Here is a 54,725-nt window from a genome sequence, read left to right as displayed (position 1 = left end):
CCGCCCAGGCCAGCAGGTATTCCAGACCCTGCATCAGCAGGAAACCGAGCCGGTTGTCGGCCCAGATTTCGGCCTGGACCGGATTGACCGGCTGCAGGATCAGATAGACGGCCAGGCAGAACAGCGGCAGGCCGAAGGACCGCCAGAAACCGTCCAGGCTGAAGTCATAATGCTGCAGCGCGCGGGCATCGCCCCGCAGCAGCAGCGCCAAGCCTTTCAGCGCGGCGGCGATTTCGGCGCGGTTGGGCAAGGCCATGGATCAGGCGGCAGCGAAGAACCGCTGCAACATGCCCTCGTAGACGCGGCTCAGTGCCTGAATGTCGGCGACGGCGGCGTGTTCGTCCACCTTGTGCATGGTCTGGCCGATCAGGCCGAATTCCACCACCGGGCAATAGGCCTGAATGAAACGGGCATCGGAAGTGCCGCCGGTGGTGCTGAGTTCCGGCTCCTGCCCGGTGCCTTCACGCACTGCATCGGCCATGGCGGCGACGAACGGCCCAGGCCGGGTAAGGAAAGGCATGGCACCGTCTTCCAGCACCAGGTCGAAGCGGGTGCCCTGCAGCGCGCGATTGCCACTCTGGCTGCCGCAAACGGCCTCGCAGGCGCGGGTGATCCAACTTTTCAGGCCATCCGACGTCTGTTCCGTGTTGTAACGGATGTTGAGCACGGCATGGGCACTGGCCGGGATCACGTTGTTGGCCGGATTGCCGACATCGATGGTGGTGATTTCCAGATTCGACGGCTCGAAATGCGCGTTGCCGGTGTCGAGCCGACGGCTTTTCAGTGCCGTGAGGATGTCGAGCAGTTTCGGGATCGGATTGTCGGCCAGGTGCGGATAGCCGACATGGCCCTGTATGCCATGCACCGTGATGCGGGCCGTGAGCGATCCGCGGCGGCCGATTTTCATCATCTGGCCCAGCTTCAGCGGATTGGTCGGCTCACCGACCACGCAGGCCGACAGCGTTTCGCCCTTCTCGGCCAGCCATTGCAGCACCTTCACTGTGCCGTTGATCGCCGGGCCTTCCTCGTCGCCGGTGATCAGCAGGCTGATACCGCCCTTCAGTTGCCCGTTGCGGGACTGCAGGAAGCGGCCGGCAGCGGCAACAAAGGCGGCAATGGCCGATTTCATGTCGGCGGCACCCCGACCGTAAAGCTGGCCCGCGGCGATTTCGGCGCCAAAGGGCGGCATGGTCCAGGCCTTCTCATCGCCAACAGGCACCACGTCGGTATGGCCGGCGAAGCAGAAATTCGGCCCTTCATTCCGCCCGATCGGCCCGGCACCCCAGCGGGCATAGAGATTCTCCACATCCGGCGTGCCGGGAGCCGAGAATTTCAGCCGCTCGCAGTGGAACCCCAGTGCGGTCAGCGCCTGTTCCAGTACGCCCAGAGCCCCCTTGTCGACCGGGGTCACGCTTGGACAGCGGATCAGGGCCTGGGCCAGGTGGACTGGGTCGGGCGGGCCGGGCTGGGCCGGCGCGGAGGGAGAAGCGGACACGGGCAATGCCTTTCTGTGACAGCGGGATGTAACCCTTTGAATCCTCGCGGGTCAATGCGGGGAATCGCCCTCTAAAACCGCCCCCCTTCGTTGACATGGCAGGGGGCAATGCATATCTAATGCGCGGTTTCCGTCGCCCGGTTCTCGTGTTGCGACGCGGATTTAGCAGACTTCCCAGGGGTACGGCATAATGTTCGGCGCGATCGCCAAGAAGCTGTTCGGTTCGGCCAACGACCGTGCCGTGAAGGGGTATTTCAAGACCGTCGAGGCGATCAACGCCCTGGAGCCGGAGATCGCCAAGCTGGACGATGCCGCCCTGCAGGCCAAGACTGCCGAATTCCGGGCGCGACTGGAGCAGGGCACGGATCTGGACGATCTGCTGCCGGAGGCCTTCGCCGTGGTGCGCGAGGCGGCCAAACGCGTGCTGGGCCAGAGGCATTACGACGTGCAGCTGATCGGCGGCATGGTGCTGCACGATGGCCGTATCGCCGAAATGAAGACCGGCGAAGGCAAGACGCTGGTCGCGACCCTGGCCGTCTATCTCAACGCGCTGCCCGGCAAGGGCGTGCATGTCGTGACCGTGAACGACTACCTGGCCAAGCGCGACTGCGAATGGATGGGTCGGGTCTATCGCTTCCTGGGCCTGAGCACCGGCGTGATCGTGCATGGTCTGACCGACGAGGAACGCCGTGCCGCCTATGCCGCCGACGTCACTTACGGCACCAACAACGAATACGGCTTCGATTATCTGCGCGACAACATGAAGTTCCGTCGCGAGGAGATGGTGCAGCGCCCGTTCACTTTCGCCATCGTCGACGAAGTCGACTCGATCCTGATCGATGAGGCTCGCACGCCGCTGATCATTTCCGGCCCCTCGGAAGACACCACCGATCTCTATGTGAAGGTGAACGTCCTCATCCCGTCGCTGCGGGATTCCGATTTCGAGAAGGACGAAAAGCAGCGCACCGTCAGCTTCACCGAAGCCGGCACCGAGCATATCGAGCAGCTGCTGCGCGATGCCGGCCTGCTGAAATCGGAATCGCTGTACGATGTCGACAACATCGCCGCCGTGCACCACGCCAACCAGGCCCTGCGCGCGCACAAGCTGTTCACCCGCGATGTCGACTACATCGTGAAGGACGGCAAGGTGATCATCATCGACGAATTCACCGGCCGCATGATGGAAGGCCGGCGTTACTCCGACGGCCTTCACCAGGCGCTGGAAGCCAAGGAAGGCGTCGAGGTGCAGACCGAGAACCAGACCCTGGCCTCGATCACCTTCCAGAATTACTTCCGCATGTATCCCAAGCTGGCCGGCATGACCGGCACGGCCTCGACGGAAGCCTCGGAATTCGCCGATATCTATCGTCTGGAAGTGATCGAGATTCCAACCAATCTGCCGGTCGCCCGCATCGATTCCGACGACGAGGTCTATCGCACCGCGCGCGAGAAATACGAGGCCATCGTCAAGCTGATTGCCGAATGCAGCGCCAAGGGCCAGCCGGTGCTGGTCGGCACGGTGTCGATCGAGAAATCCGAGCTGCTGTCGAATTTCCTCAAGCAGCGCGGTATCGCCCATAACGTGCTGAACGCGCGCCACCACGACAAGGAAGCCTTCATCGTCGCCCAGGCCGGCCGGCTGAATGCCGTCACCATCGCCACCAACATGGCGGGCCGCGGCACCGACATCCAGTTGGGTGGCAATGCCGACATGCGTATCCTGGCCGAGACGCAGGGCATGGATGGCGAGGTGCAGCAAAAACTGGCGGCGCAGATCCGCGCCGAGGTAGAAGCCGAGAAGCAGCGCGTGCGCGAGGCCGGCGGCCTGTATGTGATCGGCACCGAACGCCACGAAAGCCGGCGCATCGACAACCAGTTGCGTGGCCGCTCAGGCCGCCAGGGCGATCCGGGTGCGTCGAAATTCTTCCTTTCGCTGGAAGACGACCTGCTGCGGATCTTCGGTTCCGAGCGCATGGACGCCATGCTGCAGCGCCTGGGCCTGCAGGAAGGCGAGGCGATCATCCACCCCTGGATTAACAAGGCGCTCGAGAAGGCGCAGCAGAAGGTCGAGGCGCGCAACTACGAGATCCGCAAGAATCTGCTGAAATACGACGATGTGATGAACGACCAGCGTAAGGTCGTTTACGAACAGCGCATCGAGATCATGCAGGCCGACGACGTGGCCGACACGATCACCGACATGCGCGCCGAGATCGTCGACGAGATGGTCAAGCGCCATATCCCGGAAAAGGCCTATGCCGAACAATGGGATGCGGAGGGACTGCAGGAAGAGGTGCGGCGCGTCTTCGCGCTTGAGCTGCCGGTCGTCGACTGGGCCAAGGAGGAAGGCATCGCCGACCAGCAGATCCGCGAGCGCCTGCACGACATCGTCGACCGCCGCATGGCGGAGAAGGCTGCCAATTTCGGCCCCGAGACGATGCGCATGGTGGAGCGCAGCCTGCTGCTGCAGGTTCTGGACCAGACCTGGAAGGAACATCTGCATCAGCTGGATTACCTGCGTCAGGCCATCGGCCTGCGCGCCTATGCCCAGAAAGACCCGCTGAACGAATACAAACGCGAGGCTTTTGCGCTGTTCGAGCAGATGCTGGTCCGTGTGCGCGAACAGGTCACATCGATTCTGTCGCGCGTGGAAATCCGCGCCGAAGAACCGCCGCAGGACCTGTTCAGCCGGCCGAGCCAGCCCCAGAGCCAGAACTGGCATGAAAGCCGCGGCGAATTGGTGGAATCCGAGGATGGCGTTGCGGGAGCGGAGGGCCTGCCGGCCCGGCCGGTGAGTCAGGCCCGCAACACCCTGGTCGATCCGAACGATCCGGCGACCTGGAAACACGCGCCGCGTAACGGCCCCTGCCCCTGCGGCTCGGGCAAGAAATACAAATACTGCCACGGCAAGTGAGCGCCCTGGGCCTAATCCGGGCGGGCGCTCACTGGCGATCTTTTTGTTTTCAGTGCTTCGGGGCGTAAAGCGCCCGCAGCAGGGTGATGGTCTCGCCATCGGGTGCCGCGGCGCCATCGACCTTCAGCCCGTGGCGCTGCTGGAAGGCGCGCAGGGCGGAATCCTCGCGCCTGGTCCAGTAGCCGGTCGGGCCGCCGCTGGCGAACAGGTCAAGATCGCCTTCGCGATGCAGCAGGGCCTGCAGCTTGGCCACATCGGCGCGGCGGTTGGACCGGCCCACGCCCACATCTTCCAGCAAGTCGAATACTAGGTCACCGAACAGCTGGCGCAGCGACGCCCCATTCATCCAGGCGCAGGCCATGGTCCAGACCGGATCGGCTGGCGCGCTGGCGGCCCGGGGGGAAAGCAGGCGGTTGCGAAGCGGCTTGTCGACGGAAAACGGACGCATGAACATGACGGCTGCCTTTCCTGTGGGGATGGCTGAACGATATGAGAACACTGCCACAGAAAAATGAGAACGTCCAGAGAATATTTCGCTATTTGTTCTCAACTTATTCTTAACATTTTCCAGCCGGCCGTCATCAGGCGCCGGGCCCGAAGGATTGCCCGAGAGATTGACGGACCGCCGACCCCCGGGCCACATCGCAACATGACGAACAACTCTCCCGCCCGCCTCACGCGCCAGCAGGCCACCCGCTTCGCCGCCCTGCCAATGCGTAACCTCGGGACCGAATACCCCAACAGCCTGGCGCATTTTCTGAACGGGCCAACGGATGTGCAGCCGCCCAGCCGCCTACATCCGGTGTTCTACGGCTCCTACGACTGGCATTCGGCCGTGCATGGCTGGTGGTTGCTGGTGCGCTGCCTGCGCCGGTACCCCGATCTGCCGATAGCCGACAAGGCGCTGGTGCTGCTTGCCGCGCATTTCACGGCCGACGGCGGTGCGGCAGAGGCGGCCTACATGCAACAGCCGGGACGCGGCACCTGGGAACGGCCCTATGGCTGGGGCTGGCTGCTGGCGCTATGCGCCGAGTTGCACCTGTGGCCGCAACCCGAGGCGAGGCGCTGGCGCGCCGCCCTGCGCCCCCTAGAAGATCATATCGCTCAGGCTTTCCCGGCCTATCTGGCGAAGCTGACCTATCCGATCCGCGCCGGCACGCATTTCAACACTGCCTTTGGCCTGATCCTGGCGCTGCATTACGCCCGCATCTGCGGCAAGACGACTCTGGCGCAGACCATCGAGTCCTATGCGCGAGCGAAATTCCTGCCTGATGCCGATTACCCGGCGCATTACGAGCCCAACGGCGACGATTTCCTGTCCGGCGCGCTGACCGAAACCCTGTTGATGGCGATGTTGTTACCCGCGGATGACTTCGCATCATGGTTCGCGCGTTTCCTGCCGGCACAGCCATTCACGCCGGCCATCGTGGCCGATCGCAGCGATGCCAAGGGCGTGCATCTGGACGGGCTCAATTTCTCGCGGGCCTGGTGCCTGCGCAGTATTGCAGCAGTCCTGCCGGATCCGCAGCGACCGGCACTGCTCGCCATGGCCGAATCTCACGAAGCCGCCAGCCTGCCCTTCCTGGAAAGCGGCGAATACGGTGGCGAACATTGGCTGGCGACATTCGCCGCCCTGGCGGTGGAAGGCCTCACCTGATCTGCATACGCGGATCATCATCCGAATTTTGCCGCAATCGCGGCCGAGGCTTCATGCTAGTCTGGCAATCGCCGGTTTCAGATGCGAGGCATTCCCACATCATGCCGTCCGAATTACCCGATATCGTCTATGACACCCAATATAACGTCACGACCGCAGTGCAGGAAGATGCCGGTCGCCAGCTTCGGCGCCTTAAGCGTTATCCGCGTTTCTACCGTCGCCTGCGTTCACGGCAGCGCATCGGCGGACTGCTTGGCCGCATCATGGCCGTGGCGGTGCTGGACTGGGGAATCCTGCTCGTCATGGCCGCCACAGCCTGGGGCGCCGTCGCCCAACGCTTCCGCCGCCGATCGCGATCCTAGCGGTCGCGTGGATCGCGGCGGCGATCCAATTCATCCTGTAGTCGCTGTCGCTCATCCCGAATTAGCGCATCCGACATCGGCCGGAAAAGCCAGCGATCCATACGCTTGATGTATTTCGGCAGATAAGGGCGAATGCGTCTCTCCTTGTCGTCGATATAATGCGCCGCCTCATCGAGCCTGATCTGCCTCTGTCGCAATTCTTCGGGCGTCATTTTGTCATAATGCCACTGCGGCTGACTGACGATCTCGGTCGCCAAGGCATGCAGCCGTCCGGCCAGCTTCGGATCGCTGGCTTTCAGATCCTGCACCTTTTGCAAGGATTTCTGCCGCTCATGGCCATTGCCATAACGAATGAACCGCACCGCACCCAAGGCCGGCAGCACCGCCGGATTCTCCATGTCGATCTGATCGGGATCGAGGCCTAGCTGGCACGCCAGATCGCGCGCCGTTTCAGCCTGGTATCTTCGCCCCTCCTCCAGGTCCGGCTGTTCCTGCTGAGGCAGATAGATGGTCTGAAAATGGTTCATCGTCTCGCCGCCCGGTCCGGCCCAGCCATCGACCGTCAGGCCACCTTCCTTCTGCAGGGCCTTCATGGCGGTATCGTCGCGGATGCCCCAATAACCCGTCGGACCACCGGTCGCCTCTGCATCCAGATGGCCTTCCCGATGCAGCAGGCTCTGGACCTTGAAGACGTCGCCGCGCTGGTTCGCCTTGTTGGCGCCGACTGCGTCGTTCAGTTGGAACAGCCGGTCGCCAAACAACCGCTCCAGACTGGCGCCGCCCATCCAGGCTTCCCGTGCCTGTTCCCAGGCCGGATCGCCGGCGCCGATGCGGCCGAACGGGTCCGCGTCTGGTTCGGGTTGGGCTGCGGGACCCAAAAGCATCGTGAAATCAATGTCGTCCAAAAGCGATGGCATGAGTGACTCCGAATATGGCTTTGCAATATGCGAGCACATCATATAAGATTTTAATCTTATTTTCAAGATAATTTTCTTCTATTGTTCTTATAATGCCGCCCTGTCGCCACCGGCACTTGCCAAGCCGGCTTCAGGCATGGCTGGCTGCCGACAGGGAGGAATATCAGCATGCCAATCAGTCTCGACCTCTGGCTCGCTTTCGCCGCCGCCGCCGCGGTATTGATCGCCATTCCCGGGCCCACCACCCTGATGATCCTGGGCCATACGGCGGCCAGCGGCTGGCGCGTCGGACTTGCCAGCCTGGCTGGCGTGATCCTGGGCGACATCTGCGCCATCGCACTTTCGGTGCTGGGCTTCAGTGCGCTGCTGGCAGCTTCCGCCGAAGCGTTCCTGGTGATGAAGTGGCTGGGCGCCGGCTACCTGGTCTGGCTGGGCATCAAGCTCTGGCGCGCGCCGGCCAGCGCACCGACGCCCGTCGCTGCGACACGCAGCGGCATGGGCAAGGCCATCGGTCAGACCTTCATCGTCACGCTGCTGAATCCGAAGGGCATCCTCTTCTTTGCCGCCTTCCTGCCGCAGTTCATCGATCCGGCCCGGCCGCTCTGGCCGCAGGTGATCGCATTGACCCTGACCTTCAACGTGATCGCCACGGGCACGCAGATTGGTTACATCGCCGTCATGGGTGGCGCACGCCGGCGCATCGCATCGCCACATGCCATGACCTGGGTGAACCGCGCCGGCGGCAGCATGCTGATCGGCGCCGGCCTGCTGACCGCCACGCTGAAGCGAAGCTGACATGTTGCGCCTCGCCCCGGCTGCGGAAAAATTCACCGTCGCGATTCCAGAGGCGGCATTGGCCGACCTGCGCCAGCGGCTGGCGCTGACGCGTTTTCCCGCCGAACCCGAAGATGCCGCCTGGCAATATGGCAGCAACGGGCATTACATGCGCCGCTTTATAGCGCGCTGGCAGGATGGCTTTGACTGGCGGCACTGGGAAGCGCGGCTGAACCGCTTCCTGCAATATCGCGTGGCGCTGAAACGGCCCGATACCGGCAAACTGCAGAGCGTGCATTTCCTGATCGAACCCGGCTCAGGCGATAATCCGAGACCGCTGCTGCTCACCCATGGCTGGCCCGGTTCGGTTCTGGAATTCATCGATGTGATCGAGAAGCTGGCGCATCCCGAACGGTTCGGCGGCAAGGCGGCAGATGCCTTCACGGTGATTTGCCCCAGCCTGCCGGGTTATGGCTTCTCGATGCCGCTGGAGAAACCCATCGGTCCGCGTGCGGTGGCGAAGCTGTGGTGCGACCTGATGGTGGAGGTGCTGGGATTCGGCCGTTTCCTGGTACAGGCGGGCGACTGGGGCTCGATCGTCTCAAGCTGGCTGGGCGCAGACTATCCCGATCACGCCATCATGCTGCATCTCAACATGGTGCCGCTTCGCCCACCCCTGACCAAAGATTCGACCCCCTTCACGGCGGCCGAAAAGGAATGGATCGCCCGCACCAAGAAGATCCAGGGCGCCGAGAGCGGCTATTTCGCCATCCAGAGCACCAAGCCCACCACGCTGGGCTACGGCCTGAGCGACAGCCCGGCGGGGCTGGCCGGCTGGATCGCGGAAAAATTCCACGGTTTCGCCCGCGCTCCTGTCGAACAGGATCCGCCCTTCGATATCGATCATATGATCGCCAATGTCGCGCTCTACTGGCTGACTGGCACGGCGACGACCTCGACCTGGATGTACTGGGCCGCCGTGAGGTCAGGCGACATGACGCTGAAACCCAGCGAATTCGTGAGCGTGCCAACCGGTTTCCTGCTGCCGCCCTGGGACATGGTGCCGCCGCCGCCAAAGGGGTGGCTGGAGCGCGGTTATAACGTGACACATCGTCGAGACCTGGAACGCGGCGGCCATTTCGTGGCGATGGAACAGCCCGATGCCTTCATCCAGGATGTGCAGTCGTTTTTCCGCAATGTGAGTGTGTGAGCAATGAGCAGAAGCGAGCGCTGGTTCGAGGATTACACGGTTGGCGAGATCATCAGGGCCGATGGCGTGACGATCTCGGAGGCGGAGATTCTCGCCTTTGCCTTCACCTACGATCCGCAGCCCTTCCACCTAGACAAACTGGCGGCCGAGAAATCGCCCTATGGCGGCCTGATCGCCTCGGGCTGGCAGACCGGGCTGCTGGGTTTCCGCATGCTGCTGCAGGCCGGCCTGCTGGGCAAGGGCAGCATGGGCTCGCCGGGACTTGACGAAATCCGCTGGTTCATGCCGGTGCGGCCGGGCGATACGCTGTATGGCCGCGCCCGCATCGAGGACAAGCGCGAAAGCGCATCGAAGCCGGATCGCGGCATCGTACGCATGAAATACTGGATCGAGAACCAGACGGGCGAGACCGTGATGAGCTTCTTTGGTACCCAGATGGTGCTGAAGCGGTCTTAGGCTTTCCGCCGACGCAGCAGCCGGTCCAGCCCAGAGAGCAAATATGCAAAGTCGATCGGCTTGGCGAAATAGAGTTCGAAGCCCGCCTGCCGCCCGCGGGCAATTGCATCGGGATGCACCTCCGAGGTCAGCGCCGCGACCGGAATCGCGGCCGTCTCCGGATCGGAACGCAACGCCTGTAATACGCGATAACCATCGGTATCGGGCAGGTTGATATCGACCAGGATCACATCTGGCCGCACACGACGCGCCAGCTCCAAACCTGCCTGCCCGGTGGCGGCAGAGTGATAACTTACATCCGGCAGCGTGGCCATCAGATGCTGCATGAGCATCCGGTTCGGTGCGTGATCCTCGATGTAGAGCAGCGTAAAGCCCCCACGCAGCACTGTCGTATTCTCTGCCTGCTCCGCCCCGCCCGTTGTGGGCACCGCCGTCGGCGTTGCCCGCCCTAAAGGCAATTCGATCCAAAACTGACTGCCTTCGCCATGGCGACTGTCGAAATCGATCTGCCCGCCCATCGACTCCACCAGTTTGCGGGTCAGCGCCAGCCCGATACCGCTGCCCTCGATGCCCCCTGCCTCGCGCCCGAGGCGGTTGAACGGCTGGAACAGCTCGGCCTGCCGCTCGTATGGGATGCCAGGCCCATCGTCCTGCACTGTAAAGCGTAACCGCGTCTCATTGGGAGAGATGCGAAGCCACACCTGGCCCATGGGCCGGTTATATTTGATGGCATTGGAAAGCAGGTTAAGCAGCGCCTGTACCGTGCGCACGCGGTCCGCCCGCAACAACGGCAAGTTTGCGGCCTCGGGCCAGTGCAGATTGATGCCCGCCTCGCGAGCCAGCGGGTTGACGATAGGCTCGAGGTCAGCGATCACGACCTGCGGGGCGAATATCTCGATGCGGATTGGCAGCTTGCCGGCATCCAGTTTGGCGAAACTCAGCACGTCGTCTATCAGACGCAGCAGATGCGTGCCGCCGCGCAGGATGTAATCCACGAATTCCTGCTGGCGGCCAGTCAGCGATCCTATATTCGGCATCTGCAGCAATTGGGCAAAACCGAGGATCGCGTTCAGCGGCGTGCGCAGCTCGTGGCTCATGCCCGACAGGAAGTCGGATTTTGCGCGGTTGGCACCTTCGGCCGCCCGCGAGGCCTCAATCAGAGGGGTGATATCCATATACGTGATCATGCGCTGGCCATTCGGCAGCGTAACGATTTCAGACCGGAGCGTGCGGCCATCCTGCAAATCCAGATCCACCTGGCCGGAGCCATCCAGACGCTCGATCTGCGCCATGCGGCCGGCAAGGTAACTCTGCTTTTCGGCTTCGGTGGCGCGATAGAATCCCTGACTCCAGCCGTGTTCAAGCAATGCCGAGAAAAGAGGGGTATTGTCCGCAATCGAATCCGGTAGACGCCACATTTGACGAAAGGCGCGATTAATGAAAATCGCCCGGAGATCGCTATCTAGCAGCAGGATGCCGTATCGCACGGAATGCAGCGCCGCATGCAAGTCGCTCTCTGCATGACCGGAACTCTCCGGCCGTTCGGCATGTTCGTTGACGGGCTGCATGCTGCCTCCCCTCTGGCCGCTGCGCCGATTCTTGTCTCGAAATTAATGTATCACTGCTGCCGCCAACCTGAAATCGCTGTTATAGGTTGTAGTATGACGCATTTGCTCTTCCTGCCCGGCGCCGGGGGTGCGGCGGAATTCTGGCATCCGCTCGGGCAGTTGCTGCCCGATGCATGGGAAAAGACCTACCTGAACTGGCCAGGCCTGGGGCACGAGCCGCATGCGCCGGGCTATGATAGCCTGGATGCCCTGACGCAGCATGCGGAAAAGCATCTGGCACCGAGCGGCAACGTGATTCTGGCCCATTCGATGGGCGGCATCTTCGCCATGCGGCTGGCGCTGCGGCATCCGCAGCGGATCAGCCGCATGGTGCTGACCGCCGCCTCGGGCGGCCTCGATGTTGCGCGCTTCGGCGCCACCGACTGGCGGCCGGAGTATCGTGCGGAATATCCGCGCGCGGCTGACTGGATCATGAAGGCCCGGGCCGATCACACGCCGCAGATCGGCGATATCCGCATGCCGGTGCTGCTGCTCTGGGGAGATGCGGATTCGATCAGCCCGGTGAGCATTGGCCGTCACCTGCAGGACCTGCTGCCTCAGGCGACGCTGCATGTGATCAAAGGTGGCGATCACGGCTTCCCGCGTGAGCGCGCGGCAGACATCGCATCGCTGGTGACGGATTTCATCGGAACCAGCCAGATACAAAAAGGCCCGCAGCGCATGCCGCGGGCCTGATGCCGTTTCCAGGCAATGGGCGGCTTAAAGCCCGTGACTGCCCATCTCAAGGAATTTGCGCCGACGCGCCTCGCGCAGGCTACCCGGTTCCTGACCCAGCAGGCCACGCAGGCTGGCATCCAGCGCATCGCCCAGCGCGGCGATGGCACGGGCTGGATCGCGATGGGCGCCGCCAATGGGCTCCTTCACGATCTCGTCCACCACTTTCAGCTTCAACAAGTCTTCCGCCGTGACGCGCAAAGCCTCGGCGGCATCCTGTGCCTTCGATCCATCATTCCACAGGATCGCAGCGCAGCCTTCGGGCGAAATCACCGAATAGATCGCGTGTTCAAACATCAGCACGCGGTTGGCAGCCGCCAGCGCCACGGCGCCGCCCGAACCGCCTTCGCCCACGATAGCGGCCACCAGCGGCACACGGATATCGAGGCAGCAGTCGATGGCCCGCGCGATGGCTTCGGCCTGGCCGCGTTCTTCCGCCTGCACGCCGGGATAAGCACCGGCGGTATCCACAAGCGTGATCACCGGCAGGCGGAACCGGTCGGCCATGCGCATCAGGCGGATCGCCTTGCGATAGCCTTCCGGCTTGGCCATGCCGAAATTGTGCTTTAGCCGGCTTTCGGTGGTGCGGCCCTTCTCATGGCCCATCACCATCACGGCCCGGCCGCGGAAACGCCCCATGCCACCGACGATGGCGGCATCCTCGGCAAAATTGCGGTCGCCGGCCAGCGGCACGAAATCCTCGATCAGGCCGGCCACGTAATCGGCGAAATGCGGCCGGTCCTGATGGCGGGCAACCTGGGTTTTCTGCCAGGCACCCAGTTTGGCATAGGTGGCCTGCAGCTGCTGGGCGGCCTTGGCCTCCAGCTTTTCCAGGTCTTCCGCGATGTCGGTATTGCCGCTGTCGACCAGCTGCCTGAGCTCGGCGATCTTCGCCTCAAGCTCGGCGATTGGCTTCTCGAATTCCAGATAGGAGCGCATGGGGGCCTCGTGTAGCATGGATCGCGGCCCGGCACAAATCCTGTAAGCCATTGAATTAGGATGGGTTTTACACGCCTTCCGGGGGTGGCCGCATCATGCTATAGCCTCGCCGCCTTCCCTCTCTCGCCAACGAGGCCCCTGCCGATGTCCGCCGACCTGATCCACGTGCGCCGTGCGCTGCTTTCCGTTTCCGACAAGACCGGGCTGGTGGAGTTCGGCAAGGCGCTGGCCGGCTTCGGTATCGAGATCCTGTCCACCGGCGGCACCTACAAGGCCCTGAAGGATGCCGGCGTGGCGGTGAGGGAAGTGGCCGAGCATACCGGCTTCCCCGAGATGATGGACGGACGGGTGAAGACCCTGCATCCCACCATCCATGGCGGCATCCTGGCCCTGCGCGACGAGCCCGAGCACAAGGCGGCGATGGACAAGCACAACATTCCGCCGATCGACCTCGTGGTCGTGAACCTCTATCCCTTCGCCGCCACGGTGGCCAAGGGCGCCGATTTCCCCACCTGCATCGAGAATATCGATATCGGCGGCCCAGCGATGATCCGCTCGGCGGCGAAGAACCATGGCTATGTGAACGTGGTGGTGGATGTGGCCGATTACGCCAAGGTGCTGGAGGCCCTGAAGGCCAATAACGGCGCCACGCCGCTGAAACTGCGCCGCGAGCTGGCCGCCAAGGCCTATGCTCATACCGGCAACTACGACAGCATGATCGCCACCTGGTTCGCGCGGCAGAATGGCGAGGATTTCCCGCCCACCCTGCTGCTCTCGGCCGAGCGCAAGCAGACGCTCCGCTATGGCGAGAACCCGCATCAGCAGGCGGCCTTCTACGTCACCGGCGACAAACGCCCCGGCGTGGCCTCGGCGAAACAGCTGCAGGGCAAGGAACTCAGCTACAATAACCTGAACGACACGGATGCGGCTTTCGAGCTGGTGTCGGAATTTTCCGACAAGCCTACCATTGCCATCATAAAGCACGCCAATCCCTGTGGCGTGGCGATGGCCGATACGCTGTCGGCGGCCTGGGACGCGGCCCTGCGCTGCGATTCCACCTCGGCTTTCGGCGGCATCGTCGCCATGAACCGCAAGCTCGACAAGGCCACCGCCGAGAAGATCGGCGCCATCTTCACCGAGGTGATCGTCGCCCCCGATGCGGATGACGACGCCAAGGCATTTCTGGCGGCAAAGAAGAACCTGCGCCTGCTGATCACCGGCGGCATGGCCGATCCGGTGGCACCGGGCTGGTTCGTGAAATCGGTGGCCGGCGGCTATCTGGTGCAAACGCGGGACGCCGGCCGCATCACCGAGGCCGACCTCAAGGTGGTGACCGAGCGCGCACCGACCCCGCAGGAACTGGCCGACATGCTGTTCGCCTTCCGCGTCGGCAAGCATGTGAAATCGAACACCATTGTTTATGCCAGGAACGGCGCCACCGTCGGTATCGGCGCCGGCCAGATGAGCCGCGTGGACTCCGCCCGCATCGCCTATCGCAAGGCCCAGGATGCCGCCAAGGCCGCGGGGCTATCTGATGCACTCACGAAAGGCTCGGTGGCCGCCTCGGATGCCTTTTTCCCGTTTGCCGACGGCCTGGAAGTGCTGGTCGAGGCCGGCGCCACCGCCGTGATCCAGCCGGGCGGTTCGATCCGCGACCAGGAAGTGATCGACGCCGCCAACAAGGCGGGCCTTGCCATGGTGTTCACCGGCATGCGCCATTTCCGCCACTGACCGGAAAGGCATCGCGCGATGTACAAGCTGTTTTGGGCGCCTGGCACCGCGGCAATGGCGCCGCAGGCCGTTCTGGAAGAAATCGGCGCCGCCTACGAGATGGTGAAGCTGGACATCGCCGCCAGGGAACACGAGCAGGCGGAGTATAAAAAGCTCAATCCGAACGGTCGCATCCCGACTCTGGTGGATGGCGATTTCGTCATCTTCGAGACTGCGGCGATCTGCCAGTATCTGAGCGACCGGCATCCCGAAGCCAATCTAGCACCGCCATTGGGCAGCCATGCCCGCGGCCGGCATTACCAGTGGCTGACCTTCATGACCAACACCGTGCAAGTTGCCTTCATCGACTGGTTCCATCCCGACTGGACCTTCGCCGATGCGGGGCAGCAGGCCGCCCTCAAAGGCGCCGCCGAAGAAAAGCTGTATCGCGCATTCCAGGTATTGGACGACGGGATCGGCAGCCATCGCTGGGTGACCGGCGAACAGTTCACGACCTGCGACATCTATCTGACGATGCTCGCACGCTGGAGCCGTTTCCTGGCCCGGCCGATGTGGCAAGGACGGAATATCCGCCGCGTGGTGGGCGCCACCCATATCCGGCCGGCTTTTCAGCGCATGATGCAGAAGCAGGGCATCGCCTGGGCGGAAAACTGGCCGCAGGCCTGAGTTTGCCCGGCGGCAAGCGGAACTGTCCCGAGAATAGAATACCCGCGTAACCAACTACTGGGTATATCGCAACCAGTCCGGAGAGCCGGCCTGAACAACCCCTCTTGTCCGGCACAGACCCGCGCGCCAATATGACAGGGGATGGGGCGTTATCTCTTTCTTCGTATGGAGATTCCGCATGTTGCTTCATGGCGTTCTTAAACGGCTGGTCAAGACCGGCGCGCTGACCGTGATCGACCATCATGGCCGGCCCCAGCATTACGGCGCTGCCGCCAACACAGACGGGCCGGACGACCGCCGCGTCGTGATCCGCCTGCACAAGGCATCCACGGCCTGGCGGCTGGCGCTGAATCCAAAGCTGGCGCTCGGCGAGGCCTATATGGATGGCGACCTCACCATGGAGCGGGGATCGATCTACGATTTCCTGACCACGGTGGTGCAGGATATGGGTCCGCATGGTGCGCTGCCCTTCCAGGGACTGATGCGCCTGTGGGAACGGACGGTGCGCCTCTGGTACCAGTTCAATCCGGAGGCTGCCGCCAGCCGCCGCGTGCGGCACCATTACGATCTGGATGGCCGGCTGTACGACCTGTTCCTGGATACCGACAAGCAGTATTCCTGCGCCTATTTCCCGACGCCGGACACCACGCTGGAACAGGCGCAGCTGGCCAAGAAACGCCATATCGCGGCCAAGCTGAAGCTCGAACCCGGCATGACGGTGCTGGAGATCGGCTGCGGTTGGGGCGGGCTGGCGCTGTATCTGGCCGAGACCTGCGGCGTGGAAGTCACCGGCATCACGCTGAGCCATGAGCAGCACGCCATTGCCACCCGCCGCGCCCAGGAACGCGGTTTGAGCGACCGCGTGAAATTCCACATCCAGGACTACCGCACGCTGGCCGGACAGTTCGACCGTATCGTTTCTGTCGGCATGTTCGAGCATGTGGGCGTGCCGCATTACCGTGAATATTTCAGCGGCATTCATCGCCTGCTGAAAGACGATGGCGTGGCGCTGCTGCATTCCATCGGCCGTTCGGAAGGCCCCGGCACCACGCCGGCCTTCATCCGCAAATACATCTTCCCCGGCGGTTACATCCCGGCCTTGTCGGAAGTGATTCCCGTGGTGGAGCAGAGCCAACTCTGGGTGACGGACATCGAAATCCTGCGCCTGCATTACGCCGAGACACTGAAACACTGGCGCGAACGTTTCCTGGCCCAGTGGGACAAGGCCAAAGCGTTGTATGACGAGCGCTTCTGCCGCATGTGGGAATTCTATCTGGCCGCCTCGGAAGTCACCTTCCGCCACTGGGGCCATATGGTGTTCCAGGCGCAGTTGACCAAAAAGGTGGACGCCCTGCCGATCACGCGGGACTACATGAACGAGGGTGAGCGCGCCCTGGCCGCCCGCGAGAAACCGCAGCGGCCGTTTGCCAAGACGGGCTGAACATCCGTCAATACTCGCGACAGGGCCGGGGCATCAGTCCCGCACCGGCTCTTTCACCTTCCATAGCAGCACGAAGCCCGCGCCCAGGAAAATCAGCACGATGGCGGCCGCGATGCGCTGGGTATCGAACATGGCCGTGGCGATGCCGATCAGCAGGGGCGCGAGGAACGTAGTGGCGCGGCCCGACAGCGAGAAGATGCCATAGAACTCGCCGACCATCTGCGGCGGGCTCAACCGCGCCACCAGCGTGCGGCTGGCGGCCTGCATCGGCCCCATGCCGAGACCGAGCAAGACGGCGCAGAGGAAAAAGACCTGCTCGCCCGTGGCGCTGAACAGCCCGGCGCCGGCAGCGCGCGGCGCCACATCGATGACGAACAAAACCTTGTCGGCGGTGATCGACAAAATACCCAGCGTGCCGAGCGCGACGGAGACGATGGCGAATTGCACCGCGCGTTTGGAGCCGATGCGATCATCCAGCCAGCCGCCGGCGATCACGGCGGGGATCGCGATCACGTTCAGCGCGATGCCGAACAGGCCGAGTTCCGTCGTGCCCCAGCCGAAAATACCCGCGGCGTAAATGCCGCCGAAGCCGATGATGGCCACCAGTCCGTCGTAATAGATCATGTAGGCGATCAGGAAACGCAGCAGATTGCCGTATTCCCGCATGTGGCGCACGGTGGCGAAAACCTGTGCGATGCCGGCTTTCGCCACGGCCAGGAAGGGTTGACCGGAACCCGGACGATCCGGCGTGAACAGGAACATGGGCAGGACGAACAGCGCCACCCAGAGCGCGGTTGCCGGACCGATGATGCGCTCGGCTTCAAAGCTGTCGCGTTTCAGGCCCAGAAACGCTTCGCCTTCGGGCGGTTTGATGCCGACCAGTTCGGGCTGCGAGACGATCAGCACGGTAAACAGCGCGATCAGTCCGCCGGCATAGCCCAGCCCCCAGCCGATGCCGCTCAGACGCCCGACATGGCGCGGCGTTTCCAGCGCCGGCAGCAGCGCATTATTGAACATGATGGAATATTCGGCCGCGATATTGGCCAGTACCAGCCCAAGGATCACCAGCGGCAACAGCTGCAATTGCCCGGGTTGGGCCAGCCACAGCAACGCGCAGCCGAAGGCCAGCAGGATCTGAAAGAAGAACAGCCACGGCTTGCGGCGGCCGCCGGCATCGGCGATAGCCCCGAGAAACGGCGCGCCCAAGGCCACCAGCGCCGCCGAGAAGGCTATGGTGAACCCCCACAGCGACTGCCCCTCAACGGGATCGCCGATCACCTTGGCCGTGAAATAGGGAGCGAAGATGAAGGTGGTGATGACGGTGAAATAAGGCTGGTTTGCCCAGTCGAACATCGCCCAGGACAGCCGCGCCAGCCAGGAGGCCGGGGCCTTGCCTGCCTTTTCCTGTATGTCCTGCCCTGACCCGGCCGACGCCCGCTGCGAAATATCTGGCGCCATGCCTATCCCCGTTTTCCGCTCCACACGCCCGCCCCCAACGACCCAGCAAGCCGGCAATCGCTACAGGAATGGCATGACCCTGCCATGACAAGGCACCAGAAACAATTGAAACACTTTTCGCAGATGCGAGACACAGAACCGAAACGGTGTACCCCGATAAGCGCGCCAACTTGAACCCGCACTTCCGGAGACCCTACATGACCCCCGCCCAGATCGCCCTTGTCAAAGACAGTTTCGTCAAGGTCCTGCCCATGAAGGAGGTGGCTGCCGCTGCATTCTACGAACGGTTGTTCACCCTGGATCCTTCCCTCAAGCCCCTGTTCAAGGGCGACATGCGCGCCCAGGGCCAAAAGCTCATGTTCGCCATCGGCTCGGTAGTGGCGGCGCTTGACCATCTGGACACGGTGATCGAAGGCGTACAGTCGATGGCCCGGCGTCATGTCGGCTATGGGGTGAAAGATACCCATTATGCCACCGTGGGCACCGCCCTGCTGGATACCCTGGCCAGCGCTTTCGGCGATAGCTTCACACCCGACCTGCACGATGCCTGGGCGACGGCCTACGGCATTCTGAGCCGCGCCATGATCGAGGCGGCGAACAATCCGGCCCAGGCTGCCTAAACGCAGCTCTGCAGGATTCCAGATCATGACACCATTTGCAGCCATCGCCGCCAATGACCGCTCGCCGGCTGACGCCGGCGCGACCATGCAGATTCCCATACAGGCGTTTGTGGGTCCACGCGGCACGCTTGTGCACCAGTTCACGGCCGGCGATGGCGCCCCGGTAATTGCCTTGCATTGCTCCGGCGGTCAGGGCGTGATGTGGCGCGGGATGCTGCCCTGGCTGGGCGATACCTTCCGTCTGCATTGCCCCGATTTATATGGCTATGGCCGTAGCGAGCCGTTCCCGGCCGGCAACCGCATGACGCTGGATGACGAGGCCGAACTGGTCGGCGCACTCCTGCGGCGATTCGATCGGCCCGTACATCTGATCGGCCATTCCTATGGCGGTGCCGTGGCCCTGCGCACCGCGATCGATCATGCGACACGGCTGTGCAGCCTGACCCTCTACGAACCAGTGGCTTTCCACCTGCTGCGCCCCGAACTGGGCGGACATGCACCCGCGCTGCATCAGATTCAGATTCTGGCCGCCGACATGCGGACCGCCTATCTGCGCGATGATGCCACCACTGCCGCGCGGCTGTTCATCGATTACTGGAACGAACCGGGCAGCTTCGACCGCATGACGCTCCAGCGCCAGGCCGCCCTGATCGTGCAGGTGCCGCGATTGTGGCTGGATTTCGTGCTGACCCTGGGCTGCAAAACCATGCCGGCGAGTTACCGCAGCCTGAAACTGCCCGTCTTGCTGCTCAGTGGAATGCGGTCGCCTGGCACCGTCAGGCTGATCGCAGACCGTCTGGCTGGCCTGTTGCCCGCCGTCCGTCATGCCATTCTCCCCGATCTGGGCCATATGGCACCGGTTAGCCACCCAGATGCCGTTGCCCGCGTCATGTTGCCGTTCCTGCGGGCCTGCGAAACCAGCCACCAGCAGCGCGCCTGCGCCTGAAACGGCCGCGTGCAATCAATGATGGACGAGTCCCGGCGCCCCTTGCTATCACAAGGTGGAGGCAGAGGTCGCGGCATGACAAATCAACCGCATATTATCGTGGTGGATGACGAACAGGGCATTCGCGACATGGTGGCTGAATATCTCGGCCACCATGGCTTTGCCGTGAGTACGGCAGGCGACGCCGATACCTTTCGCAGCCTGCACGCCGAACGCCCTGCCGATCTGGTCATTCTGGACATCACCATGCCGGGCGAAGACGGGCTTAGCCTGGCGCGCTGGCTGCGCGCCCGGTCAAAAATCGGCATCGTCATGCTGACGGCAGCCGACGAGGTCATCGACCGTGTCGTCGGCCTTGAGGTTGGCGCCGACGATTACATCACCAAACCGTTTGACCTGCGGGAACTGCGCGCCCGGATCAAGACCATCCTGCGCCGTGTCGGGGATATTACCACGGCGACAGATGACGATGTTATTCGCTTTGGACAGACGTATCTCAACCTGCCCAGCCGTAAACTCTATGACATGACAGGCAACGAGATCGTCCTCACCGCCATGGAGTTCGACCTGCTGGCAGCTTTTGCGCGCCACCCCAACAAGGTATTGAGCCGTGACCAGTTGCTCGACCTGGCACACCACCATCACTGGGAACCTTTCGATCGCAGCATCGACATCCGCATCGCCCGACTGCGACGCAAGATTGAAGTCGATCCGGGGAAACCCGAAATCATCAAGACCGTACGCGGCGCCGGCTATATGTTCAGGCGAAATATGGCGACATCCTCATAATGCCCGATAGCCTGCCATACGGCCTGGAGCAGATCAGGCCATTGCTGGAGGCATCGCTGGATGGCGTGATCGTTACCGACCGCCAGGGCAGAATTATCGTATTCAATCCTGCAGCAGAGGCCATGTTCGGTCGGAGCAGCCGCGACGTGATCGGGCAGCCAGTTGGCGGCGTTGTCGTTCCTTCGCATCTGCGCAGCAAACATGAAACGGCAATGCTGCGTCGACTAGCCGATACGGCCGACACATCCAGCCGCCAGCGGTTCGAGACCGAAGGCATGCGCGCCGATGGCAGCATCTTTCCGGTCGAACTGACCGTCACCGAGCTTCTGCTATCCGGCGGCGAGCGCATGCTAGTGGCTTACCTGCGCGACATCACCGCGCGGCAGCAATTACGGATGAGCGAGGAGCGCTATCGCCTGGCGATCCGCGGCGCAAATGACGGCATATTCGAATGGGATGTCGAGCATGGCACTGCATTCTATTCAGAGCGACTGGAAGAGATCGTCGGTCGCCGCGCCAGCGATCTGGGCGACAACATTACTGCCTGGCATGAGCATGTGCATCCGGATGACCTGGAAGCGCTGAAACAGGAAACGCGGCGGCTGCTGCGCGGCGACATTCCGACCATTGCCATGGAATACCGCATTCGCCGTGCCGACGGAGATGAACGCTGGATACAGGTGACCGCCGCCACGGCCCGCGACTCTCACGGTCGGGTACTGCGTGTGGGCGGTTCGATTGGCGACATCACCGAGCGCAAGCGCAGTGCCGCCAAGATAGAAAGTCAGCGCGAAGCGCTGTATCAGTCAGAGAAGTTGTCTGCCCTCGGTTCGCTGCTGGCCGGCGTCGCACACGAACTGAACAACCCGCTTTCCATCGTGGTGGGGCATGCCCAGATGCTGAAGGAAAGCGCGGCAGGAACGTCTTTTGCCGAGCGTGCGGACAAGATTGAAGTCGCCGCTGCGCGCTGCGCGCGGATCGCCCGCACATTTTTGGCAATGGCGCGGCAGCGGCGACCGTCGCGACGGCGCGTGGTGCTGGATCGCGTGATCGAAGATGCACTCAACCTGCTGGATTACAATCTGCGCAGTGCGGGGATCATGGTGGAGCGGCGCTATGATGCCGACCTGCCCGCCATCAATGCCGATCCCGACCAGATCAACCAGGTGATCAGCAACTTGATCGTAAATGCCCAGCAGGCGCTGGCGGGCCGGTCGGAATCGGGGCGGATCGTCGTCAGCGTGGCTTGTAGCGCGGACAATCAATGGCTGGAGGCCCGCATTGAGGATAATGGCCCGGGCATCCCTGCTAATCTGCGGCGACGGGTCTTCGAGCCGTTCTTTACGACCAAGCCGCCTGGTCATACGCCGGGCAGCGGCACTGGAATCGGACTGGCCGTCAGCCACGGCATCGTCACCGCGCATGGCGGTCAGCTGGAGGTAGAGGAGGCGCCGGGCGGCGGCGCCTGTTTCGTTCTGCGCCTTCCCATCGGCGAGGCCATCACCGCGGAATCGCCAGATGGCAAACCATTGGGAACCAATTTACCGGGAGCCGACGGACAGCACGCATTGGTGGTAGACGACGAAACTGGTGTCGCCGATCTGCTGGCTGAAATCCTGCACGCCACTGGACTAAAAGTTGTGGTGGCGGCGAGCGGCTATGATGCACTGGAACGCATCAGCCAGACGCAGTTCGCCGTAATCCTTACCGATTTGCGCATGCCTGGTCTCGATGGGCGCAGCCTGTTTCACCGGCTGCGCGCGGAGAATCCAGACCTCGCACGGCGTATCGTGTTCGTCACCGGCGACATGCTGAGCGCGGATATTGCTGAATTCATCCGCAACAGCGGGCAACCATGCCTTGAAAAGCCATTCTCGCCAGGCGACCTACGCCGGGCCATTCGCCAGATCATAGATACAAGGCAGAGTCCGGCCATCACCGCGTCTTGATTTAGAGACAGCCATCCTGTTGATTTAGAGACAGCCATCCTGCCCTTTTTTGCGCCAGCCGGTTTTTCGCGCGACTTGGTCTTGCCAAATCCGGTCATACGATGACAAACTATTTTCAATGCGCAGTTTCCTCACGCCGAGGAGGCGCATGATCCAACGGGGAGATTATCGAATGTCTTACAAGACGTGGCTTAGCGCTGCCGTGGTCGGCGGCGCATTGGTGGTTGGTGCGCAGGGTGCGGCGCTGGCCCAGACCAAGTGGGATCTGCCGGGCGCCTATCCGGCGGGCAATTTCCACACCAAGAACATGGTGCAGTTCGCCGAGGACGTGAAGAAGATGTCCGGCGGGAAGCTGGAGATCACCGTGCATCCGGGCGCCTCGCTGTTCAAGGCCCCCGAGATCAAGCGCGCGGTGCAGACCGGCCAGGTCCAGATCGGCGAAGTTCTGATGGTCAACATCGAGAACGAGATTCCGGTCTTCGGCGCCGACGGCGTGCCCTTCCTCGCCACCAGCTTCGATGCCGCCGCCAAGCTGTGGGCTGCGCAGAAGCCGCTGATCGAGAAGAAGCTGGCCGATCAGGGCATGACGGCGCTGTATGCCGTGCCGTGGCCGCCGCAGGGCATCTACTCCAAGAAGGACATCAACAAGGTGGAGGACCTGAAGGGCGTCAAGTGGCGCGCCTACAGCCCGGCCACCTCGCGCATCGCCGAACTGGTGCAGGCGCAGCCAGTGACCATCCAGGTTGCCGAACTGGCGCAGGCGCTGGCCACCGGCGTGGTCGACACGATGATGACCTCGGGCGCCACCGGCCGCGACTCCAAGGTCTGGGAAAGCCTGACCCATTATTACGATACCCAGGCCTGGCTGCCGAAGAACCTGGTCTTCGTGAACAACGACGCGTTCAAGAAGCTGGATGCCGCCACCCAGAAGGCCGTGAAGGATGCCGCTGCCGCCGCCGAGAAGCGCGGTTGGGAGACCTCGAAGGTCGAGACCGAGTCGGCCAAGGCCGACCTGGTCAAGAATGGCATGAAGGTGCAGCCGCCGAGCGCCGAACTGAAGGCCGGCCTTGAGAAGGTGGGCGCCACCATGATTGAGGAATGGGTCAAGAAGACCGGTGCCGATGGCAAGACCATCGTCGACAACTACAAGAAGATGTAAATCCCAGCCGGGCGGGCCTCAAAACCCGCCCGGCGCCTTTTCCGCCATCGAGTTTCTCATGCGCTCTCCGTTACAGCCGCTCTACCGGGCCAGCCTCTGGCTCGCTGGCCTGTTCATGATCGCCCTGCTGGCGACGATCATCCTCAGCATTCTCGGACGCCAGTTCAATTTCTACATCCGCGGCATCGACTCCTATGCCGGTTACTTCATGGCCGCGGCATCCTTCCTGGCGCTCGCCGGCACGCTGGTGAAAGGCGACCATATCCGCGTCACCCTCGTGATCAGCCGCTTCTCGGGCAAGCCGCGCCGCGGGCTCGAGTTGTTCTGCCTGGTGCTGGCAGTGCTGATCAGCGGCGCCTTCGCCTTCTACAGCGTGAAGATGGCCTGGTGGTCCTACAAGTTCAACGACATCAGCACCGCGAACGATGCGACGCCGCTGTGGATTCCGCAGATCGCCATGGCGCTCGGCACGGTGATCTTCTGCATCGCATTCATCGAGGAACTGGTCCTGGTCCTGCGCGGCAAGCCGCTTGACAGCCAGAATGCCGAACTCGCCCGCACCGAATAGGCCCTGACATGGACCAGATCGTTATTGCCGTTTTCCTGATCGCTGCACTTTTCGCGTTGTTTGCCGCCGGCTTGTGGATCGGTCTCGGCCTGCTGGCCTGCGGCTGGCTCGCAATGGCCCTGTTCACCTCGCGCCCCGTGGGCGATGCCATGGTCACCACCATCTGGGGCGCCAGCTCCAGCTGGACGCTGACCGCCCTGCCGATGTTCATCTGGATGGGCGAAATCCTGTTCCGCACCAAACTGTCGGAAGACATGTTCCGCGGCCTGGCCCCGTGGATGACGCGCATTCCCGGCCGCCTGCTGCACACCAACGTGATCGGCTGCACCATCTTTGCTGCCGTTTCGGGGTCATCGGCCGCCACCTGCGCCACCATCGGCAAGATGAGCATCCCGGAACTGCGCGCGCGCAACTACCCCGAAGACCTGGTGATCGGCACCCTGGCCGGTGCCGGCACGCTGGGCCTGCTGATCCCGCCCTCGCTGATCATGATCGTTTACGGCGTCGCCACCGACGTCTCGATTTCCAAGCTGTTCATTGGCGGCGTGTTGCCCGGCATTCTGCTCGGTGCGCTGTTCATGGGCTATATCATCGTCTGGTCGCTGCTCAATCCGGGGCGGATACCGAAACCGACCGAGCAATACACCTTCCGGCAGAAGGTCTGGGCCTCGCGCCACCTGCTGCCCACCGTCGGCCTGATTATTGCCGTGCTGGGTTCGATCTATACCGGCATCGCCACCGCCACCGAAGCGGCCGGCCTGGGCGTCGTCGGTGCGCTGATCGTCGCCAAGACCCAGGGCTCGCTGACCTGGAAAACCTTTTCCGACAGCCTGCTGGGCGCCACACGCCTTAGCTGCATGATCGCGCTGATCCTGGCCGGCGCCGCCTTCCTGACCCTGGCCATGGGCTTCACCGGCCTGCCGCGCCATCTGGCCGACTGGATCGACAAGATGGACCTGAGTGCTGGCGCGCTGATCATCGTGCTGATGGTCTTCTATATCGTGCTGGGCTGTTTCCTGGATGGCATCTCGATGGTGGTGCTGACCATGGCCATCGTGCTGCCGATGATCGAGCGCGTGGGCATCGATCTGGTCTGGTTCGGTATCTTCCTGGTTCTGGTCGTGGAAATGGCGCAGATCACGCCGCCGGTGGGCTTCAACCTGTTCGTGCTGCAGGGCATGACCGGGCACCAGATTACCTACATCGCCAAAACGGCCCTGCCGCTGTTTGCGCTGATGTGTGTGGCGGTGGCGCTGATCTATTTCGTGCCCGGACTGGTCACCTGGCTGCCGAGCCAGATGATCGGCGGCGCCGGCTGAGGAACCCAATGATGCTGCCTATCACCCGTTTCCCCGGCATGGCGCCGGGCCGCAGCCGCGCCGTGGCTTACAGCAACCTGGTCTTCACCGTGGCCGTGGCCGATACGGCCGAACAGGATATACGCCGGCAGACCCAGGAAACGCTGGCCAAGATCGAGCGGCATCTGGCCGAGGCCGGCACGGATAAGTCGCGCCTGCTGTCGGTGACGGTCTATATCGCCGACATGGCGCAAAAATCTGCAATGAACGATGTCTGGCTCGGTTGGGTCGATCGCGCCAATGAGCCGCAGCGCGCCTGCATCGGTGCCACGCTGGAATACCCGCATATGGTGGAGATCGTCGCGGTCGCCGCGACGAAGGACTGACCGCCAGAAGCGCTGTCAGAAGCTGGGTGGCGTGCAGGCGCTGATCAACTCGCAGGGTTCCTTGCCCAGATTGCGGAAGCGGTGCGGCTGCGCGCTTTCGAAATAATAGGCATCGCCCGGCCCCAGCACACGGGCATGGCCCGCTACCGTCACCTCGATGCGGCCGCGGATCACCACGCCGCCTTCCTCGCCTTCATGGCGTAGCATGACGCGGCCGGTATCGGCCCCGGGGGCATAGCGTTCGACCAGGATCTGCAGGGACCGTCCGCTCAGGTCGGCGCCAACCTGGCGATAGCTGATCTTACCCTTGCCGACTTCCGCCAGCTCCTCTGCCGCGTAGAAGGCCTTGCGCGGCGCTGGCTGTTCTTCCATGGCGAAGAATTCCGCCAGGCCCATCGGCAGCCCGTCCAGCACGCGCTTGAGCGCGCCGACAGAGGGATTCACCTGATTCGATTCGATCAGCGAGATGGTGGCGTTGGTCACGCCCGCCCGCCGGGCCAGCTCCCGCTGCGACAGTTTCCGCGCGATCCGCACGGCTTTCAGCCGGCTGCCGATATCGATCTCCATGCCGCACCTCCCCGATGTCTGTTTCAGTGTTCATTATATTGAACATTTTGTCTTTTGATTTCAATTATTCCAATGCTTTACAAGAGACAAGAAAAGCGTTGTTTCGGCATCTCAAACTCCCCGATTATCGGCTGAGTTTCACCCCTGCCGCCCTTTTCAGCGCCGACCGGAGACACCCATGTCCGCCAACCCCACCGCCGTCCCGAACGATCTTGAATCCTTCTGGATGCCATTCACCGCCAACCGGCAGTTCAAGGCCAAACCGCGCCTGCTGGTGGGCGCCAAGGACATGCACTACACCACCCATGACGGCCGCCAGGTGATCGACGGCAGCGCCGGCCTGTGGTGCGTCAATGCCGGCCATTGCCGCCAGCCGATCGTGGACGCGATCAAGAAGCAGGCCGAGGAGATGGATTTTGCGCCCACCTTCCAGATGGGCCATCCGAAAGCCTTCGAATTCGCCGCCCGCCTCGCCCATCTGGCGCCCGGCGACCTGAACCATGTCTTCTTCGCCAATTCCGGCTCGGAAGCCGTGGATACCGCGCTGAAAATCGCCATTGCCTATCACCGCGCCCGCGGCGAGGGTGCCCGCACCCGCCTGATCGGCCGCGAACGCGGTTATCACGGCGTGGGTTTCGGCGGCATCAGCGTCGGCGGCATCGTCTCGAACCGCAAGGTTTTCGGCCCGATGCTGGCTGGCGTGGATCATCTGCCGCACACCCACAGCCTGAAGGACATGGCCTTTTCCAAGGGCCAGCCCGACTGGGGCGCACATCTGGCCGACGACCTGGAGCGTATCGTTGCCCTGCACGACGCCAGCACCATTGCGGCCGTAATCGTCGAACCGGTGGCGGGTTCCACCGGCGTACTGGTGCCGCCGAAGGGTTATCTCCAGAAGCTGCGCCAGATCTGCGACAAGCATGGCATCCTGCTGATCTTCGACGAGGTGATCTGCGGCTTCGGCCGCACGGGCGCCGCCTTCGGCGCCGACACCTTCGGCGTGATCCCCGACATGATGACGGTCGCCAAGGGCCTGACCAATGCCGCCGTGCCGGCCGCGGCCGTCTTCGCCCGCAAGCACGTGCATGAGGCCTTCATGCAGGGCCCCGAGCACATGATCGAGCTGTTCCATGGCTATACCTATTCGGCCCACGCGCTGGCCTGCGCCGCCGGCATCGCCACGCTGGACCTCTATCGCGACGAAGGCATCTTCGAGAATGCCAAAGCGCTGACGCCCTATTGGGAAGAAGCCGCGCACAGCCTGAAGGGCATGAAGAATGTCATCGATATCCGCAATTGCGGCATCATGGCGGCCATCGAACTGGCGCCGCGCGAGGATGGCCCGACTAAACGCGGCTACGAGGTCTTCGTGAAGGCCTATGAAAGCGGCCTGATGGCGCGCCTGACCGGCGACACCATCGCGCTGTCGCCGCCGCTGATCCTGAAGAAGCAGCATATCGACGACATCTTCGGCATCCTGAAGGACGCCATCCAGAGCGTGAACTGACCAGAAGCTAAACTGGCAGCCAGCGCGCTCCATGGCAAAGCCCGGCCGGGGAAACCTGGCCGGGCTTTTCGTTTGTTATTCGGGGAAATGCTTCCGATAAACCGGCTGCAGTTGGTCGAATTTCGACCAATAGGCCGGCGCCGGGTCGCCGTTCATCTGGGCGACCAGAACGCCCAGATGCGCATGCCAGCCGCAGGAAACCATCAGCCCCTCGCGGTTGCTCGTCAGGCGACGATGCGTCAGCACCAGAACAACGTTCTTGCCCTGCGATTCCAGCTCGAATAGCACTTCCGAGGCCGGGCTGCCGTCGCCCGCATCGCCCCAGGTCATGCCGAGCCTGCGCGGCGCCTCCAGCTGCGTGATCCGGCCGTTCAGCGACATCGGCCCGGTAAAAGGCTGCAGCCATTCCGGCACAGCTTCGTCTTTCGGCGCCAGCTTGGCATTATGGAAGTTGAGCGTCACCTTGCCGCCAATTCGCAATTCCATTTCGCCGGCCGCCAGCCAGGTGGCGCGTTTTTCCGGATCGGTGATGTATTCCCAGACCCGTTCGATGGGGCCCGGCAGCAGTCGCCGGAACCGGATGGCACCGGATTCCAGTACCGTGCCGAAGGCGTCGTTGTCGATTACGTGCTTCATGGAAAGAGTGTTCATCGCTTGCGTCCTTTCGCTTTCCTCTTGGCTGGGGCCGGCTTGCGCAACTCGGCCTCCAGGGCGTCCAGCCGCGGCCCCCAGAAGCGGCGCACACGATCAAGCCAGGCATCGATCTCGGCCAGGCCGTCTGGATTAAGCTCGTAAATCCGCCGCTGGCCATCGACCCGCACCCGCACCAGCCCTGCCTCGCGCAGCACTTTCAGGTGCTGCGATACCGCCGGCGCCGAGATCGCAAAGCCTTCTGCGATCTCGCCTGCGGCGCGTTGGCCGCGCCCCAGCAATTCAACGATCTGACGGCGGGTGGGATCGGCCAAAGCGGCGAAATGTTGCATGGCGCTTATAATTAATTTATAACTTAATTAAGTCAATACTTATTTTTATGCACCGCCGCGCCGCGATATATGTTGTGAAGTGCAGCTGAAAATGAAAGCCGTCAGCTTGAAATGAGAATCGTTTAGTTAAGAGTGAGACTAGGCAAGAACAATTGGATAATTTGGCGCCCCGCTCCATGCTCGTAAAACATACGAGCAATAGAGAAGCCAATGATCGATGGGTAGTTTACTTAGGTATGTGTAGAAGCTCCCACCATCTTGAAATGTCGGGATTCGGGTTGCCGAACTAGGTTCGTGCGTTCGCCGACACGCCAAACTCTGCGATAAGACAATCTACCGTCGTCTGGTCGCGGAGCTTGCAGACGATATTCTGGTTGGCGAAGGCGCCCTTGAACCATTTCGCTTGGGCGGGCTCGACGGTTTTTCGCCATTCGACATCAACCGCATATTCCGCACGATCTGCCGGCTCGCCGACACGGCGGGGCTCTGCCAATTGCCGCAACCTCTCCCGCGCTCATAGTAGCTGCATCGCCCAGATATGCAGGCCCTCCCGTAGCAGTCTCAACGTGAACCAAGGCTTTTCCGGAAAGACACGCATCTGCTGTGCCGCGCAACCGCCGGCTCACTGCGACGGAACTGTTCGGATTGATCACCAGCAGACGCTTCATGCTCAAAACCACCGCATTCGGCAGGCTCTAGTTGGTGAAATCAGAAAAGAAATTTCTTCGGCTTGGCCAGCTCGGGTGGATCGCAGGGCAGGAACTGGCCACGACCTTCCTTTGCCACAAACTCGCCCTTCGTCACCAGAATTTCGCCGCGCGACAACACGGTCTCTGGCCAGCCGGTAACCTCCAGCCCTTCATAGGGCGTGTAATCGACGTTGTGGTGAAGCAGACCGTTGGTGATGGTCACCTTCCGGTCAGAATTGTAGATAACGATATCCGCATCGGCGCCGATCGCCAGCGTGCCTTTGCGCGGATAGAGGCCATACATCTTCGCAGGGTTGGTAGCGCTCAGTTCGACAAAGCGCGGCAGGCTGATACGGCCTTTCTGCACGCCTTCGGAGAACAGGATCGGCAGACGAGTCTCGACCCCCGGAATTCCATTCGGCACCCAGTTGAATGACGCCTTGTCGCCACGAATCATCTTGCCCTTAGGATCAGCATAACGAAAAGCCGCATGGTCTGACGACACGATACTGAATACGCCGCCGGCCAGACCATCCCAGATTGCCGCCTGGTTGGCTTTATCGCGTGGCGGCGGGCTGCAGATGCATTTCGCCCCCTCAAAGCCGTGGCCGTGCAGGTCATGCTCGGTCAGCACCATGTATTGCGGGCATGTTTCGGCATAAATCCTCATGCCGCGCCCCTGCGCCCAGCGGATCTGCTCTACCGCCTCTCGGCCCGAGACATGCACGATCAGGATCGGTACGTCGGCTAGCTCCGCCATGGTGATGGCGCGGTGCGTTGCCTCGCGCTCCACCGCCATCGGACGCGATGCAGCGTGATAACGCGGCTCGGTATGGCCTTCAGCCAGCAGCTTGTCGGTCAGCCAGCCGATGAAATCGGCATTCTCTGCATGGATCATCGCCATGGCACCATCGCGGCGCGCCACCGTCAGTAGGTCGAGCACCTGACGGTCATTCAGCTTCATATCGTCATAGGTCATGTAGATCTTGAACGACGTATAGCCGTCGCGGATCAGCGCCGGCAGGTCCTGACCGATCAGCTGTTCGGTCGGGTCGCTGACAATCAGGTGGAAGGCATAGTCGACGAACGATCTGCCGTCAGCGCGGCGGTGATAGTCGGACACCGCATCGCGCAGCGACTGGCCTTTGAACTGACAGGCAAAGGGAATGATGGTGGTGGTGCCGCCGCAGGCGGCCGAGCGGCTGCCGGTATAGAAATCGTCGGCCATCACCGCGCCGTCGCTGGTCGGCTGGTCGAAATGGCAATGGGCATCGACGCCGCCGGGCAGCACCAGTCGTTCGGTCGCATCGATCTCGCTCTTGCCCGCTCCGAGGCTGGCGCCGATGGCGGCGATCCGGCCGCCGATAATGCCGAGATCAGCGGCAAAGACATCGGATGCCGTGGCGAGTGTGCCATTGCGGATCACGGTATCAAATTGCGGCATGACTACCCCCTTAGCCTGTCAGCACCATTCAAGCATACTGGCTGCGGAAATGTGTGGCGATATCCCTTCGTGGCGCCACCCAGATGCGGTCACCCAGCGACTGCAGGTCGCGCAGGATCGCCTGTACGGCAGCAAAACGCGCCGGCCGGCCGCAGATGCGCAGATGGAAGCCGACCGACAGCATCGACGACTTGCCGGCACTGGCCTCGCCCTGCAGCACATCCAGTGCGGCGCCGACATAGTTCGAGAACTGCTCCGGCTGCACGAAGCCGTTCGGATGGAAGAACTTCATGTCGTTGGTATCGAACCCGTATGGCAGAACCAGCATGCGCCGACCCGAGGACATTGCATCCCAGTACGGCAGGTCGTCATTCAGGGCATTGGAGTCGTATTCAAAGCCCAGTTCGCTGAGCAGGCCGCGCGTCCAGGGACTTTGGCCGCCGCGCGACATGAAACCGACCGGCCGCACGCCAGTGGCGGCGACAATAGCCTCGCGCGTGCGCAGAATATCCGACCGCTCTGTTTCGCGATCCCGATAGAGCGAATGCGGCAGCCAACGCCAGCCATGCACGGCCGGTTCGTGGCCCGCCTCAGTGACTGCACGGGCAAGATCCGGTACCCGCTCCACCGTGCGGCCGCACATCATGAAGGTGGTTCGGGCGCCATAAAAATCGAAGCTATCGAGAAAGCGCCACAGGCCGGCCCGCATGCCGTAATCGAAGACCTGTTCCTGAACCAGGTCGCGCACGCCGGGTGGCTGCACCGACAAGACCTCGCCAAACCGTTCGGTCTCGGCATCGCCCTGTTCGATGGAGAGTTCAGCGCCTTCCTCGAAATTCACCACCAGCGACACGGCAACGCGGGCGCCATTGGGCCAGACGATGGCGGGGCGGTTGCGGCCATAGCCGCGAAGATCGCGCTGGGTAGTCATAAGCTCAACGATTCTGGTCTGGTCGGTTGAGGCCGCCAAGCCGCTCGGCCAGTACAAGACCCAAGAGGGTAGCGATGACAATCACACCGGACACCGCGGCCACGCGCACATCCAGACTGCCTTCCAGGATGGCCCAGAGCTTGATCGGCAGAACTTCCGTGCGCGCATCGGCCAGGAAGAGTGAGACCGGCACGTTGTCGAAGGAGGACAGGAAGGCGACGAAGCCGCTGGCAAAGATGCCGCGCCGGATCAGCGGCAGGGTGATGCGGCGGAAGGTGTACCAGCGGCTGGCGCCAAGACTGAGCGACGCCGTGATCAGGGCGGGATTGAGCTGTTGCAGCGAGGCCCCCACCATGCGGATCACATAGGGCACGCAGATGATGATATGGCCTAGTACCAGCGTGGCGGTCGACAGCCGGATCGCCAGCATGTTGAAGACCAGCAGCAGCGACAGGCCGAAGGCCATCGCCGGCAGCACCATGGGCGACATGAACAGGGCATCCAGAAGCCGGGCGAACTGGCTGCGACTGCGCGCGATGCCCAAAGCGGCCGCGGTGCCCAGAATCCCGGAACCGATGGTCGCCATCACCGCGACCTTCAGGCTGGTGATGGCCGGCTGTATGATTTCGTCGGACTTCAGCAGTTCGACATACCAGCGCACCGACCAGCTGGGCGGCGGAAATTTCAGGGTGATGCCGCCAGTGAAGGAAATGATCAGCACGACGGCCGTCGGGGCGAGCAGCAGCAGCATGGTGAAGCCGGCCAGCAGTCCGACGGTGCCGAAATAGGCATGATCGCGGAGGCTACGCTGCATCGACGCCTCGCATGAAACGGCGCGACAGCACACCGATGCCCGCCACGATACCGATCACCGCCACCGTGAAGATCAGCGACAGCGCGGCGGCAAACGGCCATTCCTGCACGCCCATCGCCTGCTGGTAGATGTAAAGCGGCATCAGGATCATGCGGCCGCCGCCCACCAGGCTCTGGGTGATGAAGGCGGTCACGGCGGCCGCGAAGACCAGCAGCCACCCGGCAATGGCGCCCGGCAGCGTGAGCGGCAGAACCACGGTGAAAAAGATGCGGGCCTGGCTGGCGCCCAGCCCCTCTGCGGCACGCATCAGGTTGCGGTCGACGCGCAACAGGCTGTTGATCAGCGGCAAGGCCATCAGCGGCAACTGGATCTGCGTCAGCGCCACGACCAGCCCGCTCCAGGTATAGAGCAGCCGGGCCGGCTGGTCCCACAGGCCAAGCGCAAGCATGGCGGAATTGACGATGCCCTCACGGCCGAGAATGACGATCCAGGCGAAGGTGCGCACCACCGTACTGGTCAGCAGCGGCAGCAGGATCAGGAAGGTGATCAGGGTGCGGCCCGCCGGACCGGCCGCCACATAGGCCAGGCCCAGCGGATAGGCCAGAAGCAGCGACAGCAGCGCCACCTCGGCCCCGAGCAGCAGCGTGTCGAACAGAACCCCGAGGCTGAAGCCCTCACCCAGGAAACGGACATACTGGTCCAGTCCCATCTCGGTGAACTGCGGCGTGCGGAACAGGCTTAAAAAGACCAGCACCAGCAGCGGCACCACGAAGGTGACGAGAAACAGCGCTGCCAGCGGCATTGCCGGCAGCATCTGTTTCACCTCTGCTGAATGCAGGCGCATGGTCCGCACGCCGTCTGTTACAGCTTGACGTCTTTGTTGAAGCGGGTGATCCATTCGCCGCGCATCTTCTGGAACTTGGTCCAGTCGAGCAGCACGTTGTTGGCCACCATGTCCTCGACGCTCTTGGCCACCGTCAGATTCGCGCCCGTCAGCGGGACATTCTTGTTGGTCGGCATCATCACCCATGGCGATGCCTCAAGGCCCTTCTGCACCTCCGTCGACATCACGGTGTCCAGATAATCCAGCACCAGCTTGGGATCCTGGTTGTTCTTGACGATCTGGGCGCTGGTCCGCACCACCACCGCGCCGCTCTTCGGCTTGGCGAAAGCGATATCGACCCCCTTGGCCGCCAGTAGCGCCACGTTGTTGAAGTAGTTAAAGGCAATGTCGATCTCACCCTGCTGGAACAGGGCGGCCAGCGCACCCGGCGACGGCGCGATGGCGCCGACATTGGGCAGAAGCTTCTGAATGGCGGCAAAGGCCGGATCGAGGTTGGTTTCCGATCCGCCATGCAGCTTGGCGATCTCGACCATGAAGGCCGTACCGAGGCTGGAGCCCATGCCGGTGATGCCGACGCGGCCCTTGTATTCCGGCTTCCACAGATCTTCCCAGGAGGTCGGCGGCGTCTTGATCTTCTTCGGATTGTAGGCGATGCCGATCAACTGCACGGTGATCACCGGCGCATAGCCGGCCGGATGGCGGAAGGCGGCCGGGATATTGGCGAAGCTCTTCGATTTCTCGACCGGGAATTTCTCCAGGATATCCGCCTCGATGGCCGGGATCAGCGGGCCTTCATCGAACAGAACGACATCGAAGGGCGGCGCGTTGCGCGAGGCCTGGATCTTGCCGATCTGGTCGACATTCAGCAGCGGCGAGAAACTGACACTGCCGCCGCCGCTGGCCTTGCCGAGCGCGGGCCCGACCACAGTCTTGAATGCCTCGTCAAAGCTGCCGGGATAGGTGGTTGCGACGATGGAGCCGGCCGCATGAGCCAGGCGCGGGAGGCCGCCCAGGGCGCCCATCGCCATTGCTGCTGAGCCCATGGTGAGAAGCGAACGACGGGTAAATTGCATGGTCTTTCTCCTTGCTATCCGGAAACTGTCACGCGGTGGGAGTGTCTGGCATGACGAACAAGCCAATGCCGGTGGGATCGGTGATGACGAGGCCAACCGGCGTATCGCCCGAAATCGACCTGGTGGCCGGCGAGCGCGGCCGGTGGATTTTCATGGTCTCGCCACTCGTTGTGATCGCCTCGATCACCTCGGCGGCGCCCAGCGGCAGGGTCAGCCGCACGGTCGCAGCCAGCGCGCCGGGCGCTCCGGGCGCGGTGAGCGTGATGTTCTCGGGTCGCAGCGAGAGCAGCACCGCGCTGCCAACGGCAAGCCCGGATGGCGCCGCCAGCGTCACCTCGGCACCTGCCTGCAGGATCACGCGATCCGGCGCCGCCAGCGTGCCCTTCAGAAAGTTGGCGTGGCCGATGAACTGGTTGACGAACAGCGTGGCGGGGCGGTCGTACAGCGTGTCCGGCGTGCCGACCTGCTCGATGCGGCCGCGGTTCATCACCACGATCCGGTCGGCCATGGACAGCGCCTCTTCCTGGTCATGCGTCACGATGATCGAGGTGACGCCATAGCCTTTCAGCAGACTCTTGATCTCGATCTGCATGTCGAGGCGCAGGTTCTTGTCCAGCGCCGAAAAGGGTTCGTCCAGCAGCACGATCCCGGGCTCGATGGCCAGTGCGCGGGCCAGGGCCACGCGCTGCTGCTGGCCGCCGGAAAGCTGCCCCGGCAGTCGACCGGCCAGGTGGCTCATCTTCACCAGCGCCAGCATCTCGGCCACCTTTGCCTTGACGGTGACAGCCGGGGTTTTGCGCGCCTTCAGGCCATAGGCGACATTCTCGAAGACACTGAGATGCGGGAACAGCGCATAGTTCTGAAACACCATGCCGACGCGGCGGCGATTGGCGGGGATATGCTCGATGCGAAAACCATCCAGCAGCACCTCGCCCTGGCTCGGCTGCAGGAAGCCGGCGATGATCTGCAGCAGCGTGGTCTTGCCGCAGCCGGAAGGGCCGAGCAGTGCGATCATCTCGGCCGCGTCAATGCGCAGCGTGATGCCGTCAAGCGCCTGGGTGGCGCCGAAGAAATGGTTGATGCCGCTGAGGGCCAGGCCGGTGCCGCGCGTCGCCGTCATCACCAGGCCTCGCTTACGCTGGGAAGATTGAAGACTCCACGCGTGGTATCGGCGGCGATCTTGGTGCTCAGGGATTTCCGATAGAGCCTGCCCAGCCCGTCCAGCACCGGGCCCGCGGCCGCTTCGGAGGCATGGATGCGGTCCAGCAGGCGCTCGTGGGCTGCCTGGAAATCGCCGATCAGCTTCAGTTCGTCGATTTTCGTCAGCCGGCCGCCCTGCATGACGATCTCGCCATCCACCAGCACGGTGTCGATGCCGCCGCCGCTTTCGCCATGCACGATCTGGCGCACTGGCGCGTTCAGCGGCACCAGACCCATGCTGGTCTGGCGATACAGGACGATATCGGCCTTGTGACCGGGCGCGAGCCTGCCCAGTTCCTGCTCGCGGCCCAGCGCGCGGGCACCGCCGGTCGTGGCCGACTCCCAGACTTCTGCCGCTGTCGGCCAGCGCTGATAGTCGGCATCGCGCACCCGCCCCATACCGGTGCCGAATTTCAGCGCCAATAACATCGAGCAGTTGAAGGTGACGCCGCAGCCGTCCGACCCCATGCTGACATTGATGCCGGCATCGCGCAGCGCGCGGTAATCGGCGGCGCCGGAGCCAATCGCCGCATTGCTCCAGGGGTTGTATTGCACGCTGGCGCCCGACTCCGCGATCAGGTCGCGGTCGCGCGGCGTCAGCCAGACACCGTGCACCAGCGCGGTTTTCGGCTTGAGGAAACCGAGCGCGGCCAGATGCTCGACCATGCTGCGGCCCCAGAAGATATCGGCCGTCACCGCCTGCAGCCGGGTTTCCAGCACATGGGTCATTGCCGGCAGGTCCAGGTCGTCGGCCAGTTGGCGGCAGTCGCGCAGGAAATCGTCGGTGCAGCGCTGCGGCGCCGAGGGCGCCACCAGCACGCCGACACGCGAGGTCGCCGGGTGATGCGTTTTGGCCAGATCGCGCACCAGGTCCAGCAGCGCATCGCCCTTCGGCCGGGGCAGCGAGCGCAGCCAGGCCAGCGTGCCGGGTGCGAAGCTTTCCTCCACGAAGGGCCAGCTATCGACCACCGCCTTGTCGATCATCGAGAAACCGACATAGGTGCGGATGCCGGCATCCGCGTAGGCCTGCAGGGCAGCATCGACATGGCTGCGGTCGAAATTCTGGCCCAGGCTGAGATCGTCGACGATGGTGGTGGCGCCGGTGCGCAGCGATTCCACCGCCGTCATCATGGTGCGCAGGTAGATGTCGTCGGCGGTGAGCGGCAGCGGCACGGCCGGGCGCAGATGCGCCATCATCAGTTCCATCGGCAGGTTCTCGACCCGCCCCTTGATGAAATGGTCCCAGGAATGCAGATGGCCGTTGATCAGCCCCGGCGCGGCCAGCAGGCCGCCAGCCTCCACCCGCCGGTCGGCCGCAGTGATCGTTCCCGCCGGCTCGATGGCCTTGATGCGATCGGCCTCGATCAGGATATCGACCGGATCGGGCGCGAAGGCCGTGTGGCCATCCCGCATTATCAAGGCACCGCTCAAGACCAGTGTCGTCATCGTCCCCCGCTTCCGGGGTGACGTAGCAACGCCTGTGCCAGATCGCAGGCCGGCGTAAGTGGCTGGAATTAAATTGTATTATTATTCAGTGCCAAATTGGCGCCAATTATGTGGATCAATTGTTGTCAATTAATGAGATTTTTGGTGAATAATTGAGCAATCAGATTGCTTCCAATTTTTAAGCAATTTGGGTAAAGACTGTTGGGATGAAGCCCATGCGCAAAGATCGCGAGTCGGATACGGCAGAACCGAGGACGATGGATCAGGACCCCGTCGTCCAGGGCATATTGAAAGCCATCAGCCAGAAACGCCTGAAGCCCGGCACCAAGCTGGGCGAGGATGCATTGGCGCAGGTCTTCGAAACTACGCGCATCCACATCCGCCAGGTGCTGGCGCATCTGGTGTCACGGCATATCGTTACGCATTTCCCCAATCGCGGCGCCTTCATCTACCGCCCCACTGTGCAGGAAGCGCGCGATATCTTTGCGGCGCGACGCGTGCTGGAAACCGCCACGGTCAATGCCGTGATGGATAATCTCACTGCTGAAGCGCGGTCCATGCTTAAGCGGCATATCGGTCGCGAGTCCGGCCATGACCGCAACGACCGCTGGGCCTCGCTAGCGCTGACGGCCGATTTCCACATCCTGATCGCCGAGCTTGCCGGCAACGGCGTATTGCTCGACTTCGCCAAGGAACTGATGCTGCGCACTTCGCTGGCGATCGCGACCTTCGAAGTGCCGGGATCGCCGGACTGCTCGCCCGATGCGCATCCCGTCATCGTCGATCTCATGCTGGCCGGCGACCGCGCCGGCGCGCTCTCCGCCATGAACAGGCATCTCGACGAGATCGAGCATCGCCTGCATCTTGGCGCCACGGCGCCCGATCCGGACGACATTGTCGCCATCTTCCAGGATATCGGCGTCGGACCGATCAGCCGTGGCGCAGCCTGAGCTTTACGATGCTTATGGCGTCACGGCGACGCAGGCCGTAACGCGCGCCCTGCATCGCATCCGCACGCAGGATCACCGGCTCCACAGTTTCATCACCCTCTCCGACTCGGCACTCGACGAAGCCAGAAAGCTGGACGCGGAAGGCCCGCATAACCGCGCGCTGTTCGGCCTGCCGCTGGGCGTGAAGGACCTGACCGATACCGCCGGCCTACGCACCACCTATGGCTCGACCATCTATCGCGATCACGTGCCGCAGCATGACGACATCCTGGTGGCCCGCGCGAAAGCGGCCGGCGCCGTGATCGTCGGCAAGACTAATACGCCGGAATTTGGCTTCGGCGCGCTCTGTGCCAATGCGCTCTGCCCGTCCACGGCCAACCCCTACGACCTGTCCCTGAGTTCCGGCGGCTCCAGCGGCGGCTCGGCCGCGGCGGTGGCCGCAGGCTTCGTGCCGGCCGCCATCGGCAGCGATTTCGGCGGCTCGGTGCGCACGCCGGCCGGCTTCTGCGGTGTGGTCGGTTTTCGCCCTACCCCCGGCATGCTGCCCGCACCAACGCGGCGGCTGGCCTGGGATACCTTGGCCACCGCCGGTATCCTCGCGCAGACGGTAGCCGATGCAAAGCGGCTGTTCGATGTGCTGGCGGGGCCGGACCAACGCGATCCGGTATCGCTGCAGCCGATGCCACGGACCGGCGCCGCACTTTCGCGCCTTGCCGTTTCACGCGACCTTGGCGTGGCGCCGATGTCCATGGCGATGGCAGCGCAGTTCGACGCAGCTTGCGCCACCCTGCGCCAGCGGGGCGATCACCTCAGTGCGGCGCATCCGGATTGCAGCGGCGCCATGGACATATTTGCCACGCTGCGTGCCGCCTATATCCACAGCAATCTCTCGCCGCTACTTCGGCAGCACGGCAACGCCCTGGCTGAAACCGTGCGCTGGAATATCGCACGTGGCGAAGGCCTCACGGCTGCCGCCTTCCTGCAGGCCGAGGCCGACCGCTCGACGCTCTATCGCCGCTTCATCACCTTTTTCGAAAAATATGACGTGCTGCTGACGCCGGCTGCCTCGGTGCCACCCTTCGGCGTGAATTCCGGCGAAGTGACGGAGATCGACGGCAGGCAGCTCGGCAGCCTGATCGATTATCTGGCGATCACCTCTATCGTCACGCTTACCGGCTGCCCGGCGCTTTCGCTGCCCTACTGGCCGCCGGGTGCTGTGCTGCCCATCGGCGTGCAGATGATCGCGGCGCCCAGGCGCGACCAGGACCTACTGGACTTCGCCGCCGCGCTGGAACGGATCGACAATTTTGGCTTCCGGCCAACACCATTGTTCGCGGAGAATTTCCAATGACCCGCCTGGGCATGCTGACGCCATCGTCCAACACCGCGCTGGAACCAGCGACCTACCGCCTGATGCGCGATCTGCCCGATGTGACCGCGCATTTTGCACGCTTTCCGGTGACTGAAATTGCACTATCCTCCGTGGCATTGGGCCAGTTCGACGCCGGCCCGATCCTGGCGGCAGCCGAACTCCTCGCACATGCCAAAATGGATGTGATCGCCTGGAATGGCACATCCGCGAGCTGGCTGGGATTCGAGCGCGACGCGCAACTGGCGGCGGCGATCACAGCCAGGACAGGCATCCGTGCCACCACCGCGATTCTGGCGCTGAATGATCTGCTGAAACGACTGAACACGAAACGCATTGCCGTGGTCACGCCCTACCTGGGCGATGTGCAGTCGAAGATCATCGCCAACTACGAATCTGCCGGATTTACCTGCGTGGCCGAGCGCCATGCCGGCCTACAGGATAATTTCTCCTTCGCTACGCTTCCGGCTGCCGAGATCGATGCGATGATCACGGCCGTGGCCGCCGAGAAGCCCGATGCCATCGCCATTATCTGCACCAACATGGATACAACGCGGCTGGCGCCACAGATCGAGGCGCGGACCGGCATTCCGGTGATCGACTCGATCGCCTGTACACTGTGGGGGGCGATGCAGGTCGCAGGGATCGATACTACGTCGCTTGCTTCGGCCGGGCAGATATTTCGACACTGACCAGCACCTGCCTACCGCAAATTTAATGGGAAACTCTCATAACGATGCGATGAGTTATGCGCCTGTCCTACATCCGCCTCGGGCAGGCCTAGAACTACAACATCTTGTTTTCAGCTTGCCGACGCGTCTTTTTGAACCCACTCGCAAAGCAGCGCGTAAACGAAAAGCTGGCGAAGAAGGTGCAGCCGAGCGCGAGATAGATGAGATCAAGCATGGATGAGCTCCTTAAGAGCGTCCTTATTAGCACCTGATTCGATTAAGCTGCGATACGCAACGGAGGCCCGAGGTATAAAGGAGCCATAAAGATCCGCCGTCGCAGTCCGGAGATGCCCGCCCCCTGCGGGGCAAACAATTTCAGTGATTTAGCGCTGACGCGCTTTGATCGCTCTGTAAACTGCTGTCAAAGGACCCTGAATTTTATCGAACGAGTCTCAGTATAGAATGAATATTGGGCCGGGTTCGCGGCTGTTTTCTTCAGCTTAACCCGACAGCTGCTCTCATTGTGAACTGCACTTCACATATGCTGTGAAGTGCAGCTGAAAATGGCAGCCATCAGCTTGAAATGGGAATCGTTTCGACGGGGTGATCCCCTCATTGCCATTTTCAAAGCTGAATTTTATGACGTGTACTCAGGCAGCGCGAAAGGCGACGACAGCGGCCCGGGCCCCTGCTTCAAGGAAGCGCGCATCCGAGCCCACGGTCAGCAGGGCAAAACCCTTCGCCACCATCCTAGCGGCGTAAACCGGCGAACCACAATGCAGACCGCAGGGCAGACCTGCCGCCGTGCAGCGTTTCAGGATATGGACGATCAGGTCGAGCATGTCCGGTTCCTCGCGGTCGAAGCCGGGTTTGTAGCCGCAGGCGAGCGCAAGATCGGCCGGTCCGATGTAGAGCCCGCCCAATCCTGGTACGGCCAGAATCTCATCGAGATTTTCCACGGCCGCCCGGGTCTCGATCATCGCCAGTGGGATCACCTCCGCATTGGCGCGCGCCGTATCTTCATAAATCTCGCTGCAGGCGAGTCGGGCGCGGATCGGACCAAAGCTGCGTGATCCTGCCGGCGGATACAGGCAGGCGGCGACCAGCCGGCGGGCATCCTTCGCGGTTTCAATCATCGGCGCGATGATGCCGAGCGCACCGGCATCCAGTGCCCGCATGATCGCCGCCTCATCCAGCCAGGGCACCCGCACGAACGGAGCTGCACCCGCCTTCTCGATGATCGGCAACAGCGACAACAGGTCGGCGTAATCCGCCGTCCCATGCTGCATGTCGATGGTGACGCTGTCCCAGCCGGCCTGCATCAAAGCTTCCGCTGCCAATGGCGAGGGCAGCGCGATCCAGCCGTTCAGCGCCGTCCCGCCGGCCTGCCAAATCCGGCGCACGCGGTTTGCATAGGCCATGCTTAGGTCCAGGCCATGCTGGTGAGCTTGATGTTTTGGTAATCCTGGATGGCCTGGCGCCCGCCTTCGCGCCCCATGCCGGAATGATCCACGCCACCGAACGGCGCCTCGGCATGCGCGACCAGGAATGTGTTTATCCCGACCATGCCTGCCCGCAGGCCGGCGGATAAACGATCCGCCTTTGCCGCGCTGCCGGTGAAGGCATAGGCGGCAAGGCCATACGGCGTACTGTTGGCACGCTGAATCGCGTCGTCCAGGGTGCGGAACGATGCCACGGCAGCGACGGGACCAAAAGGTTCCTCGTTCATGATGCGGGCATCGTCGGGCACGCCGGAAAGAATGGTCGGCTCCAGGAAGAAGCCTTTGTTGCGATCTTCAGGACGGCGCCCGCCGGTTTCGACCGCCGCGCCGCGGCTGACGGCATCGGCGATCAGCCCTTCCACCTTGTTCCGTCCCGAAGCCAGCGTCAGCGGACCCATGGTGGTCTGCGGATCCTGGCTGCCACCCAGTTTCAACGCGCGGGCCTCGGCCACCATACGGTCGACGAAGCGACCGACCACACTTTCCTCGACATAGAAGCGGTTGGGCGAGATGCAGACCTGCCCGGCATTGCGGAACTTGAAGGCGGCGCATTGCGCGGCTGCCGTCTCGACATCCGCATCGGCGCAGACCACGACGGGAGAATGGCCGCCAAGTTCCATCGAGCAGCGCTTCACGGTCTGGGCAGCCTGCGCCAGCAGCAGCTTACCAACCTGCGTCGAGCCGGTGAGCGAAATCTTGCGCACGTCGTTCGATGCCATCAGCCCCGGCACGATGTCAGTGGCGCGGCCGGTCAGTACCTGCACCACGCCGGCCGGAACGCCGGCTGCGACACAGGCCTCGGCGATCAGGGTCGTTGTCAGTGGCACCTGCTCTGACGGCCGCACGATGACGGGGCAGCCGGCGGCAAGAGCCGGGGCGATCTTGCGGACGGGAAGATTCACCGGAAAATTCCACGCCGAGAAGGCGGCAACGATGCCAACCGGTTCCGGTGCCGCGATCAATCGGCCGCCCTGGCGCGAACGGATCGTCTCGCCGAATAGCCGTTCCGCCTCGCCTGCAAACCAATCGAGTTGCTCGATGGCCGCGTTGACCTCGCCTTCCGACTGCGCAATGGGGCGGCCGATCTCCAATGACAGGGCGCGGGCAATGGCCGGGCGCCGCGTCTCCATTTCGCGCGCGATGCGGCGCAGGATTTTGCCCCGCTCCCAGCCATAGACCGACGACCAGGCCGGCAGGGCCTTGCGCGCATATTCCAGCGCCTCTTCCACCTCCGCCGGGCCGCAGGCGGGCTGGGACCAGAGAGTATCCTCGGTGCATGGATCGACGACAGGTATGGGCTCGTTACCGGCGCGGTCGCGAAACACGCCGCCGATCAATGCACGAGGCTGATCAACATTCATCTGAACTTCTCCCGGGAAATCCGTATTGACGATTTATTGTGAAGCCGTGACGCCGCCATCGATGTAGACGATCTGGCCGGTCATGTAGCTTCCGGCCGCGGCGGCAAAGGTGATCACCTGGCCAACGACCTCCAGCGGCTCGCCGATGCGGCCGAGCGGGTTGCGCTCCAGGATGAAGTTGCGGAATTCCGGCCGCTCCAGATGCGGGCGGATGCGGTCCGACTGGATGAAGGTCGGCGCCACGCCATTGACGGTGATATTATGGGGCGCAAGTTCCATCGCATGCTGCTTGACCAGCATCACCAGCGCGCCCTTGGTGGCGCAGTAGGCGGAATAGCCGCGTCCGCGCAATGCAAGCTGTGAACGGACCGACAGCAGGTGAATCTGGCGGCCACCCTGGCCCCTGGCGATCTGGTCGCGGGCAACCGCCTGGCCCAGGAACATTGCCGAGCGCATGTTGGTCTCGTAGACCTCGTCGAATACCTCCGGCGTCACCTCCATGATGGCCTGTTCGCGCTGGATGCCGACGCAGTTGACCAGAACATCGATACCGCCCATACGGGAAATCGCGGCCTGCGTAGACGCCGCGATGGCCGCCGGGCTGCGTGCATCGAGTTCAATACCGTGAGCCTTGCCGCCCGAAGCAGCGATACGCCCGGCCAGTCCCTCTGCCTTGGCCGGATTGGGACCGGCTACGCAGATTTCGGCGCCAAACCGGGCCATCGCGGTGGCGATGGCCTCGCCAATTGCGCCATAACCGCCAGGGATGAATACCCTGAGGCCGCGGATGTCAAACAGACGGTCGATCCTGCCGGGGTCGATCTCGGGCGTAAGGCTGTCGGCCTGAAAAGTCATGCGGCCACCTCCGCTCCGGCGGCACGATAGACGCTCTCCATCAGTTCCAGGGTCTGGATGTTGTCGAGCCGGTCGGTTTCGAATGGTTGCCCGGTCCGCAACCCATCGACGAAGGCGCGCATCGCCGTGTCGAAACATTCCTGGTAGCGGCCCAGCAGATCGACCTCCTCGACCGTTTCCGTCTCACGGCCGACGATGTAGACGCGATTGAGGTCCATGATGATGGTGCCTGCGGTACCGATCACCTCCAGCCGGTCGCCATGCAGTTGCGGATAGCCGGGGGCGCAGAGGCTGCCGTCGGCTGTGGCAATCAGGCCATTCGGACCTTCCATCAGGATGGCCGCGGTGTCCTCGCCCGGCAGATCTTTCGCCAGCCGGCCGAGGCGCGCCGCCACCACGTGCAATGATCCGACCAGGCAGCGCAGGACATCGAGATGATGGATCATGGTCTCGAAGACGAGGTTGCGTTGAAAGCCCTTCAGATAGGGTTGCCGCTCGATCAGGAACGGCACCGTGCCTTCGCGTTCGCAGAGCCCGGATCCCCGGCAGGAAATTGCCGCATGGCGGACTTTCCCGATCCTGCCTTCGTCGATCCAGCGGCGCACCGTCATGTAATGCGGTCGGAACCGGTAGTTCTCGTGCACCATGAAACGAACGCGGTCGCCGATGTCGTCGACAAGTTGCCGTGCTTCCGCCACCGTGGCGCACATCGGTTTTTGTACCATGACATGAACGCCGGAATCGGCAGCCAGACGGGCCATCGGCGCATGAGCGTCCACGGAAGCGGCGATATCGACAATGTCGAAACCGCCATCCGCGAACATGTCGGTGGCTTTTGTATAAACGCGACCGATGCCGAACTCCGCAGCCCGCGCCTTTGCCTTGTCGCCCTCAAGATCGCAAACGGCAACCACATCGGCCCCGACCGCCCGCCATGCCCGCAGGTGATACAGGCTGATGAGGCCGCAGCCGATCAGTGCCACGCGCGGTTTCGGATCAGCCATCGGCGCGTCCCTCGAAACTGCCGTAGCCGTAATACCAGAGGCTGCCATTCTCACGGGCGGTGCGCAGGCTATGCCGCGTACCCGCCGGAATCCGGACCAGGTCGCCCGGCCGGCACTCGGCGCGTTCGTTTCCGACCTCGATGTCGATCCCGCCTTCGGCGACGACAATGAATTCATCCACATCATGGACAAAATCCGCCCAGACCTGACCCGGTGGGTCTCGGAAGGTGTCGAAGGAAAATCCCGGGTGGTCGGCCCGCACCTTGTTGGGCGAGACCGGCAGGGCATATGCCGAGTGGCGGAATGCACTCATGCGGCCCGCTCCTTCAGTAGACCGCCGAGATAGGCCTGCGCGGGCTCGAAAGCCATCAGCGCATGATAGTCGGGCAGGGTGGTCACGACGCCCTTTTGCACGAACACGAACTGCTCGCAGATCTCCTGCAGGATTTCGAGATGGAACCGTTCGTTTGGGTGCACGCACAGGAACACCAGCCTGCCTTCAGACCGCAGGCGACGGAAGAAATCGAGCATGAAGCCGATATAACCATCCTGGGTGTTGAACTGTGGCTCATCGAACAGATGCACCATCGGATAGTCCGACTGCGCAGGCTGCAATAGCGCATTGGGCATCCAGGACCGGAAGTGACGCACCTGGTATGACTGGTGATAATGGATGGCGAGGCGGTCGCGCTGGTCGGTGCGGATACGATGGATGTTCCGTCCCATCACCTTCACCTCGCCGGCGGTGGGTGCATTCGATCCGGTCACCAGCTCAAACAGCGTGGTCTTGCCTGACCCGTTCGGGCCCATCATGCCGACCACGGCCGGACGTTCGATCATGAAATCGGCACTCAGTCGGAAGGTGGGCGTCCGGTCGAACCGGCCCTTGCGATAGATTTTCTCGAGGCTTCTGACTTCAAGCATGGCCGTCATGGCTAGACCCCGATCAGGCGGCGGCGCAGCACGGGATTGTCGAGCAGTTCCTGTGCCCGACCCTCATGTTCAATCCGGCCGCGGTCCATCACATAAATCCGGTCGGAAACTTCCAGCGCCGCCAGGGCATTCTGCTCCACGACCAGCACCGAGATGCCTTCGTCGCGCAGCCGGCGGATCGTGCGCATCACGCCCTGAACGATGTTGGGAGCCAGGCCCTGACTCGGTTCATCGAACAGCACCAGCCCGGGCGAGCCGAGCAGCGCGCGAGAGATCGCCACCATCTGCAACTCACCGCCCGACATGTTTTCGCATTCACGGCGCATCAGGTGTTCGAGCGCCGAGAAGATTTCAAACATCTCGTCGATCCGCCAGGACCGGAACCGGCTCTGGCGCGTGCCGAGCCGAAGATTGCGCGCTCCGGTCAATGTCGGGAAGACGCGCCGGTCATCCGGCACCCAGGATATGCCCTTGCGGGCAATGCGATGGGTCGGCATGCGGGTGATATCCTCGCCATCGAAACGGATATGGCCCCGCCGTGGGGGCGACAGGCCGAGGATGGAGCGGATCGTTGTGGTTTTGCCAGCTCCGTTGGGCCCGAGCAGCGCCACCACTTCGCCACGGCCGACATCCAGCGAGACGCCGAAAAGGGCCTGGGTTTCGCCGTAGAAGGTTTCTATGCCGGAGATGTTGAGCATCAGGCCACCTCGCCAAGGGCCGAACGGGCGACCCATTTGTTGGCCCTGAGTTCATCCGGCGTGCCTTCGGCGATGACCTGCCCCCAATGGATCACCGAAATCCGGTCGGCCAGCTCGAACAGGAAGCGCATGTCGTGTTCGATCAGGCATATCGTGTAGCGTTCGCGCAGCCGACGGATCAGTCGGGCCAGGCCTTGCGTGGCCTTGCCGCCCAGGCCCGCAGTCGGCTCGTCGAGGAACAGGATGCGCGGCTCGGCAGCCAGCGCCACGGCGATCTCCAGGGCGCGACGATCACCATAACTCAGCGACTTGGCATTATGCCAGGCCCGATCCGCCAGCCCGACCTGGTCCAGAACCGCCAGCGCTGAGTCGATCAGCGCCCTGTCACCGAAACTGGTGCGAAACGGACGGTTGCTGACAGCGCGAAAGGCCGGCAGGGCCAGCATCACATTCTCAATCGCCACCGCATCGTCGAACAGGTTCATCATCTGGAAGGAGCGGGACACTCCCAGTCGGGCAATCTCATGCGGCTTCCGGCCGGTGATATCCTGGCCATCGAAAATGATGCGGCCCGCATCGGGGACATGATGCCCGGTCAGGACATGGAAGCAGGTCGTCTTGCCGGCTCCGTTCGGCCCCATGATGCCGTGCACCGAGCCGGCTTCGATGGCCAGCGTGATGTTTTCCAGCACCACACGGGCGCCGAAACGCTTCTGGATGCCCTCTGCCCGGAACAGTGCCATCACGCCTGCTCCGGTTTCGCCGTGCGGATACGGCCCGGCAGCCGCTGCATGGCGCCGTGGAACAGCCCGGCCAGCCCTTCCGGCCGCACCATCACCATCAGGACGAACAGCAGGCCATACCAGAGCAGCCAGGCCTCGGTCAGGCCACCCAGGATGTCACGCGCGATGAAATACAGGATGACGCCAAGGACCGGCCCCCAGAAATTGACCAGCCCGCCCCCGACCAGAACCATCATCACGATCAGGCCGGACTGGTGCAGGCTCATCACGTCGGGATAGGCGCTCTGCTGTGCCATGGCGAACAGACCGCCGGCCAGGCCGGCAAAGCCGGCCGACAGCGTGAAAGCCAGCCATTTCCAGCGCCAGACATCATAACCGACGAACCGGGCGCGGGTCTCGTTCTGGCGGATCGCCTGCAGCACGCGGCCGAATGGCGCATTCACGATGCGCCACAATGCCAGCACAGCAACAGCCGCGATGACCGCCACGAACCAATAGAATGCCGTGTTGTCGTTGAGATCGACCCGCCAGGGGCCGATGACCAGATCGGGGCGCGGAATACCCAGCAGGCCGTCCTCGCCGCCGGTGATGCCATGCAGCTTCATGGCGGAGAACCAGAAGACCTGCCCGAAGGCGATGGTCAGCAGCGCGTAATAGATACCCCGGCGATGCGACAGCAAGGCGCCCACAGCCGCGCCGGCCAGCAGTGCCGCCGCGATTCCGGCCAGCAGGCCGCCCCACAGGCTGATGGCTACCTGCTGCTGGAACAGGCCGAAGGCATAGGCGCCGATACCAAGATAGGCGCCATGGCCGAAGGAATGCAGGCCGGTATAACCGAACAGCAGATTGAAGCCCATGGCAAACAGGATCCAGATCGCGATCTCGATGCCGAGATACTCATACAGCCCAACCCGCGTGATCCAGAACGGCACTGTCGCCAATGCGAGGATGAAGACCAGCATCGGCACACTGAATGGCGTGCCGCCGCGGGCAGGGATATCCGATAGCGAGATCATCCCTCAATTCTCCAGCGCGCTGCGCCGCCCCATCAGGCCGCGCGCGCGGAATCCGACGACGGCAATCAGAAGCAGGTACATCGACATCATCGACCAGGCCGGGGCATAGGCCCCCGTAATGCCGGTTGCCAGGCCCACCAGGATCGCGGCGAGCACGGCGCCCCAGAAACTGCCGACGCCGCCGATGACAATGATCAGGAAGGCCGGGATCACCACATCGATGCCAAGATGCGGCCGCAGGCCCCAGATCGGCGCCATCACCAGGCCGGCGGTCCCGGCAAGGGCCGAGCCGAAGCCGAAAACGACAAGCCGGAGGCGCGCGAGATCGTAGCCAAGCGCCCGCACCATTTCGCTGTCATGCGCACCGGCTTTGATGATCGCGCCATAGGGCGTGCGCTCCAGGAACAGCCAGACCAGCATGATCGCGACGATGGCAAAACCGGCCGCATAGAATTTGTAGGTGGAGAAAATCAGCCCGCCCATCAGGAAGGCACCGCTGATCATCTGGGGTACCGGCATGTTCTGCTCGCCAGTGCCCCAGACGAGGCGGATCGCCTCCTCGATCACGAGAGCGGCACCGAAGGTGAGCAGCAGGCCATAAAGCGGCGCCTTGCCATAGGTCGGCCGCAGGCAGAGTTCCAGCAGCATGCCGAACAATCCCGCGATCACCGGACCAAGCGCCAGGGCGATGAAATAACGACCGGTCAGCGGCAGGCTCAGCCACCACGAGCCGAATGCCGTATCGGCAAACCAGCCAGCCCCGACCGTCGACAGCGCCAGATAGGCTCCCAGGGTGAACAGGGAACCATGGGCCAGGTTGATCACTTCCATCACGCCGACGATCAGGGTGAAACCAAGCGCGATCAATGCGAACAGCAGGCCAAGAGTCAGGCCATTGACGATATGCGGCACGAGACTGGTCATCTGGAACTCGGACAGACATTCGGACAGGAAAATGAAAGATGCGGGCGGCATTCCGCCGCCCGCAGTTTCAGGAGGTCACGCGTCGAATGTCGGAGTGGCTTCATACGATTCCAGCTTGCAGGCGCCGGACGCGCCGGTGTCCATGGCATCCTGCGGCGAAGTGCTCGCGAGGATCTTGAACATATCGTCCTTGTCCTGGGTGCCGACATTCGCCGTCGCCTGATAGATCGTCTGCTGCACTTGATGCGTGACCGGATCAATCCAGGCATCGTGGTGCTGCATGCGGTCGCGCGCCGGCATCTTATGCCCTTCCAGGGCCTTGATCACCTTGATGTTGTTGGTGGAGCCTGCCCGCTCGATGGAATGGAGCAATTCGCGGGTAGCGAAATAGCCGTTGTAGAAGACGTTTCCGGGCACGCGCATGCCGGTATCGGGATACATGGTCTGATACCGCTTCACGAAGTCGGCCACGCCCGGCAGGTCAAGCTTGTAGTACCAGGTGGTGCCGAACATGCCGAACAGGTTATCGAGCGGCAGGCCGTAGACATCCGGCCAGTCCTGCTGGTTGTTGAGCCAGATCGGTTTGTTGCCCATGCCCAGCTGCGCGATCTGCTGGCGCATGGCCTTCTGGTCGTCGCCACCGATGGCCGCGGCAACCACACCCGGGTTGAGCTGCTGGATCTTGAGGAGCTGCGAGGAAAAATCACGCGTGCCCTGCGGCACCAGGATTTCCTCAAGCATGTCGCCGCCATACTGCTTCAGCAGCGCCTTGGTCGCCGCCGAGGTGGTGTGGCCCCAAACATAGTCATTCGTCAGCAGAACCCATTTCTTGCCGTATTTCTCAATCGCCGCCTTGACGGATGCCTTGGCGAAGTTGGTGCCATTGGCATCCCAGACGAACTTGACGCGATGGCAATTCGCGCCGGCCTCGGACGGCGCGCTGGAATTGGTGTTCAGGTAGATGACGCCATATTTCTGCGCCACCTGGCTGATCGCGTTGGCGACGCCGGAATGGATCGCTCCAATCAGGAAGCCGCAATTCTCGCGGGTGATCAGGCGTTCGGCCACGCGGCTGCCGGTGGCCGGCGTGGTTTCGGTGTCGAGATGGACATATTCGATCTTGCGGCCCAGCACCCCGCCGCGGGCATTCGCCTCGGCAATCGCCATCAGCATGCCGCGCCGGTCGCTGGCGCCGGAATTGGCATATTGGCCGCTGGCATCAGACGTGATGCCGATGCGGATCGGCTTCATCGATGGCTGCGCATAGACGCGGGTATGCGTCCAGGGACCGTAAAAAGCGGCACCACCTGCGGCGCCTGCGGCCGATACGAGCAGACGGCGGCGCGTAATCCTGGTTTTCGACATGACTATCCTCCCTGAAAGGCTCTCTTGACGGGCCTGGTTGGCGTTTCACTGCTTGATTGAACGCCGTTTCAATAAAATTGAATGTTAATTCTATTTCAGTCAATGAATATTTGTTCAAATAGATTGAATTTTTTATCCACATCTGGAAGAATTAGCTAATTCATTGTAAAGGCTGAAACATGAGCGACATTCCGCCCCCCGCCCAAGGCCAGGTTTCATCCGAAAACCCCATGTCCAAACCCGAAGCAGAGACTTTCGACGGCCTCCGGCAGCGTATCCGTGACCGCTTTGCCGCACTGAGCCCGCATCTTCAGCGCATTGCGCGTGCGTCATTCGAAGAACCCAACGGCTTCGCGCTCCACACCACGGCGAAGATCGCCAGCGATCTGGAAATCCAACCCTCCACGCTGATCCGTTTCGCCAAGGAATTCGGCTATTCCGGCTTCTCGGACATGCAGAAGGTGTTCCGCCAGCGCCTGATCGAAGGCGAGGCGACCGTGCGCGAACGCGTCTATTCAGAAGCCAGCAATCGCCCGACGCCGCCCGATGTCGCCGAACTGCTGCGCAGTTGTGTCGGTGCGCATGTAGCGGCGCTGAACAGCCTGCTGGAGACCAGCAACACCGAGAGCATCGCGCATGCCATCGAGATGCTGCGCAGCGCGCGGCATGTCTATATTGCCGGCCTGCGCCGGTCGCGGCCTATCGCGGCCTATCTGTCCTATGCCCTGATGCGGTCCGAGCGGCCCTGCAGTCTGCTCGATTTTGCCGGCGGCATGGCCGGCCCGCAGATCGCCACCATCGGTGCCGAGGATCTGCTGGTGGCCATCGCCTTTCCGCCCTATTCGCGACAGGTGGTCGACACGGTCATGGATGCCTTCGTGAGCGGCAGGAAAGTACTGACCATCACCGACGGGCCGGGCAGCCCGCTCGCCGCAAATTCGCACGCACAGCTTTATGTCGATGCCGGCACTGCAGCCGCCTTCCAGCCAATTTCCGCACCCATCGCCCTTGTGCAGACCCTCGTTACGGCACTGACCTGGACGGCGACAGACGCCAACTAGGCGGCCTTAAGAACACTAAAAAGCCATCTCTGCCTTATAAAGTCGCCCCTCGCGTTTGCACTTATTGTGTCAGCGAGTTGCAAGAAATTGATGCCTTGTTGCGGGATATGGGTGTCACGACAGTTCCGCTGCGAGACAAACAATTTCAGAGACTTAGCCCAGCAGCGCTTTGATCGCTCTATAAACTGCTGTCAAATGACACGGAATTCCATCGAACCGGTCTCAGTCTGGAGCGAATATTGAGCCGGGTCAGCAGCGGTATTCTTCAGCTTAACCCGACAGCCGCTCTCATTTTCAGCCGCACTTCACACCGGGTGTGAATTTCAGTTGGAAATGAGCGCCGAGTTTTGCGACCGGCGAAGAGCGAGCATACGGAAGGGTACCCGCCGCCTAAATTTCGCGAGCTGCGGTGTCGTTGTCATGAGCTGTGAGAGCCCGATCCATTTTGCTTGCCGTGCCACAGCGCAAATCGGCCCGGACAGAGGAATCCCTACTCGCCCGACATATCCAGAAAACGCGGAAACAGCAGATTATTCTCCAGGTGGATATGCTCCATCACATCGTCCACCAGCTTGCGCGTGCCGGCGTAGAGCGCCCGCCAGGTTGGACAGGCCCCCTCCGGCACCGCGCCGCCATCGGTCAATGCCTCGATCAACCTCAGCCGGTCGCCGTGCTCCTCATGCTCGCCCTGCATCACGGCGATGGGATGGAGAATCATGGGATGCCCGCCCTGCTTCATCATCGGGAAGAGCATCATCTCTTCCTTCTGCATATGGGTATCCAGTTCCTGCAAGGTCTCGGCCAGCAGGTCGGCCAGGCCGGCCGGCGCATCCGGATGGTCGCGATGCACGGATTCCACCCGCCGTGCCAGGCGGATCAGTTCGGGCAATTCCGCCCGATGCACGGCATGATACCGGGTAAGGATATAGTCGATCAGATCTGCGGTATTGGCCGGCGCCGCAGCTATCGACGCGGTATCCAGCGCCTGTAATTCGCCTTCCAGGTCCTCTACCGCCAGACCGCGCTTGGCTGCGGCCTCCTTGAGGCTGATGCCGCCACCGCAGCAGAAATCGAGCTTGTGGGCACGAAAGATTCCGGTGGCACCCGGCAGGTGGGCGGCGATGTCGGCCAGGCTACGCTCACTATAGGCTGATGACTGCATGATGCGAGACTTCCTTCCTATATTTGCGTTTTGCGGTCTTGCCGGTGCCGGCCGATGCCTCATCCATCCACGCCATGGCGCGCACGGCTGCGGGCAGTCCAAGCGTTGTGACGGCCAGCGCCGCCAGATGGTGCATGTCGGCCTGGCTCACACCATCGGCCTTGGCACGGCGGGCGTGGGATTTGGCTGCGCCCTGGGCCTGGGCTCCGACCGCCAGGGCCAGCTTCACCAGTCGCCGCATGCGGGCATCGAGCGGGCCGGATTCCGCGGCGGCGGCGCCGAGCGCCTCATAGGCCTGCCAGACTGCCTTGTGCCGTGTGGCGAAGGTACGCGCCGCTGGCGGCAAGGATGAGGGAAGAGCAGTGGTTCGCTTTACCATGGTAGTTCCTTTGCTTCTGCCCGTATGTCAGCCCATATCTCAGCCGGGGCGGCCATCGGTGCGGGGCGTCGTCAGCATCCGGGCATAGCCGGCCACGAAGGCCGCAAAGCCGGTTGACCAGAGCAGGCCGCTGGCCACCAGCAGTTCGTGGCTGAACGCCATGTCCGGCGCGGCCGCGGCAATCACGCGCAGCAGCGCGCCGCTCGCGACCAGCAGATAGGCGGCCGTGGCTGCTGGCGGCGAGGCCAAGCGGCGACCGGTATGGCCGAGCGAAGCGCGCGTCATCACCGCCAGGATCATCAGGCCCACGGCACCGCTGCCCAGGGCGTGGATGCCCGTCGGGCCGGGCACCAGACCGGCGGCGCCGGCGGCTTCCAGCATCAATCCAAGCGGCAGGAACGCGTAGCCCAGATGCAGCGACCAGATGATCGGCAGCTGCAGAACCTCGCACCGCCACCAGCGCAGCAGCCGCCAGCCATGCAGTAGCGCGGCCAGCAGATAGGCACAGACCTGAACGGGGATGGGCAGCGCGGCCAGCTTGGAGGCCAGCGCCAGAACCAGGGCAATATTGGCCGTCAGTCCCAGTTTCGGCGCCGGTACGATGGAAACGGCATGGCCGGCCTGCAGCAGGCCGCCGATGGTGAAGGCGGGAATGATGCGCCCGCCGATGATGCCGATGGCCAGCAGGAAAAGCCCCAGCGCGGCCTGCAGGCTGAGCATGGCGGTATCCTGCCAGTCATAATTCAGGGAAAGATGCCAGAGCAGGTTCAGGCTGGTGAGTGCCAACAGGATTACGATAAACACGCCGTTGCGCCTGGCATTGCGTTTCAGGATGCCCGGCGCGATGAAGGCAATCAGCAGCAGCCAGAATCCTATATCGGCCGTCGCGAAAAGCATGGGCTGCGACGACAGCGACAGGATCTGAGCCATCAGCCAGAATCCGACCAGCAACAACAGTCGGAAACCCCGTACCGGCCCGGCTTCGGTCCAGTTCGGTACGGCGGTAAGGAGAAAACCGGCCAGCGCAGCGGCGGCAAAGCCGAACAGCATGGCATGGCCATGCCACAGGATGGGATTGTCGCCGAGCGGCAGATCCCAGCCAATGGCCCAGCCGGCAGTCCACAGCAGAATGAACAGGCTGGCCTGCAGGCCGCAGA

55 protein-coding genes (2 of these 55 running past the window's edge) are annotated in these 54,725 nt (G+C 62.8%); 23 read left to right on the top strand and 32 right to left on the bottom strand.

Annotated elements, in window-relative coordinates; all coding sequences use genetic code 11:
- Together ACK4FJ_RS08495 and dapE are read right to left on the bottom strand one after the other, a co-directional pair.
- Positions 1-256, bottom strand: partial view of a hypothetical protein gene (locus tag ACK4FJ_RS08495; protein ID WP_409765422.1) — the start only. It extends 320 nt beyond the left edge of the window; the window shows 256 of its 576 coding nt (coding positions 1-256); it begins with the start codon at positions 254-256; its stop codon lies off the left edge, out of view.
- A gap of 3 nt (positions 257-259) precedes the next feature.
- Positions 260-1,495, bottom strand: a complete 1,236-nt coding sequence (dapE, locus tag ACK4FJ_RS08490) for a succinyl-diaminopimelate desuccinylase (protein ID WP_409765421.1) — start codon at positions 1,493-1,495, stop codon at positions 260-262.
- A 190-nt stretch (positions 1,496-1,685) separates the two neighbouring features.
- On the opposite strand from dapE, the gene secA reads away from it, so the two are divergent.
- On the top strand, positions 1,686-4,409 hold the full coding sequence (secA, locus tag ACK4FJ_RS08485) for a preprotein translocase subunit SecA (protein WP_409765420.1): 2,724 nt from the start codon (positions 1,686-1,688) through the stop codon (positions 4,407-4,409).
- Positions 4,410-4,458: 49 nt separating this feature from the next.
- On the opposite strand, the gene ACK4FJ_RS08480 is transcribed toward secA, so the two are convergent.
- Positions 4,459-4,863 (bottom strand): peptidoglycan-binding domain-containing protein, encoded by a 405-nt coding sequence (locus ACK4FJ_RS08480; protein ID WP_409765419.1) that lies wholly within the window; start codon positions 4,861-4,863, stop codon positions 4,459-4,461.
- 195 nt (positions 4,864-5,058) lie between these two features.
- Between ACK4FJ_RS08480 and ACK4FJ_RS08475 the strand changes: the two genes are divergently transcribed.
- A complete protein-coding gene (locus tag ACK4FJ_RS08475) occupies positions 5,059-6,066 on the top strand; it encodes a DUF2891 domain-containing protein (RefSeq protein WP_409765418.1) in 1,008 nt (335 codons plus the stop codon).
- A 101-nt stretch (positions 6,067-6,167) separates the two neighbouring features.
- On the top strand, positions 6,168-6,428 hold the full coding sequence (locus ACK4FJ_RS08470; protein WP_409765417.1) for a hypothetical protein: 261 nt from the start codon (positions 6,168-6,170) through the stop codon (positions 6,426-6,428).
- On the opposite strand, the gene ACK4FJ_RS08465 is transcribed toward ACK4FJ_RS08470, so the two are convergent.
- Positions 6,425-7,345 (bottom strand): peptidoglycan-binding domain-containing protein, encoded by a 921-nt coding sequence (locus ACK4FJ_RS08465; RefSeq protein WP_409765416.1) that lies wholly within the window; start codon positions 7,343-7,345, stop codon positions 6,425-6,427. The genes ACK4FJ_RS08470 and ACK4FJ_RS08465 overlap by 4 nt on opposite strands.
- A 168-nt stretch (positions 7,346-7,513) precedes the next feature.
- On the opposite strand from ACK4FJ_RS08465, the gene ACK4FJ_RS08460 reads away from it, so the two are divergent.
- From ACK4FJ_RS08460 to ACK4FJ_RS08450, 3 genes are read left to right on the top strand one after another with little or no spacing between them, the layout of a single operon-like run.
- The gene (locus tag ACK4FJ_RS08460; protein WP_409765415.1) at positions 7,514-8,140 is read left to right on the top strand and encodes a LysE family translocator; all 627 of its coding nucleotides are present in this window, start codon (positions 7,514-7,516) and stop codon (positions 8,138-8,140) included.
- A 1-nt stretch (position 8,141) separates the two neighbouring features.
- Complete coding sequence (locus ACK4FJ_RS08455) at positions 8,142-9,329, top strand: epoxide hydrolase family protein (RefSeq protein WP_409765414.1); 1,188 nt, start codon at positions 8,142-8,144, stop codon at positions 9,327-9,329.
- Positions 9,330-9,332: 3 nt separating this feature from the next.
- Entirely contained in the window at positions 9,333-9,785 is a 453-nt protein-coding gene (locus ACK4FJ_RS08450) for a MaoC family dehydratase (protein ID WP_409765413.1), read from the top strand.
- Here the strand turns inward: ACK4FJ_RS08450 and ACK4FJ_RS08445 are convergent.
- Positions 9,782-11,353 carry an ATP-binding protein gene (locus tag ACK4FJ_RS08445; protein ID WP_409765412.1) on the bottom strand — a complete coding sequence of 524 codons (1,572 nt, stop codon included), beginning with the start codon at positions 11,351-11,353 and terminating at the stop codon, positions 9,782-9,784. The genes ACK4FJ_RS08450 and ACK4FJ_RS08445 overlap by 4 nt on opposite strands.
- Before the next feature lie 93 nt (positions 11,354-11,446).
- On the opposite strand from ACK4FJ_RS08445, the gene ACK4FJ_RS08440 reads away from it, so the two are divergent.
- Entirely contained in the window at positions 11,447-12,088 is a 642-nt protein-coding gene (locus tag ACK4FJ_RS08440) for an alpha/beta fold hydrolase (RefSeq protein WP_409765411.1), read from the top strand.
- A 24-nt stretch (positions 12,089-12,112) separates the two neighbouring features.
- On the opposite strand, the gene ACK4FJ_RS08435 is transcribed toward ACK4FJ_RS08440, so the two are convergent.
- Positions 12,113-13,066 (bottom strand): acetyl-CoA carboxylase carboxyltransferase subunit alpha, encoded by a 954-nt coding sequence (locus ACK4FJ_RS08435; protein WP_409765410.1) that lies wholly within the window; start codon positions 13,064-13,066, stop codon positions 12,113-12,115.
- A gap of 144 nt (positions 13,067-13,210) precedes the next feature.
- Here ACK4FJ_RS08435 and purH point away from each other — a divergent pair, with 144 nt between their 5' ends.
- The 3 genes from purH (at position 13,211) to ACK4FJ_RS08420 (ending at position 16,904) form a co-directional block, all read left to right on the top strand.
- The gene (gene purH, locus ACK4FJ_RS08430; protein ID WP_409765409.1) at positions 13,211-14,797 is read left to right on the top strand and encodes a bifunctional phosphoribosylaminoimidazolecarboxamide formyltransferase/IMP cyclohydrolase; all 1,587 of its coding nucleotides are present in this window, start codon (positions 13,211-13,213) and stop codon (positions 14,795-14,797) included.
- Between the two features lie 18 nt (positions 14,798-14,815).
- Complete coding sequence (locus ACK4FJ_RS08425) at positions 14,816-15,463, top strand: glutathione S-transferase family protein (protein WP_409765408.1); 648 nt, start codon at positions 14,816-14,818, stop codon at positions 15,461-15,463.
- A 178-nt stretch (positions 15,464-15,641) separates the two neighbouring features.
- On the top strand, positions 15,642-16,904 hold the full coding sequence (locus tag ACK4FJ_RS08420; RefSeq protein ID WP_409765407.1) for a class I SAM-dependent methyltransferase: 1,263 nt from the start codon (positions 15,642-15,644) through the stop codon (positions 16,902-16,904).
- A 33-nt stretch (positions 16,905-16,937) separates the two neighbouring features.
- Here the strand turns inward: ACK4FJ_RS08420 and ACK4FJ_RS08415 are convergent, their stop codons facing one another.
- The gene (locus ACK4FJ_RS08415) at positions 16,938-18,362 is read right to left on the bottom strand and encodes an MFS transporter (protein ID WP_409765406.1); all 1,425 of its coding nucleotides are present in this window, start codon (positions 18,360-18,362) and stop codon (positions 16,938-16,940) included.
- Between the two features lie 197 nt (positions 18,363-18,559).
- Here ACK4FJ_RS08415 and ACK4FJ_RS08410 point away from each other — a divergent pair, with 197 nt between their 5' ends.
- The 8 genes from ACK4FJ_RS08410 to ACK4FJ_RS08375 all read left to right on the top strand — a co-directional run bounded on the left by ACK4FJ_RS08410 (position 18,560) and on the right by ACK4FJ_RS08375 (position 26,077).
- Complete coding sequence (locus ACK4FJ_RS08410) at positions 18,560-18,982, top strand: globin family protein (RefSeq protein ID WP_409765405.1); 423 nt, start codon at positions 18,560-18,562, stop codon at positions 18,980-18,982.
- Between the two features lie 25 nt (positions 18,983-19,007).
- Positions 19,008-19,928, top strand: a complete 921-nt coding sequence (locus ACK4FJ_RS08405) for an alpha/beta fold hydrolase (RefSeq protein ID WP_409765404.1) — start codon at positions 19,008-19,010, stop codon at positions 19,926-19,928.
- Between the two features lie 75 nt (positions 19,929-20,003).
- Positions 20,004-20,717: a response regulator gene (locus ACK4FJ_RS08400; protein WP_409765403.1), complete on the top strand. Its 714-nt coding sequence runs from the start codon at positions 20,004-20,006 to the stop codon at positions 20,715-20,717.
- Positions 20,717-22,666, top strand: a complete 1,950-nt coding sequence (locus ACK4FJ_RS08395) for a PAS domain S-box protein (RefSeq protein ID WP_409765402.1) — start codon at positions 20,717-20,719, stop codon at positions 22,664-22,666. The genes ACK4FJ_RS08400 and ACK4FJ_RS08395 overlap by 1 nt, the downstream gene beginning before the upstream one ends.
- A 172-nt stretch (positions 22,667-22,838) precedes the next feature.
- On the top strand, positions 22,839-23,825 hold the full coding sequence (locus ACK4FJ_RS08390) for a TRAP transporter substrate-binding protein (protein ID WP_409765401.1): 987 nt from the start codon (positions 22,839-22,841) through the stop codon (positions 23,823-23,825).
- Positions 23,826-23,883: 58 nt separating this feature from the next.
- Positions 23,884-24,393, top strand: a complete 510-nt coding sequence (locus tag ACK4FJ_RS08385; protein WP_409765400.1) for a TRAP transporter small permease — start codon at positions 23,884-23,886, stop codon at positions 24,391-24,393.
- Positions 24,394-24,401: 8 nt separating this feature from the next.
- Positions 24,402-25,712, top strand: a complete 1,311-nt coding sequence (locus ACK4FJ_RS08380) for a TRAP transporter large permease (RefSeq protein WP_409765399.1) — start codon at positions 24,402-24,404, stop codon at positions 25,710-25,712.
- Positions 25,713-25,720: 8 nt separating this feature from the next.
- Entirely contained in the window at positions 25,721-26,077 is a 357-nt protein-coding gene (locus ACK4FJ_RS08375) for a RidA family protein (protein ID WP_409765398.1), read from the top strand.
- 15 nt (positions 26,078-26,092) lie between these two features.
- On the opposite strand, the gene ACK4FJ_RS08370 is transcribed toward ACK4FJ_RS08375, so the two are convergent.
- Complete coding sequence (locus ACK4FJ_RS08370; RefSeq protein WP_409765397.1) at positions 26,093-26,644, bottom strand: cupin domain-containing protein; 552 nt, start codon at positions 26,642-26,644, stop codon at positions 26,093-26,095.
- Positions 26,645-26,822: 178 nt separating this feature from the next.
- Here ACK4FJ_RS08370 and ACK4FJ_RS08365 point away from each other — a divergent pair, with 178 nt between their 5' ends.
- Complete coding sequence (locus ACK4FJ_RS08365) at positions 26,823-28,151, top strand: aspartate aminotransferase family protein (RefSeq protein ID WP_409765396.1); 1,329 nt, start codon at positions 26,823-26,825, stop codon at positions 28,149-28,151.
- A gap of 75 nt (positions 28,152-28,226) precedes the next feature.
- Here the strand turns inward: ACK4FJ_RS08365 and ACK4FJ_RS08360 are convergent, their stop codons facing one another.
- From ACK4FJ_RS08360 to ACK4FJ_RS08315, 10 genes are all read right to left on the bottom strand, one after another.
- Positions 28,227-28,787 carry an SRPBCC family protein gene (locus tag ACK4FJ_RS08360; RefSeq protein ID WP_409765395.1) on the bottom strand — a complete coding sequence of 187 codons (561 nt, stop codon included), beginning with the start codon at positions 28,785-28,787 and terminating at the stop codon, positions 28,227-28,229.
- Between the two features lie 11 nt (positions 28,788-28,798).
- Positions 28,799-29,134 carry a metalloregulator ArsR/SmtB family transcription factor gene (locus tag ACK4FJ_RS08355; protein WP_409765394.1) on the bottom strand — a complete coding sequence of 112 codons (336 nt, stop codon included), beginning with the start codon at positions 29,132-29,134 and terminating at the stop codon, positions 28,799-28,801.
- A 286-nt stretch (positions 29,135-29,420) separates the two neighbouring features.
- Entirely contained in the window at positions 29,421-29,627 is a 207-nt protein-coding gene (locus ACK4FJ_RS08350; protein WP_409765393.1) for a hypothetical protein, read from the bottom strand.
- A 215-nt stretch (positions 29,628-29,842) separates the two neighbouring features.
- Complete coding sequence (gene hydA / locus ACK4FJ_RS08345; protein ID WP_409765392.1) at positions 29,843-31,267, bottom strand: dihydropyrimidinase; 1,425 nt, start codon at positions 31,265-31,267, stop codon at positions 29,843-29,845.
- Positions 31,268-31,295: 28 nt separating this feature from the next.
- A complete protein-coding gene (locus tag ACK4FJ_RS08340) occupies positions 31,296-32,198 on the bottom strand; it encodes a polysaccharide deacetylase family protein (protein WP_409765391.1) in 903 nt (300 codons plus the stop codon).
- A 4-nt stretch (positions 32,199-32,202) separates the two neighbouring features.
- Positions 32,203-33,012: an ABC transporter permease gene (locus tag ACK4FJ_RS08335; RefSeq protein WP_409765390.1), complete on the bottom strand. Its 810-nt coding sequence runs from the start codon at positions 33,010-33,012 to the stop codon at positions 32,203-32,205.
- Positions 33,002-33,856: an ABC transporter permease gene (locus tag ACK4FJ_RS08330; protein ID WP_409765389.1), complete on the bottom strand. Its 855-nt coding sequence runs from the start codon at positions 33,854-33,856 to the stop codon at positions 33,002-33,004. The genes ACK4FJ_RS08335 and ACK4FJ_RS08330 overlap by 11 nt, the downstream gene beginning before the upstream one ends.
- A 17-nt stretch (positions 33,857-33,873) precedes the next feature.
- On the bottom strand, positions 33,874-34,929 hold the full coding sequence (locus tag ACK4FJ_RS08325) for an extracellular solute-binding protein (protein ID WP_409765388.1): 1,056 nt from the start codon (positions 34,927-34,929) through the stop codon (positions 33,874-33,876).
- Between the two features lie 28 nt (positions 34,930-34,957).
- Entirely contained in the window at positions 34,958-36,049 is a 1,092-nt protein-coding gene (locus ACK4FJ_RS08320; RefSeq protein WP_409765387.1) for an ABC transporter ATP-binding protein, read from the bottom strand.
- Complete coding sequence (locus ACK4FJ_RS08315) at positions 36,049-37,575, bottom strand: amidohydrolase family protein (protein WP_409765386.1); 1,527 nt, start codon at positions 37,573-37,575, stop codon at positions 36,049-36,051. The genes ACK4FJ_RS08320 and ACK4FJ_RS08315 overlap by 1 nt, the downstream gene beginning before the upstream one ends.
- A gap of 215 nt (positions 37,576-37,790) precedes the next feature.
- Here ACK4FJ_RS08315 and ACK4FJ_RS08310 point away from each other — a divergent pair, with 215 nt between their 5' ends.
- Genes ACK4FJ_RS08310 through ACK4FJ_RS08300 form a run of 3 tightly spaced genes read left to right on the top strand, consistent with a single transcriptional unit; the run spans position 37,791 to position 40,586 of the window.
- A complete protein-coding gene (locus ACK4FJ_RS08310; RefSeq protein WP_409765385.1) occupies positions 37,791-38,525 on the top strand; it encodes a GntR family transcriptional regulator in 735 nt (244 codons plus the stop codon).
- On the top strand, positions 38,512-39,876 hold the full coding sequence (locus ACK4FJ_RS08305; protein WP_409765384.1) for an amidase: 1,365 nt from the start codon (positions 38,512-38,514) through the stop codon (positions 39,874-39,876). Before ACK4FJ_RS08310 ends, ACK4FJ_RS08305 begins: the two co-directional genes overlap by 14 nt.
- Positions 39,873-40,586, top strand: coding sequence for an aspartate/glutamate racemase family protein (locus ACK4FJ_RS08300; protein ID WP_409765383.1), 714 nt, complete (start codon positions 39,873-39,875; stop codon positions 40,584-40,586). The genes ACK4FJ_RS08305 and ACK4FJ_RS08300 overlap by 4 nt, the downstream gene beginning before the upstream one ends.
- A gap of 629 nt (positions 40,587-41,215) precedes the next feature.
- On the opposite strand, the gene ACK4FJ_RS08295 is transcribed toward ACK4FJ_RS08300, so the two are convergent.
- From ACK4FJ_RS08295 to ACK4FJ_RS08245, 11 genes are all read right to left on the bottom strand, one after another.
- Positions 41,216-41,986 (bottom strand): HpcH/HpaI aldolase family protein, encoded by a 771-nt coding sequence (locus ACK4FJ_RS08295; RefSeq protein ID WP_409765382.1) that lies wholly within the window; start codon positions 41,984-41,986, stop codon positions 41,216-41,218.
- A 2-nt stretch (positions 41,987-41,988) separates the two neighbouring features.
- Positions 41,989-43,428, bottom strand: coding sequence for an NAD-dependent succinate-semialdehyde dehydrogenase (locus ACK4FJ_RS08290; protein WP_409765381.1), 1,440 nt, complete (start codon positions 43,426-43,428; stop codon positions 41,989-41,991).
- A gap of 33 nt (positions 43,429-43,461) precedes the next feature.
- Positions 43,462-44,283, bottom strand: a complete 822-nt coding sequence (locus tag ACK4FJ_RS08285; protein ID WP_409765380.1) for an SDR family NAD(P)-dependent oxidoreductase — start codon at positions 44,281-44,283, stop codon at positions 43,462-43,464.
- A complete protein-coding gene (locus ACK4FJ_RS08280) occupies positions 44,280-45,287 on the bottom strand; it encodes a Gfo/Idh/MocA family protein (RefSeq protein WP_409765379.1) in 1,008 nt (335 codons plus the stop codon). Before ACK4FJ_RS08280 ends, ACK4FJ_RS08285 begins: the two co-directional genes overlap by 4 nt.
- Entirely contained in the window at positions 45,280-45,600 is a 321-nt protein-coding gene (locus ACK4FJ_RS08275; protein WP_409765378.1) for a cupin domain-containing protein, read from the bottom strand. Before ACK4FJ_RS08275 ends, ACK4FJ_RS08280 begins: the two co-directional genes overlap by 8 nt.
- Positions 45,597-46,211 carry an ATP-binding cassette domain-containing protein gene (locus ACK4FJ_RS08270; protein ID WP_409765377.1) on the bottom strand — a complete coding sequence of 205 codons (615 nt, stop codon included), beginning with the start codon at positions 46,209-46,211 and terminating at the stop codon, positions 45,597-45,599. Before ACK4FJ_RS08270 ends, ACK4FJ_RS08275 begins: the two co-directional genes overlap by 4 nt.
- Before the next feature lie 11 nt (positions 46,212-46,222).
- Complete coding sequence (locus tag ACK4FJ_RS08265) at positions 46,223-46,918, bottom strand: ABC transporter ATP-binding protein (protein ID WP_409765376.1); 696 nt, start codon at positions 46,916-46,918, stop codon at positions 46,223-46,225.
- Entirely contained in the window at positions 46,918-47,661 is a 744-nt protein-coding gene (locus ACK4FJ_RS08260; protein WP_409765375.1) for an ABC transporter ATP-binding protein, read from the bottom strand. The genes ACK4FJ_RS08265 and ACK4FJ_RS08260 overlap by 1 nt, the downstream gene beginning before the upstream one ends.
- Positions 47,661-48,677: a branched-chain amino acid ABC transporter permease gene (locus tag ACK4FJ_RS08255; protein ID WP_409765374.1), complete on the bottom strand. Its 1,017-nt coding sequence runs from the start codon at positions 48,675-48,677 to the stop codon at positions 47,661-47,663. The genes ACK4FJ_RS08260 and ACK4FJ_RS08255 overlap by 1 nt, the downstream gene beginning before the upstream one ends.
- Before the next feature lie 3 nt (positions 48,678-48,680).
- Positions 48,681-49,601, bottom strand: coding sequence for a branched-chain amino acid ABC transporter permease (locus ACK4FJ_RS08250; protein WP_409765373.1), 921 nt, complete (start codon positions 49,599-49,601; stop codon positions 48,681-48,683).
- A gap of 75 nt (positions 49,602-49,676) precedes the next feature.
- Positions 49,677-50,966 (bottom strand): ABC transporter substrate-binding protein, encoded by a 1,290-nt coding sequence (locus tag ACK4FJ_RS08245; RefSeq protein ID WP_409765372.1) that lies wholly within the window; start codon positions 50,964-50,966, stop codon positions 49,677-49,679.
- 230 nt (positions 50,967-51,196) lie between these two features.
- Here ACK4FJ_RS08245 and ACK4FJ_RS08240 point away from each other — a divergent pair, with 230 nt between their 5' ends.
- The gene (locus ACK4FJ_RS08240) at positions 51,197-52,027 is read left to right on the top strand and encodes a MurR/RpiR family transcriptional regulator (protein ID WP_409765371.1); all 831 of its coding nucleotides are present in this window, start codon (positions 51,197-51,199) and stop codon (positions 52,025-52,027) included.
- Between the two features lie 490 nt (positions 52,028-52,517).
- Here ACK4FJ_RS08240 and ytfE read toward each other — a convergent pair whose 3' ends face one another.
- The 3 genes in view from ytfE to ACK4FJ_RS08225 are tightly spaced (at most 39 nt apart) and all read right to left on the bottom strand, a layout consistent with a single transcriptional unit that may run on beyond the window.
- Positions 52,518-53,189: an iron-sulfur cluster repair protein YtfE gene (gene ytfE / locus ACK4FJ_RS08235; RefSeq protein ID WP_409765370.1), complete on the bottom strand. Its 672-nt coding sequence runs from the start codon at positions 53,187-53,189 to the stop codon at positions 52,518-52,520.
- Positions 53,170-53,568, bottom strand: coding sequence for a carboxymuconolactone decarboxylase family protein (locus ACK4FJ_RS08230; RefSeq protein ID WP_409765369.1), 399 nt, complete (start codon positions 53,566-53,568; stop codon positions 53,170-53,172). The genes ytfE and ACK4FJ_RS08230 overlap by 20 nt, the downstream gene beginning before the upstream one ends.
- Positions 53,569-53,607: 39 nt before the next feature.
- Positions 53,608-54,725: the 3' portion of an NnrS family protein gene (locus ACK4FJ_RS08225; RefSeq protein ID WP_409765368.1), read on the bottom strand. Its footprint extends 91 nt past the window's final position; 1,118 of the gene's 1,209 nt are visible here — the last part of the coding sequence; the start codon falls outside the window, past its right edge; the stop codon is at positions 53,608-53,610.

The organism is Ferrovibrio sp. (assembly GCF_046297595.1).
Classification (GTDB): domain Bacteria; phylum Pseudomonadota; class Alphaproteobacteria; order Ferrovibrionales; family Ferrovibrionaceae; genus Ferrovibrio.
This window is presented reverse-complemented; position numbering and strand designations above follow the sequence as displayed.

Excerpts from the sequence above, each read along its gene's own strand:
- secA (WP_409765420.1), top strand. The coding sequence starts at position 1,686 with ATGTTCGGCGCGATCGCCAAGAAGCTGTTCGGTTCGGCCAACGACCGT.
- ACK4FJ_RS08480 (WP_409765419.1), bottom strand. The coding sequence starts at position 4,863 with ATGTTCATGCGTCCGTTTTCCGTCGACAAGCCGCTTCGCAACCGCCTG.
- ACK4FJ_RS08475 (WP_409765418.1), top strand. The coding sequence starts at position 5,059 with ATGACGAACAACTCTCCCGCCCGCCTCACGCGCCAGCAGGCCACCCGC.
- ACK4FJ_RS08470 (WP_409765417.1), top strand. The coding sequence starts at position 6,168 with ATGCCGTCCGAATTACCCGATATCGTCTATGACACCCAATATAACGTC.
- ACK4FJ_RS08465 (WP_409765416.1), bottom strand. The coding sequence starts at position 7,345 with ATGCCATCGCTTTTGGACGACATTGATTTCACGATGCTTTTGGGTCCC.
- ACK4FJ_RS08460 (WP_409765415.1), top strand. The coding sequence starts at position 7,514 with ATGCCAATCAGTCTCGACCTCTGGCTCGCTTTCGCCGCCGCCGCCGCG.
- ACK4FJ_RS08455 (WP_409765414.1), top strand. The coding sequence starts at position 8,142 with ATGTTGCGCCTCGCCCCGGCTGCGGAAAAATTCACCGTCGCGATTCCA.
- ACK4FJ_RS08450 (WP_409765413.1), top strand. The coding sequence starts at position 9,333 with ATGAGCAGAAGCGAGCGCTGGTTCGAGGATTACACGGTTGGCGAGATC.
- ACK4FJ_RS08445 (WP_409765412.1), bottom strand. The coding sequence starts at position 11,353 with ATGCAGCCCGTCAACGAACATGCCGAACGGCCGGAGAGTTCCGGTCAT.
- ACK4FJ_RS08440 (WP_409765411.1), top strand. The coding sequence starts at position 11,447 with ATGACGCATTTGCTCTTCCTGCCCGGCGCCGGGGGTGCGGCGGAATTC.
- ACK4FJ_RS08435 (WP_409765410.1), bottom strand. The coding sequence starts at position 13,066 with ATGCGCTCCTATCTGGAATTCGAGAAGCCAATCGCCGAGCTTGAGGCG.
- purH (WP_409765409.1), top strand. The coding sequence starts at position 13,211 with ATGTCCGCCGACCTGATCCACGTGCGCCGTGCGCTGCTTTCCGTTTCC.
- ACK4FJ_RS08425 (WP_409765408.1), top strand. The coding sequence starts at position 14,816 with ATGTACAAGCTGTTTTGGGCGCCTGGCACCGCGGCAATGGCGCCGCAG.
- ACK4FJ_RS08420 (WP_409765407.1), top strand. The coding sequence starts at position 15,642 with ATGTTGCTTCATGGCGTTCTTAAACGGCTGGTCAAGACCGGCGCGCTG.
- ACK4FJ_RS08415 (WP_409765406.1), bottom strand. The coding sequence starts at position 18,362 with ATGGCGCCAGATATTTCGCAGCGGGCGTCGGCCGGGTCAGGGCAGGAC.
- ACK4FJ_RS08410 (WP_409765405.1), top strand. The coding sequence starts at position 18,560 with ATGACCCCCGCCCAGATCGCCCTTGTCAAAGACAGTTTCGTCAAGGTC.
- ACK4FJ_RS08405 (WP_409765404.1), top strand. The coding sequence starts at position 19,008 with ATGACACCATTTGCAGCCATCGCCGCCAATGACCGCTCGCCGGCTGAC.
- ACK4FJ_RS08400 (WP_409765403.1), top strand. The coding sequence starts at position 20,004 with ATGACAAATCAACCGCATATTATCGTGGTGGATGACGAACAGGGCATT.
- ACK4FJ_RS08395 (WP_409765402.1), top strand. The coding sequence starts at position 20,717 with ATGCCCGATAGCCTGCCATACGGCCTGGAGCAGATCAGGCCATTGCTG.
- ACK4FJ_RS08390 (WP_409765401.1), top strand. The coding sequence starts at position 22,839 with ATGTCTTACAAGACGTGGCTTAGCGCTGCCGTGGTCGGCGGCGCATTG.
- ACK4FJ_RS08385 (WP_409765400.1), top strand. The coding sequence starts at position 23,884 with ATGCGCTCTCCGTTACAGCCGCTCTACCGGGCCAGCCTCTGGCTCGCT.
- ACK4FJ_RS08380 (WP_409765399.1), top strand. The coding sequence starts at position 24,402 with ATGGACCAGATCGTTATTGCCGTTTTCCTGATCGCTGCACTTTTCGCG.
- ACK4FJ_RS08375 (WP_409765398.1), top strand. The coding sequence starts at position 25,721 with ATGATGCTGCCTATCACCCGTTTCCCCGGCATGGCGCCGGGCCGCAGC.
- ACK4FJ_RS08370 (WP_409765397.1), bottom strand. The coding sequence starts at position 26,644 with ATGGAGATCGATATCGGCAGCCGGCTGAAAGCCGTGCGGATCGCGCGG.
- ACK4FJ_RS08365 (WP_409765396.1), top strand. The coding sequence starts at position 26,823 with ATGTCCGCCAACCCCACCGCCGTCCCGAACGATCTTGAATCCTTCTGG.
- ACK4FJ_RS08360 (WP_409765395.1), bottom strand. The coding sequence starts at position 28,787 with ATGAAGCACGTAATCGACAACGACGCCTTCGGCACGGTACTGGAATCC.
- ACK4FJ_RS08355 (WP_409765394.1), bottom strand. The coding sequence starts at position 29,134 with ATGCAACATTTCGCCGCTTTGGCCGATCCCACCCGCCGTCAGATCGTT.
- hydA (WP_409765392.1), bottom strand. The coding sequence starts at position 31,267 with ATGCCGCAATTTGATACCGTGATCCGCAATGGCACACTCGCCACGGCA.
- ACK4FJ_RS08340 (WP_409765391.1), bottom strand. The coding sequence starts at position 32,198 with ATGACTACCCAGCGCGATCTTCGCGGCTATGGCCGCAACCGCCCCGCC.
- ACK4FJ_RS08335 (WP_409765390.1), bottom strand. The coding sequence starts at position 33,012 with ATGCAGCGTAGCCTCCGCGATCATGCCTATTTCGGCACCGTCGGACTG.
- ACK4FJ_RS08330 (WP_409765389.1), bottom strand. The coding sequence starts at position 33,856 with ATGCGCCTGCATTCAGCAGAGGTGAAACAGATGCTGCCGGCAATGCCG.
- ACK4FJ_RS08325 (WP_409765388.1), bottom strand. The coding sequence starts at position 34,929 with ATGCAATTTACCCGTCGTTCGCTTCTCACCATGGGCTCAGCAGCAATG.
- ACK4FJ_RS08320 (WP_409765387.1), bottom strand. The coding sequence starts at position 36,049 with ATGACGGCGACGCGCGGCACCGGCCTGGCCCTCAGCGGCATCAACCAT.
- ACK4FJ_RS08315 (WP_409765386.1), bottom strand. The coding sequence starts at position 37,575 with ATGACGACACTGGTCTTGAGCGGTGCCTTGATAATGCGGGATGGCCAC.
- ACK4FJ_RS08310 (WP_409765385.1), top strand. The coding sequence starts at position 37,791 with ATGCGCAAAGATCGCGAGTCGGATACGGCAGAACCGAGGACGATGGAT.
- ACK4FJ_RS08300 (WP_409765383.1), top strand. The coding sequence starts at position 39,873 with ATGACCCGCCTGGGCATGCTGACGCCATCGTCCAACACCGCGCTGGAA.
- ACK4FJ_RS08295 (WP_409765382.1), bottom strand. The coding sequence starts at position 41,986 with ATGGCCTATGCAAACCGCGTGCGCCGGATTTGGCAGGCCGGCGGGACG.
- ACK4FJ_RS08290 (WP_409765381.1), bottom strand. The coding sequence starts at position 43,428 with ATGAATGTTGATCAGCCTCGTGCATTGATCGGCGGCGTGTTTCGCGAC.
- ACK4FJ_RS08285 (WP_409765380.1), bottom strand. The coding sequence starts at position 44,283 with ATGACTTTTCAGGCCGACAGCCTTACGCCCGAGATCGACCCCGGCAGG.
- ACK4FJ_RS08280 (WP_409765379.1), bottom strand. The coding sequence starts at position 45,287 with ATGGCTGATCCGAAACCGCGCGTGGCACTGATCGGCTGCGGCCTCATC.
- ACK4FJ_RS08275 (WP_409765378.1), bottom strand. The coding sequence starts at position 45,600 with ATGAGTGCATTCCGCCACTCGGCATATGCCCTGCCGGTCTCGCCCAAC.
- ACK4FJ_RS08270 (WP_409765377.1), bottom strand. The coding sequence starts at position 46,211 with ATGCTTGAAGTCAGAAGCCTCGAGAAAATCTATCGCAAGGGCCGGTTC.
- ACK4FJ_RS08265 (WP_409765376.1), bottom strand. The coding sequence starts at position 46,918 with ATGCTCAACATCTCCGGCATAGAAACCTTCTACGGCGAAACCCAGGCC.
- ACK4FJ_RS08260 (WP_409765375.1), bottom strand. The coding sequence starts at position 47,661 with ATGGCACTGTTCCGGGCAGAGGGCATCCAGAAGCGTTTCGGCGCCCGT.
- ACK4FJ_RS08255 (WP_409765374.1), bottom strand. The coding sequence starts at position 48,677 with ATGATCTCGCTATCGGATATCCCTGCCCGCGGCGGCACGCCATTCAGT.
- ACK4FJ_RS08250 (WP_409765373.1), bottom strand. The coding sequence starts at position 49,601 with ATGACCAGTCTCGTGCCGCATATCGTCAATGGCCTGACTCTTGGCCTG.
- ACK4FJ_RS08245 (WP_409765372.1), bottom strand. The coding sequence starts at position 50,966 with ATGTCGAAAACCAGGATTACGCGCCGCCGTCTGCTCGTATCGGCCGCA.
- ACK4FJ_RS08240 (WP_409765371.1), top strand. The coding sequence starts at position 51,197 with ATGTCCAAACCCGAAGCAGAGACTTTCGACGGCCTCCGGCAGCGTATC.
- ytfE (WP_409765370.1), bottom strand. The coding sequence starts at position 53,189 with ATGCAGTCATCAGCCTATAGTGAGCGTAGCCTGGCCGACATCGCCGCC.
- ACK4FJ_RS08230 (WP_409765369.1), bottom strand. The coding sequence starts at position 53,568 with ATGGTAAAGCGAACCACTGCTCTTCCCTCATCCTTGCCGCCAGCGGCG.